Raw genomic sequence first — 54061 nt, forward strand, 5'->3', positions numbered from 1 at the left:
TGTTCAAGCCCACCTCCTCGCACTACTCGGCATCGACGAAACCCGCCCCCGCTGGCTGGACACCTGAAACACCATGTGCGAAGTCCGGGCCTAGAGGTACTGCCCTGTGAGGTTGTGGACGGCCGGGCGGGTCTGACCGGCGGGATCAGCCGAGGGGGTGGGCGGCGAGGAGGTCGCCCAGGGTTTCCTCGTGGGCCGCGGCCGGGCCGAGGGCGAGTTCGAGTTGCTTGGCCCAGGCGTGGTAGCGGTGCAGGGGGTATTCGGTGTCGGCGCCGAAGCCGCCGTGGAGGTGCTGGGCGGTCTGTACGACGCGGCGTACGCCTTCCGAGGCCCAGATCTTGGCGACGGCGATGTCCGCGGCGGACGGCAGTGGTCCGCCGGCTCCGCTGCTGATGCGCCAGGCGGCCTGCCAGAGGGTGACCTCCATGGCGCGCAGGTCGATGTAGCGGTCCGCTGTTTGGACGGCGACGGCCTGGAAGGTGGCCACGGGGTGGCCGAACTGTTCGCGTTTGCCGGTGTACCGGCTGGTCATGGTGAGGACGTTCTCGCCGAGTCCGAGGGCGAGGGCGCAGGTTCCGGTGGTGAGGACGCCGTGGAGCCAGTTGCAGGCGCCGTCGGTGTCGATGACGTCGGTGGTGTCGAGGCGTACGGAGTCCAGGCGGAGTTCGGCGAGGAGTTCGCCGCTGGTGGAGTACTGCTCGGCGAGGGTGAGGCCGGGGTGGGTGCGGGGGAGCAGCGCGAGGACGGTCCGTCCTTTCGGAGTGTGGGCGGGGACTGCGATCCGGTCGGCGCTGTGGGCCCAGGGGACGGCGCTCTGGAGGCCGTCGAGGATCCAGCCTGAGCCGTCGCGGTGGGCGGTGACGGCGAGTTCGGCGGGGTCGTGGCCCGTGCGGCCGTTGGAGGCGGCGGTGAGGACGAGTTCGCCGCGTGCGACGCGGGGGAGGAGTTCGGCCGCGGTGTGCACGTCGGCGTAGCGCTGGATGGTCATGGCGACCGCGCTGGTCTCCAGGAGGGGGACGCGGGCGAGGACGCGTGCGGATTCGCGGAGGACGAGGCAGAGGGCGATGGTGTCGAGGCCCGCGCCGCCGTGTTCGGGGTCGAGGACGATGCCGAGGAGGTCGGCGGTGGCGAGGCGGGACCAGAGCGGTCGGTCGAAGTCGTCGGCGACGGCTCCGGGGGTGAGCGCGGGGCTCGGTACGGCGTCGGGTGTGACGCCGGAGAAGACCGCTTTGGCCGCCTCGACGGCCGCCTGCTGTTCTTCGGTGAAGGTGAAGTCCACGGCCGTGCCCTCCCGTTGCCTGTCTGACGGATCGTCAAGATAGAACAGGTTCTAGAGGAAGGGAATGGCTGCGCGGGGACGGTCAGCGGTCGAAGTCCAGCTCCACTTCCGCGGTGGCGGGGTGGGACTGGCAGGCCAGGACGTATCCGGCCTCGGTCTCCTCCGGCTCCAGCGCGAAGTTGCGGTCCATGCGGACGTCGCCGTCGACGAGGAAGGCGCGGCATGTGCCGCAGACCCCGCCCTTGCAGGCGTAGGGGGCGTCGGCGCGGGCGCGCAGGACCGTTTCGAGCAGCGTCTCGCCTTTCTGCACCGGCCAGCTGCCGGAGCGGCCGTGCAGGGTCGCCGTGAGTGTGGCGTGGGCCGGGGCGGACGCGGGGGGTGCGGAGGCGGGCGCCGAGCCGTCGTCGACGTGGAAGATCTCCTGGTGGATCCGGGAGCGGGCGACGCCGAGGCCGCGCAGGGCGCTTTCGGCGGCCTGGACGAGGCCGAACGGGCCGCACAGGAACCAGCCGTCGACGTCGTCGACGGGCAGGAGCGCGGGGAGCAGACCGGTCAGCCGCTCCTGGTCGAGGCGCCCGGAGGGGAGTCCCGCCTGCTGCTCCTCGCGGGAGAGCACGGTGATGAGCTGGAAGCGGTCGGGGAAGCGGTCCTTGAGGTCGGCGACCTCGTCCAGGAACATCGTGGAGGAGGCGGTGCGGTCGCTCCGTACGAGGCAGAACCGGGCGTCGGGTTCCTGGGTGAGCAGGGTGGCGGCCATCGAGAGGACCGGGGTGATGCCGCTGCCGCCGACGACGGCGGCGAAGCGGCCGGGGCGGGGCGTGAGGGTGAAGCGGCCCATGGGCTCCATGACGTCGACGGTGTCGCCGACGGCCAGTTCCTTCAGGGCGTAGGTGGAGAACTCGCCGCCGTCGACCAGCCGGATGCCGACGCGCAGGACGGGATCCTGGCCGGTGGGGGCCGCGGGCGCGCAGATCGAGTAGGTACGGCGGATCTCCTCGCCGTCCCGCGCGGTGCGGCGCAGGGCGAGGTGCTGCCCGGGGGTGTGGCGGTAGGCGTCGCGGAGCTCGGTCGGGACGGCGAAGGTGACGGCCACCGAGTCGTCCGTGAGCTGCTCGACCTCGCTCACCCGGAGCGGATGGAACTCAGCCCGTCCGGAGCGTGAGGACTGCATCTACAACTCCTTGAAGTGGTCGAACGGTTCACGGCAGGCCGTGCAGCGGCGCAGTGCCTTGCAGGCCGTGGAGGAGAACCGGCTGAGCAGCTCGGTCTCGGTGGAGCCGCAGTGCGGGCAGCGGATCGCCAGGGTGAGGGGGACGGGGCCGTCGGCCGGGCCCTGGGGGCGGGGCGGGGCGATGCCGAACTCGGCGAGTTTGCGCCGTCCTTCGTCGCTGATGTCGTCCGTCGACCAGGCGGGGGCGAGGACGGTGACGACGGAGACGTCGGGGACGCCGTGCCGGTGCAGGGCGTGCTCGATGTCGGAGGACATCGCCTCGATCGCGGGGCAGCCGGTGTACGTCGGGGTCAGTTCGACCTCGACGCGGCCGGGGCCGAGGACCTGGACGCCGCGCAGCACGCCGAGCTCCTCGAGGGTGAGGACGGGCAGTTCGGGGTCGGGGACGGCGCCGGCGATCCGGGCCAGTTCCCGCTCCAGGTCCGTCATGGTCGTGGTCACCATGTCGCCCCCGGGTGGCTGCGGTGCAGATGCTGCATCTCGGCGAGCATGCGGCCGAAGGACTCGGTGTGCAGGCCCTGTCGGCCGGCTCCTGCGCGCCAGGCGCCGGTGTCGGGTCCGCCGGGGACGGTGAGGGTGGCCCGTTCGAGGACGGCGGTGATCGAGTCGAGCCAGGCGTCGCGGAGTGCTTCGTGGTCCACGCCGAGACCTTCGAGGGGCTGGAACAGTTCGCCGGTGTAGCGCCAGAGGGCGTCGCAGGCGCGCTGCATGCGGGCGTGGCTCTCGTCGGTGCCGTCGCCGAGGCGGAGGGTCCAGTGCTCGGCGTGGTCCTGGTGGTAGGCGACTTCCTTGACGGCCTTCGCTGCGAGGCCGCTCAGGGGGCCGTCGCCTGCGGCCAGCTGTCCGTAGAGGAGTCGCTGGTAGGTGGAGAAGTAGAGCTGGCGGGCGATGGTGTGGGCGAAGTCGCCGTTGGGCTGTTCGACGAGCTGGGTGTTGCGGAAGGCCCGTTCCTCACGGAGGTAGGCCAGTTCGTCCTCGTCGCCGACGAGGGAGAGGAGGATGCGCGCCTGGCCGAGGAGGTCGAGCGCGATGTTGGCGAGGGCGACGTCTTCCTCCAGGACGGGGGCGTTGCCCGCCCACTCACCGAGTCGGTGGGAGAGCACGAGGGCGTCGTCGCCGAGGGCGAGGGCGGCTTCGGTGATCGCGGCGGTGCCGGTGGTGCCGGCGGTCGCGTTCACGGGTGCTTCGCTCACAGGTGCTTCACTCCCTCGGGGATCTCGTAGAAGGTCGGGTGGCGGTAGGGCTTGTCCGCCGACGGTTCGAAGAACGGGTCCTTCTCGTCGGGCGAGGAGGCGGTGATCGAGGTGGAGGGGACCACCCAGATGGAGACGCCTTCGTTGCGGCGGGTGTAGAGGTCCCGGGCGTTGCGCAGGGCCATCTCGGCGTCCGGCGCGTGCAGGCTGCCGGCGTGCGTGTGGGACAGCCCGCGGCGCGAGCGCACGAAGACCTCCCACAGCGGCCATCCGTCGGTGGTCATGCCCGTGCCTCCACGTTCGTGTCCGTGTCCGTGTTCTTGTGCGTGTGCTGCTGGGCGGCCGTGTGCTTGTCGGCGTATGCCGCGGCTGCCTCTCTGACCCAGGCGCCTTCTTCGTGGGCGCGGCGGCGCCGGTCGAGGCGCTGTTCGTTGCAGGGGCCGTTGCCCTTGAGGACGTCCCAGAACTCGGCCCAGTCGATGGGGCCGAAGTCGTAGTGCCCGCGCTCCTCGTTCCAGCGCAGGTCCGGGTCGGGGAGGGTGAGTCCGAGGGCTTCGGCCTGGGGGACGGCGATGTCGACGAAGCGCTGGCGCAGTTCGTCGTTGGAGTGCCGCTTGATCTTCCAGGCCATGGACTGCGCGGAGTGCGCCGATTCGTCGTCCGGGGGGCCGAACATCATCAGCGAGGGCCACCACCAGCGGTTCACCGCGTCCTGCGCCATGGCGTGCTGGGCCTCGGTGCCCTGGGAGAGGGCGAGGAGTGCTTCGTACCCCTGGCGCTGGTGGAAGGACTCCTCCTTGCAGATGCGGACCATCGCGCGGGCGTACGGGCCGTAGGAGCAGCGGCAGAGCGGGACCTGGTTGGTGATCGCGGCGCCGTCCACGAGCCAGCCGATGGCACCGACGTCGGCCCAGGTCAGCGTGGGGTAGTTGAAGATCGAGGAGTACTTCTGGCGGCCGGCGTGGAGCTTGTCGAGGAGCTCGTCGCGTCCGGTGCCGAGGGTCTCCGCCGCGCTGTACAGGTACAGGCCGTGGCCTGCCTCGTCCTGGACCTTGGCCATGAGGATCGCCTTGCGGCGCAGCGAGGGCGCGCGGGTGATCCAGTTGGCCTCGGGCTGCATTCCGATGATCTCGGAGTGGGCGTGCTGCGCTATCTGGCGGACGAGGGAGGCCCGGTAGGCGTCGGGCATCCAGTCGCGCGGCTCGATGCGCTCGTCGGCGGCGACGGCGGCGTCGAACACCGCCTCGTAGGCGGCCTGTGCCGCCTCCGCCGCCGTGTCCTGCTCGCCGTGCGCGGCCGCCCGCGCGCTCTGCGCGTTCGCGGTCACTGCGGTCGCTGCCGTCCCTGCGGTCATCGCACTCCCTACCGACCGATCGTTCGGTTGAATGACTTCAATGGTCGGTCGGCGGCCCGTATGGTGTCAACCCTGTGGATAACCGAGGGCGGACCGATCGGGATCGGGGCGGGATGGAAGCGCACGACGACGCGGACACGCGCGAGGAGCGCCCGTTGCCGCGACCGGGTCCACGAGGAGGCGCCGGGATCGCCGCCCTCTCCCTTCCGTTCCAGGTCGTCGCGGCCGTCTCGCTCGCCGTCGTGGGCGTCCTCGCCTGCGTCCACCTCGCGATGGTGTTTCTGCACGTCGCGCCGTCGAACACGCTGACCAAGCAGCATGGCGCCGCGGTCGACGACTGGGTGTATCCCGAGTTCGAGCAGAACTGGAAGCTCTTCGCCCCCAATCCGCTCCAGCAGAACGTCGCCGTCCAGGTCCGCGCCCGGGTCGCGGACGGCGACGGCACCCCGCGCACGACCGGCTGGATCGATCTGACGGCCCAGGACGCCGAGGCGATACGCGGCAGCCTCGTGCCCAGCCACACCCGACAGAACGAACTCCGTCGGGCGTGGGACTTCTACCTGAACTCGCACACCGAGGACCATCTGCCCAACGGTCTGCGGGGCCGGCTCTCCGAGGGCTACATCCGCCGGATCGTCATGCTCCGTCTCGACGAGCAGCGGCTCGGCGGCGTCGTGGAGCAGATACAGCTCCGCTCCACCACGCGCGGCGTTCCCGCCCCGTCGTGGAGCACCGAGAAGACCGGTACGGAACCCGTTCACCGGGAGCTCCCGTGGTGGAAGGTGACCGCCGCCGATCTGCCGGGCGGGGCGCGTGACGACCGTACGGAGGCGGCCAGGTGAACCGATCATTCACGCACCCGGACGCCGGAGGCGCCGAGAACGCCGAGAACGGCAAGACGGCCGAGAACGCCGAGAAGGCCGAGAACGCCGCAAACGGCAAGAAGGCCGTCAGCGCCGTGGAAGCCGAAGGCCCCGCCGCCAACGCCCCCGCCTCTGTGCGGGAGCCGTTCGACCGGCGGCTCGCTCGGCGCGTCCAGCGGGTGACGGCCTCGGCGCTCGGCCCGTACCAGACCGCGATCGTCCGGATCGGCTTCTCCCTCACCTGGCTGCTCTTCCTGCTGCGCGAGCTGCCCCACCGGCATGAGCTCTACGGCCCCGACGGCCCCTGGGCATGGGAGATGGGCCGGCAGCTGATCGCCCAGAACGACGCCTTCACGGCCCTGATGTGGTCCGACAGCGCCCTCTGGTTCGAGATCGTCTACGGCCTCGCCGTCCTCTCCGCGCTCCTGCTGTTGCTCGGCTGGCGTACCCGCGCCATGTCGGTGGTCTTCATGGTCGGCGTGCTGTCTCTGCAGAATCGCTCCGTCTTCATGGGCGACGGCGGGGACAACGTGGTCCATCTCGCCGCGGTCTACCTCGTCCTGACCCGCTGCGGCCAGGTCTGGTCCATCGACGCCCGCAGGGCGGCCCGTGAGGCCCGTGAGGCGGACGAGGGGCGGGAGGCGCGTCGCGATGTGGTCGGGCCGCTGTTGTGGACGGTGCTGGGCGGCTTCCTGCTCGCCGCCACGTACTTCGCCGACATCACCGGCTCGCTGTGGCTCCTGGTGATGCTGTGGGTGCTGTGGCTGGCGCAGGCGCTGTGGTGGTGGGTGTGCCGATACGCCCCGGGCGAGCCCCGCACGCTCCTCGACGTCCTCGCCAACCTCGCCCACAACGCGACCCTCGTCGTGATCATGGCCGAGGTCTGTCTGATCTACGCGACGGCCGGCTGGTACAAGATCCAGGGTTCGCGCTGGCAGGACGGCACCGCGCTCTACTACCCGCTTCAGCTGGACTACTTCACGCCCTGGCCCGCCCTGTCCGATCTGCTCGGCTCCAGCGGTGTGCTGGTGCTGGTACTGACGTACGGCACCGTGCTCATCCAGGTCGCCTTCCCCTTCGCCCTGCTCAACCGCAAGGCCAAGAATGTCCTGCTGATCGCGATGATTCTGGAGCACGCCGGCATCGCCGTGCTCCTCGGGCTGCCCCTGTTCTCGCTCGCGATGATCTCCGCGGACGCGGTGTTCCTGCCGACGGCGTTCCTGGTGTGGCTGGGCGCGCGGGTGGGGCGCGGCTGGGACCGGCTGCTCTCCCGCCGGGGAGGCGAGGTGCCCGAGCAGCGCCGTTCGGGTGAGGAACCCGCCCCCCGTACCCTCGTGGGGTGAGCACCGCTGAACAGTCCGAGCCGATCCAGTACGACGACGGGTACGCCCCCGAGGTCGGTGTGGGGCCGCATCCCCAGCCCTGGCCGGACAGCGAGCGCTACGACCCGGAGCTGCTGGCGGACGGCGACCGGCGCAACGTCGTCGACCGGTACCGGTACTGGACGCGTGAGGCGATCGTCGCCGACCTGGACACCCGGCGCCACGACTTCCATGTCGCGGTCGAGAACTGGGGCCACGACTTCAACATCGGCTCTGTGGTGCGGACCGCCAACGCCTTCCTGGCGAAGGAGATCCACATCGTCGGCCGGCGGCGCTGGAACCGTCGCGGGGCGATGGTCACCGACCGCTACCAGCATGTGCGCCACCACCCGGACACCGAGTCGCTGACCGCGTGGGCGGCGGCCGAGGGCCTGGCGATCATCGGCATCGACAATCTGCCGGGCGCGGTGCCGCTGGAGCGGACCGTGCTGCCGCGCCGTTGTGTGCTGCTCTTCGGCCAGGAGGGGCCGGGCCTCACCGAGGAGGCCCGCGAGCACGCGGAGATGGTCTGCTCGATCGCCCAGTTCGGTTCGACCCGGTCGATCAACGCGGGCGCCGCGGCGGCGATCGCGATGCACGCGTGGGTGCAGCGGTACGCCGAGATCACTCCCGGCGCGTGACCGGCCCGCGGAGACCCCGTAGGGTCCCCGCGAGCCCGGGAGATCACGCCTGGCGGCGGACCTCCACCACCCGGAAGCGGTTGGCGACGAACGCTCCGTCGCACAGGGCCGCGTTCGCGGCCGGGTTTCCGCCGGAGCCGTGGAAGTCGGAGAACGCCGCCGTCTGGTTGACGTAGACGCCGCCCGTCAGGTTCAGCGAGAGCTGGGCCGACTCCTCCAGGCAGACCTCCTCGACGGCGCGCTCGGTCTCGGGCGAGGTGGTGTACGCCCCGACCGTCATCGCGCCCTTCTCACGGACCGTGCGCCGCAGCAGCTCCAGCGCGTCGGCGGTCGAGTCGACGGAGACGGCGAAGGAGACCGGTCCGAAGCACTCGGAGAAGTAGGCCGCCTCCGGGTCCGGCTTCGAGCCGTCGAGCTTGACGATCACCGGCGTACGGACGACGGCGTCCGGGAAGTCCGGGTTCGCCACCTCGCGGGAGGGCAGGGCCACCTCGCCGAGGCCGGCGGCCGCCTCGAGGCGCGCCTTCACGTCCGGGTTGACCAGGGCGCCGAGCAGCGCGTTCGCCCGGGCGTCGTCGCCGAGCAGACCGCCGACCGCCGCCGAGAGGTCGGCGACGACCTCGTCGTACGACTTGGGGCCCGCGTCGGTGGTGATGCCGTCGCGGGGAATCAGCAGGTTCTGCGGGGTGGTGCACATCTGGCCGCTGTACAGCGACAGGGAGAACGCCAGGTTGGACAGCATGCCCTTGTAGTCGTCGGTGGAGTCGACGACGACCGTGTTGACGCCGGCCTTCTCCGTGTACACCTGCGCCTGGCGGGCGTTGGCCTCCAGCCAGTCGCCGAAGGAGGTGGAGCCGGTGTAGTCGATGATCCGGACCTCGGGGCGGACGGCCAGGGTCTTGGCGATGCCCTCGCCGGGCCGCTCGACGGCCAGCGCGACCAGGTTCGGGTCGAAGCCCGCCTCGGCGAGGACCTCGCGGGCGACGCGGACGGTGAGCGCCAGCGGGAGGACCGCGCGCGGGTGGGGCTTGACCAGGACGGGGTTGCCCGTGGCGAGGGAGGCGAAGAGGCCCGGGTAGCCGTTCCAGGTCGGGAAGGTGTTGCAGCCGATGACGAGGGCGATGCCGCGCGCGACCGGCGTGAAGGCCTTGGTGAGTTCCAGCGGGTCCCGCTTGCCCTGCGGCTTGGACCAGTCGGCGTTGCCGGGGGTGCGGGTCTGCTCCGCGTACGCGTACGCCACGGCCTCCAGGCCGCGGTCCTGGGCGTGGGGGCCGCCGGCCTGGAACGCCATCATGAAGGCCTGGCCGCTGGTGTGCATGACGGCGTGCGCGAACTCGTGCGTACGCGCGGAGATCCGGGCGAGGATCTCCAGACAGACCAGGGCGCGGACCTCGGCGCCGGCCTCGCGCCAGCCGGCCATGCCGGCGCGCATCGCGGGCAGCAGGACGTCGATGTCGGCGTGCGGGTACTCGATGCCGAGAGCCGGGCCGTAGGGCGAGGTCTCGGCACCGGTCCAGGCGTCCGTGCCGGGCTGGTCCAGCTCGAAACGGGTGTTCAGCAGCGCCTTGTACGCCTCGAGGCCGGCGGCGGCGTCCAGCGAGCCGTTCTCGCCGTAGGTCTTGGGGTGCTCGGGGTGCGGCGACCAGTAGGCGCGGGTGCGGATGGTGTCGAGAGCCTGGTCGAGCGTGGACCGGTGCTTCTCGGCCAGGGCGTCGGTGGTCAGCTGAGCGGCGGCCATTACAGGACCAACTCCTCGTCGAGCTAGATCGATTCGGCGCGCGGAGCGCTCCACGACGGGTGGTCGTGGAAGACGGGTGGGCAGCAAAGGACGGACAGAGTTAGAGTAACCGAACGATCGGTCGGGACAAGGGGGTCTGTCGAAGCTGTGGACAACCCATCGGGGAGGATCAGTCGTATGACCGCCAATGTGAGCGACTCGGCGCCGGGCGCCGGGGCGGGCGCCGCGCCGGATTCCGGTGCCGACGCCCTCGACCGCAGCCGTACCGTCGCCGTCGTCGGCACGGGGACCATGGGCCAGGGAATCGCGCAGGTCGCGCTGGTCGCCGGGCATCCCGTACGGCTCTACGACAGCGCCCCCGGCCGGGCCGAGGAGGCCGTGGCCGCCCTCGCCGCCCGCCTTGACCGCCTGGTCGAGAAGGGGCGGATGGGCCGCGCCGCACGGGACGCGGCCGCGGCCCGGCTGCACGCCGCCGCCGCGCTGACGGACCTGGCCGACGCCGCGCTCGTCGTCGAGGCGATCGTCGAGCTGCTCCCGGTCAAGCGGGGGCTCTTCGCCGAGCTGGAGAAGATCGTCGGCGACGACACGCTGCTCGCCACCAACACCTCCTCCCTCTCCGTGACGGCGATCGCGGGAGGGCTGCGGCTGCCCGGCCGGTTCGTCGGACTGCACTTCTTCAACCCGGCGCCGCTGCTGCCGCTCGTCGAGGTCGTCAGCGGCTTCGCCACCGACGCCTCGGCCGCCACGCGCGCGTACGAGACCGCGAAGGCCTGGGGCAAGACGCCGGTGCGCTGCGCCGACACCCCCGGTTTCATCGTCAACCGGATAGCGCGCCCCTTCTACGCGGAGGCGCTGCGCGTCTACGAGGAGGGCGTGGCCGACCCCGCCACCATCGACGCCGCCCTGCGCGAGTGCGGAGGGTTCCGCATGGGCCCCTTCGAGCTGACGGACCTCATCGGCCAGGACGTGAACGAGGCCGTCACCCGGTCCGTCTGGGACTCCTTCTACCAGGACCCCAAGTTCACGCCCTCCCTCGCCCAGCGGCGCCTGGTCGAGTCGGAGCGCCTCGGCCGCAAGTCGGGGCACGGCTGGTTCCCGTACGGCGACGGCGCGGCGGCCCCCGAGCCGCACACCGCCCCGCCCGCCGATCCGCCGGCCTCGGTGACGGTCCAGGGCGACCTGTACCAGGCACGTGCCCTGGAGCAGTTGATCGAAGAGACCGCGATCGTGGTCGACCGCGGGGACGACGCCGTGGCCGGCTACCCGGGCTGGATCGAGCTGCCGAGCGGCACCCGGCTCTTCCTCGCCGACGGTACGGCGGCCGAGGACGCCGAGATGCCGGTCATCCACATCGACCTGGCGCTGGACTTCTCCGCCTGCGAGAGGATCGTGCTCGCGCCCTCGGCCACCGTGGAGGACCACGCCCTCCAGGAGGCGATCGGCCTCTTCCAGGTAGTCGGCAAGAAGGTCAGCGTCATCCGCGACGTCCCCGGCATGATCGTCGCCCGTACGGTCGCGATGCTCGCCGACTTCGCCTTCGACGCCGCCGCGCGCGGGGTGGCCGACGCCGACGACATCGACACCGCGATGCGGCTCGGCGTGAACTACCCGCGCGGACCCCTCGCGTGGGGCGAGGAACTCGGCGTCGACTGGGTCCTGGAGACGCTCTCGAACCTCCACGAGGAGTACCCGACGGGCCGCTATGCCCCCTCGCAGGCGCTGCGCCGCCGGGCCGCCGCCGAGCGGGCCGCGGCCGAGGCGGCCGTGGTCGGCTCCGCCGTGGTGGAGTCCGCCGTGGCCGAGGCGGAGGCGACGGCATGACGACCTCGAAGCGTGACACGTACACGCCCGAAACGCTGCTCTCCGTCGCCGTACGGGTGTTCAACGAGCGGGGCTACGACGGCACGTCCATGGAGCACCTGTCCAAGGCGGCGGGTATCTCGAAGTCCTCGATCTACCACCATGTCGCGGGCAAGGAGGAGCTGCTGCGGCGGGCCGTCAGCCGGGCCATAGACGGGCTGTTCGGGATCCTCGACGAGTCGGGCGCGGGCCGTGGGCGGGCCATCGAGCGGGTCGAGTACGTCACCCGGCGCACGGTCGAGGTGCTGATCGCGGAGCTGCCGTACGTGACGCTGCTGCTGCGGGTCCGGGGCAACACCGACACCGAGCGCTGGGCGATGGAGCGCCGCCGCGAGTTCGACCACCGGGTGGCCGACCTGCTGAAGGCGGCCGTGGCCGACGGGGACCTGCGAGCCGACGTGGACATCAAGCTCGCCACCCGGCTGCTCTTCGGAATGATCAACTCGCTGGTGGAGTGGTACCGGCCGCTGCCGGGCGCCCACGCGGAGCGCGAACAGCTCGCAGACACCGTGGTCCACCTGGCCTTCGACGGGCTGCGTACGGCCCGCTGAGGGCCGGGCCGGGCGCCCGGGTCTGTCTGAGGGGGCGCTCGGGTCCGGTTGGGGCCGCTTGGGTCCGTCGAAGGCCGCTCGGGTCCGTCGGGGGCCGCTCGGGCCCCCTTCGGGGCGCCCGCCGGGTCCGGTGTTGTCGGCGGGCGGCGGGCGGCAGGCGGCAGGCGGCGGGCGGCGGGCGGCGGGTGGCGGGCGGCCCGCTCAGTGGTCCGGGTCGAGGTCCGTCTCCTCGAAGACCAGCAGCGTGCGGGTGGAGAGCACCTCGGGGATCGACTGGAGCTTGGTGAGCACCAGCTCCCGCAGCGTTCTGTTGTCCGGCGTGTGGACCAGCAGGAGGACGTCGAAGTCCCCGCTGACCAGCGCGATGTGCGCGGCGCCCGGCAGGGCCTGGAGCTGCTCGCGCACCGTGCGCCAGGAGTTCTGGACGATCTTGAGCGTGATGTAGGCCGAGGCGCCGTGGCCCGCGCGCTCGTGGTTCACGCGGGCGCTGAAGCCGCGGATCACCCCGTCGTCGATCAGCCGGTTGATCCGCGCGTAGGCGTTGGCCCGGGAGACATGCACCCGTTCGGCCACGGAGCGTATCGAGGCGCGACCGTCCGTCTGCAGGATGCGCAGGATGTCGCGGTCGATCGCGTCGAGCGGCCGGGCCGGCGGGCCCTGTGGCACTCCGACCGGACTCTGGGCCAGGGCCTGCTCCCAGCCGTCGGCCATTTGTTCATCCGCCATGTCCCCCCGCCTCTCATCCATGGACGACATGTCTCTATCCCAGGCTGTGGAGAACCGATTGTCCACAGGCTGAGGGTGCCTGTAGCCAAAATGCCTCCACGACCGAACAATCGGTAGGTGAGGCGCGCCACACCCGCGCCACCCGCCTTCGGGTCTTATGCCCGCTCCCACGAGGAGGTGGACTCGTTGCAACAGCGCAGTTCGACAGTCCAAGAGCCGCCAGCTGCCGCCCCTGCCTACCGGCCCACCCCGCCCCCGGCGTGGAAGCCGCGCACGGATCCCACCCCGCTGCTGCCCGACGCCGAGCCCTTCCGGGTCATCGGCACGGACGCGGTGGCCGACACCGACCCCGAGCTGCTGCGGCGGCTCTACGCGGAGCTGGTGCGCGGCCGTCGGTACAACGCGCAGGCCACGGCGTTGACCAAGCAGGGCCGACTTGCCGTGTACCCGTCGACCACCGGGCAGGAGGCCTGCGAGGTCGCGGCCGCCCTGGCCCTGGAGGACCGGGACTGGCTGTTCCCCTCGTACCGCGACACCCTCGCGGCCGTCGCCCGCGGCCTGGACCCGGTCCAGGCGCTGACGCTGCTGCGCGGGGACTGGCACACCGGGTACGACCCGCGTGAGCACCGCATAGCGCCGCTGAGCACCCCGCTCGCCACCCAGCTGCCGCACGCGGTGGGGCTGGCCCACGCCGCCCGGCTCAAGGGCGACGACGTGGTCGCGCTCGCCATGGTCGGCGACGGCGGCACCAGCGAGGGCGACTTCCACGAGGCGCTGAACTTCGCGGCGGTCTGGCAGGCCCCCGTGGTCTTCCTGGTGCAGAACAACGGCTTCGCGATCTCCGTGCCGCTCGCCAAGCAGACCGCGGCCCCCTCGCTGGCCCACAAGGCCGTCGGGTACGGCATGCCGGGCCGGCTCGTCGACGGAAACGACGCCGTCGCCGTCCACCAGGTGCTGACCGAGGCCGTGGCACGCGCGCGGCGGGGTGGCGGACCGACGCTGGTCGAGGCCGTCACGTACCGGATCGACGCCCACACCAACGCCGACGACGCGACCCGCTACCGCGGGGACGGCGAGGTCGAGACCTGGCGGGCGCACGACCCGATCGTGATCCTGGAGCGGGAGCTGACGGAGCGCGGGATCATCGACGAGGAGCGCAAGCAGGCTGCGGCCGAGGCCGCCGAGACGATGGCGGCTGCGCTGCGCGAGCGGATGAACGCCGACCCCGTCCTCGACCCGATGGACCTCTTCGCGCACGTCTACGCCGAGCAGACGGCGCAGCTGCGCGAGCAGGCCGCGCAGCTGCGCGCCGAGCTCGACGCCGAGAGTGAGGCGTGATGACGACCGCGCAGAAGACGGCGGCGGACAAGGCCACGGCCAAGCCCGCCACCATGGCGCAGGCCCTCCAGCGGGCCATGCGCGACGCGATGGCCGAGGACCCGACCGTCCATGTGATGGGCGAGGACGTCGGCACGCTCGGCGGTGTCTTCCGGGTCACGGACGGCCTCGCGAAGGAGTTCGGCGAGGACCGCTGCACGGACACGCCGCTGGCAGAGGCGGGCATCCTCGGCACGGCCGTCGGCATGGCGATGTACGGGCTGCGGCCGGTCGTCGAGATGCAGTTCGACGCCTTCGCCTACCCGGCGTTCGAGCAGCTGATCAGCCACGTGTCCCGGATGCGGAACCGCACGCGGGGCGCGATGCCGATGCCGCTGGTGATCCGTGTGCCGTACGGCGGCGGGATCGGCGGCGTCGAGCACCACAGCGACTCGTCCGAGGCCTACTACATGGCGACGCCGGGTCTGCACGTCGTCACCCCGGCGACGGTCGAGGACGCGTACGGGCTGCTGCGGGCGGCCATCGCCTCCGACGACCCGGTCGTCTTCCTGGAGCCGAAGCGGCTGTACTGGTCGAAGTCCGACTGGCGGCCCGAGGCTCCGGCGCCGGTGGAGCCGATCGGCAAGGCCGTGGTGCGGCGCAGCGGCCGCAGCGCGACGCTGATCACGTACGGGCCGTCCGTACCGGTCTGTCTGGAGGCGGCGGAGGCCGCGCAGGCGGAGGGCTGGGACCTGGAGGTCGTCGACCTGCGCTCGCTGGTGCCGTTCGACGACGAGACGGTCTGCGCGTCGGTGCGGCGCACCGGGCGCGCGGTCGTCGTGCACGAGTCGACCGGGTTCGGCGGGCCGGGCGGGGAGATCGCCGCGCGCGTGAGCGAGCGGTGCTTCCACCATCTGGAGGCGCCGGTGCTGCGAGTCGCCGGGTTCGACATCCCGTATCCGCCGCCGATGCTGGAACGGCACCACCTGCCCGGCGTGGACCGCGTGCTCGACGCGGTGGCGCGGCTGCAGTGGGAGGCGGGTAACTGATGGCGCAGGTGCTCGAGTTCAAGCTGCCCGACCTCGGTGAGGGGCTGACCGAGGCGGAGATCGTGCGCTGGCTGGTGAACGTGGGCGACGTCGTCGCCATCGACCAGCCGGTGGTCGAGGTGGAGACCGCGAAGGCGATGGTGGAGGTGCCGTGCCCTTACGGGGGTGTCGTCACCGCCCGCTTCGGTGAGGAGGGCACGGAACTGCCGGTCGGCGCACCGCTCCTGACGGTCGCGGTCGGCGGCACGGCGGGGTCGGACGCGTCCGGTGACGCGGGGGCCTCGGAGGCCTCGGCTGTCTCGGCGGCGCAGGCCGAGTCGTCGGAGTACTCGGGCAACGTGCTCGTCGGGTACGGCACGGCCGGGCCGGCGGCGAGGCGTCGACGGGTGCGTCACGAGAGCGCTGCGGTGGCGAAGGCCGTGGCTCCGGTTTCGGCTCCGGTTTCCGGTTCCGCTCCGGCTCCGGTTTCCGGTTCCGCTCCGGCTCCGGCTTCCGCCCCCGTGGCGGGGCCTGTACCGGTGATCTCGCCTCTCGTGCGGAAGCTGGCCCGGGACAAGGGGCTCGATCTGCGTGAGGTGCGTGGGTCGGGTCCGGCCGGGCTGATCCTGCGGGCCGACGTCGAGTCGGCCCTGGCCGCCGCCGAGACGGTGGCGGCGCGCCCGGCGCCGGTGCCTGCGGCTGCCGTCGCCGCGGTGGGTGAGCGGGTTCCGCTGCGCGGGGTCCGTGGGGCCGTCGCCGACAAGCTCTCGCGCAGTCGTACGGAGATCCCGGACGCGACCTGCTGGGTCGACGCCGACGCGACCGAACTCATGGCGGCGCGGGCCGCGATGAACGCGGCGGGTGGGCCGAAGATCTCGCTGCTCGCGCTGCTCGCCCGGATCTGCACGCACGCCCTCGCGCGATACCCGGAGCTCAACTCCACGGTGGACACGGCGGCCCGGGAGATCGTCCGGCTGCCGTCCGTGCACCTCGGGTTCGCGGCGCAGACCGAGCGCGGTCTGGTCGTCCCGGTGGTCCGGGACGCGGGCACGCGGACGGCAGAGTCGCTGACGGAGGAGTTCGCGCGGCTGACGGAGTCGGCGAGGCAGGGGACGCTGACGCCGGGTGACCTGACGGGCGGGACGTTCACGCTGAACAACTACGGGGTGTTCGGGGTGGACGGCTCCACGCCGATCATCAACCACCCGGAGGCGGCGATGCTCGGGGTGGGCCGGATCATCCCCAAGCCGTGGGTCCACGAGGGTGAACTGGCGGTCCGCAAGGTCGTCCAGCTGTCGCTGACCTTCGACCACCGGGTCTGCGACGGCGGCACGGCGGGTGGCTTCCTCCGCTACGTCGCCGACTGCGTCGAACACCCGACGGTCCTGCTCCGCACGCTCTGACCACGACGGGCAGGACTCGCGGGGCGGACACCCGCCCGCGAGCCCGCGCCCGTCGTCGTACCGGCGGGCGCCGCGCCCCAACCCCGACATCTGCCCCAGGCACCCTGCCCCCAAGGCCCGAGGCGCCCTGCCTCCGATGCCCCAGGCCCGATGCCCGTGGCCCCAGGCCCGATGCCCGAGGTCTCCCAGGCCCCAGGCCCCAGGCTCGTGGCCCGAGGTCCGATGCCCCAGGGCCCAGGCCCGATGCCCGATGCCCGAGGCCCGAGGTCCGAGGCATCCCAGGGCCCAGGCCCGTGGCCCGAGCCCGAGGTCCGATGCCCCAGGGCCCAGGCCCGTAGCCCGTGGTCCGTGGTCCGTGGTCCGTGGCACCCTGCCTCCGATGCCCCAGGTCCGATGCCCTGGTCCCAGGCCCCAGGTTCGATGCCCTGGTCCCCAGGTTCGATGCCCAGGCCTCGGTCCCCCAGGCCTTCACCCTGACGTGCGGCGCCGCGCGCCCCAGCGACCTGGTTGTTCTGTCCCGGCACCCAGCGCTCCGCGCGAGCCCGACGACCCGGCTCCCACGCCCGCGGTCACCCGGACCGTGTCCCCGTCTCCCTGGTTGAGACGGAGGGGGGCTTTGGGGGTGGCGGCGGATCATACTGCTGGGATGACGATCGGGTATGACGCCATCGTGCTCGCCGGTGGAGGCGCGAAGCGGCTCGGTGGGGTGGACAAGCCGGGGGTGCGGGTCGGGGGGCGGGCGCTGCTCGACCGGGTGCTCGCGGGGTGCCGCGGCGCCGGGCGCACCGTGGTCGTCGGCGGGCCGCGGGAGACCGTGCGGCCCGTCGTGTGGGCGAGGGAGGACCCGCCCGGCGGTGGGCCGCTGGCCGGGCTGGGCGCGGGGGTGCGCGAGGTCGGGGCCGACCTGGTGCTCGTGCTCTCCGCCGACCTGCCGTTCCTCGATGAGGACACCGGCCGGCGGCTCCTGGACGCTCTCGACGCCGCGCCAGGCTTCGACGCGGTCCTCCTCGTCGATGCCGACGGCCGCGACCAGCCGCTCCTCGCCGCCTACCGCGCCGCCGCCCTCCGACGTGAAATGGATCTCCTCACCACCACGCACGGCACCCTCTCCGGGCTCCCGCTGCGTCTGCTCACCCAGGGGCTGCGGCTCGTCCGGGTCACCGCAGCCCCCCTCGCCTCCTTCGACTGCGACACCTGGGAGGACATCGCCACGGCCCGGGCCCGGATCAGGGAGCATGGAAACGTGCTGGACGAATGGATCACCGCAGTCAAGGACGAACTGGGCATCGAGATCGACGTCGACACCGGCGTGCTGCTCGATCTGGCCCGCGACGCCGCCCACGGGGTCGCCCGCCCCGCCGCACCGCTGACCACGTTCCTGGTCGGGTACGCGGCAGGCCGGGTGGCCGATTCCGGCGGTGGACCCGAGGCGGTCGCCGAGGCCGCCCGTAAGGCGGCGGCCCTCGCCAATCGCTGGGCGGCCGAAGCGGAGCGGGACGCGGCAGGATGACCCCTCAGGAGCGTGCGGCCCAAGCCCGGTCCCAGCCCCAGCCCCAGCCCCAGCCCCGGTCCGGATCCGAGGCCGGATCCGAGGCCGGATCCGAGGCCGAGTCCGTACTTGAGTCCGGGGCCGGGGCCGGGGCCGAGGACGACGGGGTGGACGATGTCCTCGCCCTCGTCGCCCCGCCGCGCGGCGGGAAACCCCGGGCCGCCGAAGGACACCGCGCCACCGCCTGGCACGCCGCGCGGTCCGTCGCCGCCCGCGCCGGGGCGGCCGTGGGGGCCGCCCGAGCCCCTCTCCGTACACCGCTCGGGCGGGCGATGGGCCATGTGCTCGCCGAGCCGCTCCGCGCGCTCACCGATCTCCCGTCCTTCGACACCTCGGCCATGGACGGCTGGGCCGTCGCCGGGCCCGGCCCCTGGGAGATCCACGCGGAAGGGGCCGTTCTGGCGGGTCACGCCCCCGCCTCCCCGCTGGCCGACGGCACAGCGGTACGGATCGCCACCGGCGCCCGTGTACCGCACGAGACCACAGCGGTCATCCGCAGCGAGCACGCCCGCACCGACGCGAGCGGCCATCTGCATGCGCGGCGCGAGGTCGTGCCCGGCCAGGACATCCGGCCCCGGGGCCAGGAATGCCGCGCCGGTGACCGGCTGCTGCCCGCCGGGACCCGGGTGACGCCCGTCGTCCTCGGCCTCGCCGCCGCGGCCGGGTACGACGCGCTGCCGACGCTCGCCCGCCCCCGGGTGGAGGTTCTCGTCCTCGGTGACGAGCTGCTGACCACCGGACTCCCCCACGACGGGCTGATCCGGGACGCTCTCGGACCGATGCTCGGTCCCTGGCTCGAAGCGCTCGGCGCCGAGGTGCTCGCCACCCGCCGCGTCGGCGACGACGCCGACGCCCTGGCGGCCGCCGTCATCGGCTCCCCCGCCGATCTCGTGATCACCACCGGAGGCACTGCCGCCGGCCCCGTCGACCATGTCCACCCCGTGCTCGCCAAGGCGGGCGCCGTCCTGCTCGTCGACGGGGTGAAGGTCCGTCCCGGACATCCCATGCTGCTCGCGCGCCTCGACGCCGGCCGCCATCTGGTCGGACTGCCCGGTAACCCGCTCGCTGCCGTCTCCGGCCTGCTCACCCTGGCCGAACCGCTGCTCCGCGCCCTGGCGGGGGCTCCGACCCCCGAGCCGTACCGCGTGCCCGTACGGGACGAGATCCAGGGCCATCCGCACGACACCCGGCTGGTCCCCGTCGTCCACGAGGGCGAGGAGGCCGTGCCCCTGCACTACAACGGCCCGGCGATGCTCCGGGGCATCGCCGCCGCGGACGGGATGGCCGTCGTGCCACCCGGGGGAGCACGCCGTGGAGAGGCCCTGGAGATTCTCGATCTTCCGTGGCCCATGGTCCCGTCGCACGGCGCTTCCCAGGCAGGATGTTTCACGTGAAACTTCCCAGCCGTGACGTCATGGCCCGCCAAGCCGACGAGAAGACGTCCCCCTCCCGTATCCGGATGCCCCGGCGTGTCGTCGAGAAGCCCCTGCGGCAGGTGACCAAGCGGCTGCTGATGGCCCTCGGAGTGCTGGCCGTGACGACCCTGATCGTCTACGCCGACCGCGACGGCTACCACGACAACTCCAACGGCACGCTCGACTTCCTCGACTGCGCCTACTACGCGACCGTCACCCTCTCCACCACGGGATACGGCGACATCGTCCCGTACAGCGACGCGGCCCGGCTCATCAACATCCTGGTGATCACGCCGCTGCGCGTACTGTTTCTGATCATCCTGGTCGGCACCACTCTCGAGGTCCTCACCGAACGGACCCGGGAGGAGTGGCGGCTGAACCGCTGGAGGTCCACCTTGCGTGACCACACCGTCATCGTCGGCTTCGGCACCAAGGGCCGTTCGGCGATCCAGACGCTCTGCGCGACGGGGCTGCGGAAGGACCAGATCGTCATCGTGGACCCCTCCACCAAGGTGATCGAGACGGCGAACGCCGACGGATTCGTCGGTGTGGTCGGCGATGCGACCCGTAGCGACGTTCTGCTCCGCGCCGAGGTCCAGAAGGCCCGGCAGATCGTCATCGCCACCCAGCGCGACGACACGGCGGTCCTGGTGGCGCTCACCGCGCGGCAGCTCAACCGGGGCGCGAAGATCGTCGCCGCCGTACGGGAGGAGGAGAACGCGCCACTGCTGCGCCAGTCCGGCGCGGACGCCGTGATCACCAGCGCCAGCGCCGCCGGACGGCTGCTCGGCCTCTCGGTGCTCAGCCCCAGCGCCGGCACGGTGATGGAGGACCTGATCCAGCAGGGTTCGGGCCTCGATCTGGTGGAGCGGCCGGTCATAAAGTCCGAGGTCGGCAAGAACGTGCGGGAGACCGAGGACCTCGTGGTCAGCGTGTTGCGCGGACATCGCCTGCTCGGTTACGACGATCCGGCGGCCAGCCCCCTGCAGTTGACGGACCGTGTGATCACGATCGTGCGGGCGGCGCCCGTCACCCCGCTGTCGACACCGCCCGAGTAGCCTCGCCGCCATGCATGCGATCACGATTCCGGAACCCGGTGGTCCCGATGCCCTCGTCTGGGCCGAGGTGCCCGATCCCGTGCCCGCCGAGGGCGAGGTGCTCGTCGAGGTGGTGGCGAGCGCCGTCAACCGCGCCGATCTGCTCCAGCGGCAGGGTTTCTACGATCCGCCGCCCGGCTCCTCCCCGTACCCCGGTCTCGAGTGCTCGGGGCGGATCGCCGCGCTGGGGCCGGGTGCCTCCGGCTGGTCGGTGGGGGACGAGGTGTGCGCGCTGCTCGTCGGTGGCGGGTACGCGGAGAAGGTCGTCGTCCCCGTCGGCCAGCTGCTGCCCGTACCGGACGGGGTGGACCTCGTCACGGCCGCGGCGCTGCCCGAAGTGACCTGCACGGTCTGGTCGAACGTCTTCATGGTCGCCCATCTGCGGCCCGGTGAGACGCTGTTGGTGCACGGCGGCGCGAGCGGCATCGGCACGATGGCGATCCAGCTCGCCAAGGCCGTCGGAGCGAAGGTCGCCGTCACCGCCGGCGGCCCCGAGAAGCTCGCGCGCTGCGCCGAGCTGGGTGCGGACATCCTGATCGACTACCGCGAGCAGGACTTCGTCGAGGAGCTGCGCAAGGCCACGGACGGAGCCGGGGCGGACGTGATCCTGGACATCGTCGGAGCGAAGTACCTGGAACGCAATGTGAAGGCGCTCGCAGTCAACGGCCGACTGGCGGTCATCGGCCTGCAGGGCGGTGTGAAGGGCGAGTTGAACCTCGGCGCGCTGCTCGCCAAGCGCGGGGCGATCACCGCGACCACTCTGCGGTCCCGTCCGCTGCACGAGAAGACGGCCATCGTCGCGGCGGTGCGCGAGCACGTGTGGCCGCTGATCGCCTCGGGGACGGTACGTGCGGTCGTCGACCGTACGGTGGAGATGCCGGACGCCGCCGAGGCGCACCGGGCCCTGGAATCCGGGACCCACGTCGGCAAGGTCCTGCTCAGGGCGCCCCAGGCCGACTGACCAGGACGCCCCCGCCGCCACCACGGTGCGGGAACGCCCGCCGCCCTGCGGGAACGGTCCCGCCCACCCTGTGGGAACGGCCCCGCCACCACCGTGCGGGAACGCCGCCACCACCGTGCGGGAACGGCCCGCCCGCCGTGCGGGAACGGCCCCGCTGTCGCCATGCGAGAGGGCCCGGCGCACCCCGAGGTGTGCCGGGCCCTCTCGTACGCACTTACAGGTACGGTCCCGAGCGGATCGCGTGCCCGTGGCCCTGGTCGTCGTCGTCCTCGTGCGACGCACCGGGCGGCAGCGCCCGGCGCATCTGCTCCAGTTGGGCGCGGGCCGCCATCTGCTGGGCGAACAGCGCCGTCTGGATGCCGTGGAAGAGGCCTTCCAGCCAGCCCACCAACTGGGCCTGCGCGATCCGCAGTTCCGCCTCGGAGGGGATCGCCTCGTCGGTGAACGGCAGGGAGAGCCGCTCCAGTTCCTCGACCAGCTCGGGTGCGAGCCCGTCTTCCAGCTCCTTGACGGAGCTGGCGTGGATGTCCTTGAGCCTGACCCGGCTGGCCTCGTCGAGAGGTGCCGCGCGTACTTCCTCCAGGAGCTGCTTGATCATGCTGCCGATGCGCATGACCTTCGCGGGCTGCTCGACCATTTCCGTCACCGGGACCTCGCGGGATTCGTCGTCACCCTGAGTGCCGCCGAGCGCCATCCCGTCCTGTCCCACGATGAGGACCTGGGGAGTCTCCTGCGACCGTTCATTCCTCGGCATCTCCATGCCGCCATTCTCTCGCACACATGCCTCACCACACGGTGTGCCCCCGGAGGAGGGTGATCCACCCTTCTCCGGGGGCACAGGACGGCAACGGTCGCCGGTCAGAACCGGTCAGGCCGGTCCGGTCCGATCAGACCGGCTCCGGTCCGGCTCGGTCAGGTCGCCTCGCGGCGGGCCAAGGCCCCGCGGGAGCGGGTCACCAGGGCCGCGAGAAGCGCGGCGCCGAGCGGTACGGCGACCAGGAGCGCCGCGAGCGTCTCCCAGGGGACGACGATCGGGACGTACGGCGCCTCCGCCGCCGTGGCCCAGCCCTGGTCGAGGCTCTCCTGGTAGAAGCGCAGCTCCTCGCGCCCCTCGGTGAGCCGAAGCCCTATCGCAGGGAGCACACCGGCCGCCGATCCGAGGATCACGCCCATCGCGGCGACCACCCCGCACTGGAAGCCGCTGAGCGTACGGCGGACCCGCGGGGGCGCGCCGACGGCGGACAGCGTCTTCAGGTCGGCCTCGGCGTCGGCCTGCGCGAGGCCGGTGGCGATGCCCGCGGCTCCGATGGTGACGAGGCCGGCGAAGACGGTCAGCGCGAGGAGCACGATGCTCGTGTCGCTGACGAAACCCTCCTCCACGTAGAGCCCGGTGTCGCTGCCGATCTTGGCGAGTTCGCCGTCGAGCTTCTGGCGCTGCTCGGCGGTGGGCAGTGAGTCGGTGGAGAAGAACGAGCCGAACGGCACCGTCGGCAGGCCGGCGGCCTTCGCGGCGGCCGGGGTGAGGATCGCCCCCACGCCGTAGGCGTTCTCACCGGTCACCAGGTGGGCGGGGAGGGCCTTGACCTCGCCGGGCACCGGCTTGCCGTCCAACTCGGCCTGCTGCGCCTTCTCGTTGTCGGTGACCAGCTTGATGCCGACCTTGCCGGAGGCGTCGACGGGGGCCTTGACGAAGGAGACGAGCTTCCCCTCCGCGAGGGCCTTCTCCGCGCCGGAGTTCTCGATACCGAGGACCTTGAGCAGGGAGGCGTCACCGACCAGCAGGCCGCCCTCGACGAAGACTCCGCCGCCCAGCTCACCGCCGCGGCTGTCCTTGCAGCGCCAGTCCTCGGCGAACTTGCGGCGCTGCTCGGAGGTGAACTTCGTCGAGGGATCCTCGCCCTCCTCGAAGGTGCCCCACAGCGGGCACTCGTTGGCCGCCGGGATGACGATCTCGTAGCGGCCGCAGCCCGCGCTGTCGCTGTACGGGGAACAGCTCGGCTTGCCGACGAGGACGCGCTGGACGTCGGCGCGGGTGTCGACGGGTACCAGCCGCTGCACTGCGTCACGTACCGCCGGGACGTCCCGGCCGCCCTCCTCCAGCACGAACGCGGAGACCGCGCCGTGCGGCAGGTCCGGCGTGTATCCGGCCTCGTTCTGGGCCTCGCGGCTGGCCGCGTAGGTGGAGACGGCGACCGTTCCGGCGACGGCGGCGAGCACGGCGGCGACGGCGGGTGCCGTACGGCCCCGGTTGCGCACGGCGTCCCGCAGGGCGAGGCGCGGCGACAGCGGGAGCCAGCGGCCGGTGCGGCCGAAGAGGCCGACCAGGGCGGGGGTCATGGCGACCACGCCGAGTTCGGCGATGGCGCTGCCGCCCGCGACGATCACGAACTGGTCCGAGATCACCGATCCGTAGAGCGCGATCGCACCGCCCAGGAGCAGGGCTCCCAGGCCGACCAGCGGCAGTACGCGGCTGCTGCGGCGGACACCGCGACGGCCGGTGAGCGAGGCGAGGACGGTCTGGCGGGACGCGGTGACGGCCGGGACGATCGCTGCGAGGAGGCCGGTCAGCACGGCGATCATCGCGATGCCGAACAGTTCCAGCGGGCGGATGTCGAAGGAGCCGAACCGCTGGCCCATGGCGTCCTCGAGGACCGGGCGCAGGGCGAACGTCAGGATCAGGGCGAGGACGGTACCGACGACGGCCGAGGCGACGCCGATGACGAGGCCGCCGCTCAGCACGATGGCGCGGATGTGGTGGCGGTCGCCGCCGTTGGCGCCGACGAGCCCGAGCTGACGGCGCGAGCGGCGGGCGCCCACGGCGAACGCGGGCCCGGCCAGAAGGCAGATCTCCAGCATCGCGAGGCCGACGATCGTGCCGACGGCGGCGAGCTCGGCGGCCCGGGCGCCGGGGCTGTCCCGGAAGCCGCCCCAGCCCTCCTTCTCGTACAGCGGGACGTCGGCCCTGGCGGGCGGGTCGAGGAGCACGGCCCGCGAGGTGACGGCCACACCCTTGGTGTTGACCTTCTGGACCGCGTCCCACGTCAGGCCGCCGGGGGCCTTCACCAGATACGTGGTGGAGATGCCGGAAGAGCTCAGCCCGGCCTTCTCGGCCGCCTTGGCGTACGGGGCGAGGAAGGCGCCGGGCAGGGCGTTGACCTGATCGGTCTTGAGATCGTTGGGGAGTTCGTACGAGCCGACGATCCGGAACACGCGGTCGTCGCCGCGGGCTGAAAGGGTGGAGCCGACGGTCAGCCCGCCGGTCTCCAGGAAGTGCGAGGTGGCGGCGACCTCGTCGGCCTTCTGCGGGAAGCGGCCCTCCCGGAGGGTCATGATCCCCCGGGCGATCGGGTCGTCCGCCTTCAGCTCACGGATCTCGCTCTGCAGCAGCCCGTGGGTGGTGGTCAGCTTGGCGCTTCCGTAGCTGTCCGTGAGGAACGTGGCACCGGCCGGGAAGGTCTTGGTGACGTCGGTCGGACCGTTCGGCCACATCCTGTCTCCGTAGTCCGCGGCCGGGGCGTTCATATCGCCGGACGGATCCTGGAGGATCGGCACGCCGTCCACGGTGGCGTCGGTGAACCGGCCGTCGGCGGCGCCGATCATCCGGGAGAGTCTCTCCTCGGTGGAGAGCTCGGAGCTGCGCAGGGTCAGATCGGCGGCGCTCACGCCCAGGATGGGCAGGGCGATCATCGCGAGGACGAGGAAGCTGCGTCCCTTGGACCGCCAGGCGTCACGGCGCGCGATGCGGATCGCGGCGCGCCAGGAGTGGAGCCAGTTGTTCACCGCTCTGCCGCCTGGCCGGTCAGGAGCGAGTCGGCCTCGCTGCGCACGGTCTGGTCGACGACGGCGCCGTCCCGCAGGAAGACGACGCGGTCGGCCCAGGCGGCGAACCGCGGCTCGTGGGTGACGAGTACGCCGGCGGCCCCGGCGTCGCACCGGGCGCGCAGCAGGGCGAGGACGGACTCCCCGGTCTCGGAGTCGAGGGCGCCGGTGGGCTCGTCGGCGAGGACGAGACGCCGGTCGCCGACGAGGGCGCGGGCGATGGCCACGCGCTGCTGCTGACCGCCGGACATCTCGTCCGGGAAGCGGTCGGCGAGGTGCCCGAGAGCCATCTCCTCCAGCGCGGCCAGCGCCTCGACGCGCGCCTTGCGGGCGGAGGTGCCGTCCAGCTCGCGCGGCAGGGCGATGTTCTCGGCGGCGGTGAGGGCCGGGATGAGGTTGTAGTCCTGGAAGACGTAACCGATGCTGCGGCGGCGCAGGGCGGCGAGGGCCTTGCGGCCGGCGGTGGTGATGTCGGTGTTCTCGACGATCACCCGGCCGGAGGTGGGGGTGTCGAGGCCGCCCGCGATGGTGAGCAGGGTCGACTTGCCGGAGCCGGACGGGCCCATGACGGCGACGAGTTCACCGGGGAAGACAGCGAGGTCGATGCCGCGCAGGGCGTGCACCTCGGTGGCGCCTGTGCCATGGACGCGGGTCAGGTTCTGGAGTTGCAGCACGGGCTGCGCTGTGGACATGGAGGGGTCCCCCTTGGACGTACGAACGCGGTCGGGACTCACGTACGGAGCGGATGGAGCGGATGGAGCGGAGGTGCGGGAGGGCGCGGAGCGCCTTGTGTGGGAGCGGGAGGGGCGGCGCCGTGCGGCGCCGCGGGGGTTGCCGGCGGGGACGACTACGTGGACCGGGATGACCGGGGCGTGGTCGGGGCCGCGGAGCCGGACAGGGGGGCCGACGTGGGCGTCCGCGCGGGCTCGCCGGGCTCGCCGGGCTCGCCGGACTCGCCGGGCCGCGGGTCCCCCGAGCCGACGGCGACCGTCGAGAGGCGGATCAGCCGGGCCTCGCAGTGGTCGAGCCAGCGGGCCTCGGCCTCGGTCTGGAAGATGAGCTGTTCCAGGACGAGGAGCCAGGCCACGTCGTCGCGCTCCCGTGATGCCCCGCTCTCCAGCGCGGCGAGCGCCTGGGCCTTGAGCCGGGTGTAGTCCTGCATCGCCTTCACGGTGTGGCGGCGCTGCGACTGGATGACGGCGCGGATGTCGACTCCGGGCGCCCCGACGGCCATGGCGAGCTTGATGGCGAGCTCGTCACGGGCCGGGCTGGTGCGGTCCACCGGCTTCTCGAACCAGGCCCTGAGCTCCTCGCGACCGCTGTCGGTGATCGCGTAGAGCGCGTGGCCCGCCTCGTCCTCGCCGCCTTGGGCGACCATCCCGTCCCGTTCGAGACGGTTGAGCGTCGTGTAGACCTGGCCGACGTTGAGGGGCCAGGTGGAGCCTGTGCGGGACTCGAACTCCGTGCGGAGCTGCGAGCCGTAGCGGGGCCCGCGTTCGAGGAGGGCGAGAAGCCCGTGGCGAATCGACATACTCAGTATGTATACCGAGTATGCCCACGCCGACAAGCGACCTGAGATGGAACACCGGCCTCCGCCTCAGGGAGGACACGCAGGGTCGTGCGGCGCAGCCGACGCCTCAGCGGCGCCGCATCCGGACGCCGAGAAAACCGATCCCGAGCCCCATCAGAGCGAGTCCCGCGCCCAGCGTGAGCACGGGAATCTGCCGGTCAGCGGCGGTGGTGGCGGTCCGGGAGCCGAGCCGTGGCGCCGCGGCGGGCACGCTGGCGGGCGCCGGAGCGGAGGGCGTGGCCTCCGTCTGCGGTACCGCTTCGGGGACCTCGCCCGCCTCGTCCGTCTCCCCCTCCACCCCGTCCGGCGGCTCCTCGGCTGTTGCTGTTTTGCTACGTGACGGGTCGGCCGCCGGGTCCGTGTCGCTCGGTTTCGGGGGGCCGGGGGGCCGGCCGGGCCGTTCGCGGCCCTCCCCGGCGGGGCGGCCGGCGAGGGAGCGGGACGGGGTGGGGCCGGGGGCCTCGGCGGGCGGCGCGGGCGCGGACTGCGACACCGCCGGGGAGGGGGGCGCGGCGGCCGGGGGCCGCCGACCGGGAGGGCCGGACGCGCCGGGCATGCCTGACGGGTTGCTCGTCGAACCCGAACCCGAACCCGAACCCGAAGCCGGGGCCGGGGCAGAGGGGGAAGGAGAGGGGGAGGGGGTGGCCCGCGGGGACGGCCCGCTCTTCCACTGCTTGGAGGGGGCGTCCTTGGACGCCGTGGCCGCCGCGGACGCGGGCCCGGGGTGCTCGTGTCCGTACGCCACCGGTGCGACGCCCACCACCAGCCAGCACACCGTCACCGGGCCGAGCGCCCGCCACCCCGCCGCGCCCCGCCGAAGTGCCCGCCCCTGCGAGGCCCGCTGCGAGGCCCGCAGTGATACCCGCAGGGGTGCACGCAGTGACGCCCGCCGTGATTCCCGCCACCGAAGTGCCCGCGTCCGCGCGTCGCGGAGTCCTGGAGTCACCGGGTGACCCCCCTCCCGTACCGAACCGCCGAGGTTTCCCACTCAGCGTCACATGGGGGGACGATTCCGGCATCCGGTCACCCGCGCACGGATGAAGAGCGCGACGGGACACCGCGCGGGGGCGACCGGGAGAGGGGCTACTGCCCCGGGTTGCCCGTCGAGATCTCCAGGGTGAACTCGGCGTCGTCCTCCGACGCGTCCGCACCGGCCGGCGGGTACTGGCTGAGGACCGTGCCCTCGCCGTACGTCGCCTCGTCCACCGGGGTCTGCTTCGTGATCTTCCAGCCCGCGGCCTGGATGCAGTCCTTCACGGACTGGATGTTCTTGTACGTGAAGTCGGGGATCTCGAACTTCGCCGGGTCGTCGCTCGACTCCCTGGGCTCGGTGCACTTCTTCACGTCGATGGTCTTGGTGAGGTCGGGACCCTTGTGCCCGGGGGCGACCGACTGGCTCTGGCTGGGGTCGCCGCCCGCCTCGCCCTCCGGGTCGTCCTTGTTGAGCGAGATCGCGGTGATCACACCGCCGATCGCGAGCAGCGCGACCACGATCGACCCCACGACCACCGGCATGTTCCGCCCGGAGCCGCCGCCCGACGCGCCGGATCCATTGTGCACGGGCGTGCTCACCGGGGTCTGCGGCGACATCTGGTACGGCCCGGGAGCGGGCGTCTGGTACATGGGGGACGGCGGCGGGGGCTGCGCCTGCTGCGGGTACCCGTAGGAAGGGGCCGGCGTCGGCGGGCCGTACGGGCCCGGCTGCGGCGTCGGCTGCTGGTACGGCTGCTGGACACCGTGCGTCGAGGGCGGTGGCGTCTGGCCGACCGGCGGGAAGACGGCCGAGCCCACACCGGATCCGCTGCTGACGGGACCGCCCGCCACGATCACCGGCGCGCCCGTCTGCCCGGCCGCCAGCACCCGCAGGCACTCGTCCTGCATCGCGGCCGCGCTCGGGAACCGCTCGTTCGGGTTCTTCTTCAGCGCGCGTGCGACGAGCGCGTCCATCGCCGGGGTGACCGAACGGTTGATGGACGAGGGCGCGACCGGCTCCTCCTGCACATGCGCGTACGCGATGGCCAGCGGCGAGTCCGCGTCGAACGGCAGGCGTCCCGTGAGGAGTTGGAAGAGCATGATGCCGACCGAGTACAGGTCGGAACGGGCGTCCACCGCACGGCCGAGGGCCTGTTCGGGGGAGAGGTACTGGGGCGTGCCGACGACCATGCCCGTCTGCGTCATCGAGGTGACACCGGACTGCATGGCGCGGGCGATGCCGAAGTCCATCACCTTGACGACGCCGCGCTTGGTCATCATCACGTTGCCGGGCTTGATGTCCCGGTGGACCAGGCCCATTTCGTGGCTGGTCTCCAGCGCGGCGAGGACGTCGGCCGTCACCTTCAGCGCCTTGTCCGCCGGCATCGCGCCGAACTGCTGTACGTCGGAGGCCAGGACGGAGCCCAGCGGCTGCCCCTCGACGTACTCCATGACGATGTACGGCATGACGGCGCCGTCGAGGGTGTCCTCACCGGTGTCGAACACCGACACGATGTTCGTGTGCGAAAGCTTGGCGACCGCCTGTGCCTCACGCCGGAACCGCTCACGGAAAGACTGTTCCCGGCCGAGTTCCGTGTGCAGCGTCTTGATGGCCACCTGACGGTCCAGGGCGCTGTCGTACGCCAGGTAGACGGAGGCCATCCCGCCCTCGCCGAGCAGGTCGCGAAGCTGGTACCGGCCGTTCGCTACCGAACCGCCCGCATAGCGGCCCTGTGCGCCGTCCTGGCTCATTCGTGCTCCCCCTACGCGCGCGTGGCGGCGCTGATCCGGAATTTCCTGGCCAAGTCTGCCCCAGGGCACCGACACGTCAAGCCGGGTGCCCGTTCCGTGACCGTCCGCGTAAGAAGCGTCTCGGAAGCGTTACACGAAAGGGCCGGAATTTGCATCGGTATACGCGCGGAGGGTTGGATGGCCGGTCCACTCGGACCGTGGTGTCGGACGAAGCCTGTAGCGTGACGGCGGTACGGCACCACACGACGGACATATGACGGCGAGGACTGATGGCACCCGAATCCGAAGCAGGCGGCGGCGGCCTGTCGGGCGCCGCCGCGGAGTCGTGGGGCATCGGCGGAGTGGTCGGCGACGGCCGGTACCGCCTGACGCACCGTCTCGGACGCGGCGGCATGGCCGAGGTGTTCGCGGCCGAGGACGTCCGTCTGGGACGCACGGTCGCGGTGAAGCTGCTCCGGTCCGATCTCGCGGAGGACCCGGTCTCCAAGGCCCGCTTCACCCGCGAGGCCCAGTCGGTCGCCGGCCTCAACCACCACGCGATCGTGGCGGTGTACGACTCCGGCGAGGACGTCGTCGGCAACCAGTCCGTGCCGTACATCGTCATGGAGCTGGTCGAGGGCCGCACCATCCGCGACCTGCTGATCAGTGCCGAGGCGCCCGGGCCCGAGCAGGCCCTGATCATCGTCTCCGGTGTGCTGGAGGCGCTCGCGTACTCGCACCAGCACGGCATCGTGCACCGGGACATCAAGCCCGCGAACGTCATCATCACGCACGCCGGCGCGGTGAAGGTGATGGACTTCGGCATCGCGCGCGCCCTGCACGGCGCGCAGTCGACGATGACCCAGACCGGCATGGTCATGGGCACGCCGCAGTACCTCTCCCCCGAACAGGCTCTCGGCAAGGCCGTCGACCACCGCTCGGACCTGTACGCCACCGGCTGTCTGCTCTACGAACTCCTCGCGCTGCGGCCCCCGTTCACGGGAGAGACCCCGCTCTCGGTGGTCTACCAGCACGTCCAGGACATTCCGGTCCCGCCGTCCGACGTCGCCCAGGACGCGCCGCCGGAGCTGGACGGACTGGTGATGCGCTCGCTGGCGAAGGATCCGGACGACCGGTTCCAGAGCGCCGAGGAGATGCGCGGGCTGATCCAGTACGGCCTGCAGATGCTCCAGCAGGCGGGCGGCCACACCGGCACGTGGAACACCGGCCCGGTGGAGGTGCACGAGGGTGCGCGCACGCCGGCGGGTGGTGTCGCGGCGACGGCCGTGATGGGCCACCCGATGCACCACGAGACCTCGCAGGGCCCGATCCTGCCGCCGATGAACCCGGACGACGGTGGATACGACGGCGGTCACGGCGGCTACGGCCAGGACGGCTACGGCTCGCACCACGGCGGCAAGGGCGCCAAGGGCGGCCGTGCCAAGGCGATGCTGTTCGTGGCGCTCGCGCTGATCGCGATCGTCGCGGGTGTCGCCTACGCCCTGGACAAGGCCGCCGAGAAGAACAGCGACAAGCCGACGACGCCGGTGGTCACGGACTCGCCGTCGTCCCCGGTCGAGTCCCCCGAGCCGTCGCAGGAGCCGAGCCGGGAGAGCCGGGAGCCGGACACGTCGACGGGCGGCAACCAGCAGCCCTGGACGCCGTCGTACACCCCGCCGACCACGCCGCCCACCACGCCCCAGACGACGCCGCCGACCACCCCGTCGACGGAGCCGACGGACGACGGCTCGGACGAGGGCGGCACCACGGGCGAGCCGACGGACGAGCCGACCGACCCGCCGACCGGCGACCCCACGGACCCGGCGGCCGTGCAGGGCAGCACCGGGCAGCCGACCCGCCCGGGCACCAACCCCTGACCGACCGGCACCACCGACCGCCACCACCGACCGGCCCCACGGGGGCCGGTCAGCCCGCGAAGGCGTCGCGTACCGCCTCGTACTCACGGGTCCACCACACCGCCAGGGCCGACGCCGCGGGAAACTGCGGGTCGGCCCTTCGGTCGTGGAGCTGGTAGCGCCAGCGCAGTATCCAGAAGTCGTTGAGCCGCTCCCACCACACCCGGTGCACCGCCGACGCCAGCTCGGCCCCGTCCGCTCCGGCCGCCCGCCGGTAGGCGCGCGCGTACGCCCGTACCTTCTCCAGGGCCAGCTCGCCCGCCGGCTGTACGAAGAAGATGGCGGCGGCCCGGACGGCCTCCTCCGCCCGGGGCTGGACCCCGAGGCGGTCCCAGTCGACGATCGCGGCGGGCTCGGCGCCCCGGTAGAGCAGGTTCAGCGGGTGGAAGTCGCCGTGCACCCAGCCGGCCGCGGTGGCGGGCGGCGGCCGGCGGTGGGCGTGCTCGGCGAGCAGCCCGCGGCGTTCGAGCAGCCGGTGCTCGGCGAGCGCGTCGAAGCCCGTGCGCGGCCGGTGGGTGCGGGCCAGGCGGAGCAGTTCGTCGATGACCCGGAGGGTCTCCTCGGGGCGGGCGCTCTCGTGGCCCTCGCCGGGGGGCGGGGATTCCATGACCTGCTCCAGACAGGTGTGGACGTGCCCGAGGAGCGCGCCCAGGCGCCTGGAACCGCCGGTGGAGAGCTGGGCGCCGTCGCGGTGGCGACCGTCGACCCAGGGGTGCAGCGCGTAGCAGCGGCCGCCGATGACGGCGACCGTGCGGCCGTCGGAGTCGGCGAGCGGCGGGGCGACGGGCAGACCGAGGGCGTGCAGGCGCTGTGTGGCGCGGTGCTGGCGGCTGATGGTGTCCCGGTCGGCGGTCGGGGCGTCGAGGTGCTGTTTGAGGAAGTAGGCGCCGCGGGTGGTGCGGAGGCGGTAGCCGCGATTGAGGAGCCCCTGGGTGACGGGTTCGCAGGAGAGCGGTTCGCCGGCCTCGCGGTAGCGGCGCAGCAGGGCGCCGACGGGCGGAGCAAGCGTTTCAGATGAGCGCGGCACTCGCCAGATGTTAGATCACGCTACGTGGTGGAGATGTCGCGCGGTGGTGTAGTCGAGCTGGTGCACGGTCACGAACCGGGGCTCGATCCGCAGGTAGATCGGGTCGAACGGCTCCCCGTCCACGACCTGCGGGGTGGGGCCGAAGGTGGCCAGCTGTTCCTCGGTGGGTTCGACGACCTCCGCGGTACCGGTGAACTGCACGGACCAGAGGCTGTCGGCGCCGGAGCCGAAGTTGTCCGCGCCGTAGGCGACGACGCTGCCCGCGCAGGCGCGGTGGTAGCCGAGGCCGCGGTGCATCCGGAGCAGGACACGGCCCTCGTCCACGATGTGCCGTGCGGGGGCGACGAACGGCATGGCGCGCATGCTGGTCGCGACCCGTCCGTACGAGACGTTGCCCAGCAGTTCGATGGCGCGGATCTCCTCGGTGGACATGGCCTCCACTCTCCCGCCACCGGCACCGTGTCGGAAGGGACGCCTGCCCCGGTTCGCGGGGACGTAGGTCCCGAATCGGGGCCCGTACCGGGCCGGGCCGAACGGCCGGCCCAGGTCGGGGCCCTCCGGGCGGCCCGGGTCGGTCGACCCCGGCCTCAGTGCCGTTCGGCCTGCAGCCGGGCCACGTACGCCGCGGCCTGGGAACGGCGCTCCATGCCCAGCTTCGAGAGCAGGCTGGAGACGTAGTTCTTGATCGTCTTCTCCGCGAGATGGAGCCGCTCACCGATGGCCCGGTTGGTCAGCCCCTCGCCGATCAGATCGAGGATCCTGCGTTCCTGTTCCGTCAGATTGGCGAGCCTGTCGTCACCCTTCGGGTTGTTTCCGTCGCGTAGTCGTTCCAGAACGCGCGCGGTCGCGACCGGATCGAGCAGCGACTTTCCGGCCGCAACGTCCCGAACGGCGGAAAGGAGCTCGTTTCCCCGGATGGCCTTCAGGACATAACCCGAGGCCCCGGCCATGATCGCGTCGAAGAGCGCCTCGTCGTCGGCGTACGAGGTGAGCATCAGGCACCTGATGTCCTCGTTCTGCGAACGCACCTCGCGACAGACCTCGACACCGCTGCCGTCGGGCAGCCGCACGTCGAGCACCGCCACGTCGGGGCGCGTCGCGGGGATCCTGACCAGGGCGTCCGCCGCCGTGCCCGCCTCCCCGACCACCTCGATGTCGTCCTCCACTGAGAGCAGCTCGTGGACGCCGCGTCGGACGACCTCGTGGTCGTCGAGCAGAAATACCCGGATTTTTCCATCTTCGCGCACCCGGTCAGTCTCACATATTGGCTCTTCCCGTGCCCGGGGTGCGCGGGATAACGTGCCCCGTGTTCCGGCGGCCTGCCAGGCCGTTGCCAGCGCGCTGACCAGCTACTGTTCCCGCTTTTCTCGATTTACTTGGAAATCCAAGCAAAATCGCAGGTCAAATGGGGTTTCGCAGGAATGCGCGGCAGTGGGTAACGTGCCTATGACAGGGCGCTCGCCGGGGCACCTGTCACGCCTGACCCCGCCGAGTCGCACCCACCCCGTGCGCGAGTACGGGTCCAGGCGAGCCGCACTGGCCTTTCCCGGCAACCCCGGGGGCCGGACCGACGGAGGAGCACGCACGTGACCGTGGAGAGCACTGCCGCGCGCAAGACGACGCGACGCAGCAGCGGCACCAAGCGCACTGCCAGCGCGAGCGCCAAGAAGTCCCAGACTTCCGAGCCCGAGCTCGTTCAGCTGCTGACGCCCGAAGGGGAGCGCGTCCAGCACCCCGAGTACGACATCGACCTGAGCGCCGACGAGCTGCGCGGCCTCTACCGGGACATGGTCCTCACCCGCCGCTTCGACGCCGAGGCCACCGCCCTGCAGCGCCAGGGCGAGCTGGGTCTGTGGGCGTCGCTGCTCGGCCAGGAGGCCGCCCAGATCGGCTCCGGTCGCGCGCTGCGCGACGACGACTACGTCTTCCCGACCTACCGGGAGCACGGTGTCGCCTGGTGCCGCGGGGTCGACCCGACCAACCTCCTCGGCATGTTCCGCGGTGTGAACAACGGCGGCTGGGACCCCAACAGCAACAACTTCCACCTGTACACGATCGTCCTCGGCTCGCAGACCCTGCACGCCACCGGCTATGCCATGGGCATCGCCAAGGACGGTGCGGACTCCGCCGTGCTCGCGTACTTCGGCGACGGCGCCTCCAGCCAGGGCGACGTCAACGAGGCGTTCGTCTTCTCCGCGGTCTACAACGCCCCGGTCGTGTTCTTCTGCCAGAACAACCAGTGGGCGATCTCCGAGCCCATCGAGAAGCAGACCCGCGTCCCGCTCTACCAGCGCGCCCGCGGTTTCGGCTTCCCCGGTGTCCGCGTGGACGGCAACGACGTCCTCGCGTGCCTCGCCGTGACCCGCTCCGCCCTGGAGCGTGCCCGTCGCGGCGAGGGCCCGACGCTCATCGAGGCGTTCACCTACCGCATGGCCGCCCACACCACCTCCGACGACCCGACTCGCTACCGCCGCGACGCCGAGCGTGAGGCGTGGGAGGCCAAGGACCCGATCCTGCGCCTGAAGACGTACATGGAGAACGCGGGCCACGCCGACGCGGCCTTCTTCGAGGAGCTCGAGGCGGAGAGCGAGGCGCTCGGCAAGCACGTGCGTGAGGTCGTCCGCGCCATGCCCGTCCCGGAGCACATGGCGATGTTCGACAACGTGTACGCGGACGGGCACGCGCTCGTCGACGAGGAGCGCGCGCAGTTCGCCGCCTATCAGGCGTCCTTCACGGGCGGAGAGGCCGAGTAATCATGGCTGTTCAGAAGCTTCCCCTTGCGAAGGCGCTCAACGAGTCGCTGCGCAAGGCCCTGGAGACCGACCCCAAGGTCGTCATCATGGGCCTGGACGTCGGCAAGCTCGGTGGTGTCTTCCGGATCACCGACGGTCTGCAGAAGGACTTCGGCGAGGACCGCGTCGTCGACACCCCGCTCGCCGAGTCCGGCATCGTGGGCACCGCGATCGGCCTCGCGCTGCGCGGCTACCGGCCGGTCGTGGAGATCCAGTTCGACGGCTTCGTCTTCCCTGCGTACGACCAGATCGTCACCCAGCTGGCGAAGATGCGGGCCCGTTCGCTCGGCACGGTCAAGATGCCGGTCGTCATCCGCATTCCGTACGGCGGTGGCATCGGTGCCGTCGAGCACCACTCCGAGTCCCCCGAGTCGCTCTTCGCGCACGTCGCGGGCCTCAAGGTCGTCACCCCGGCGAACTCCTCGGACGCCTACTGGATGCTCCAGCAGGCGATCCAGAGCGACGACCCGGTGATCTTCTTCGAGCCCAAGCGCCGCTACTGGGACAAGGGCGAGGTCGACACCGAGGCCATCCCCGGCGAACTGCACAAGGCCCGGGTCGCCCGCGAGGGCACGGACCTCACGCTCGTCGCGTACGGCCCGATGGTGAAGACCTGCCTGGAGGCCGCCGCGGCCGCCGCCGAGGAGGGCAAGTCGGTCGAGGTCGTGGACCTGCGCTCGATCTCCCCGCTCGACTTCGACACCATCCAGGCCTCGGTCGAGAAGACCCGCCGCCTGGTCGTGGTCCACGAGGCCCCGGTCTTCTTCGGCTCCGGAGCGGAGATCGCCGCCCGAATCACCGAGCGTTGCTTCTACCACCTGGAGGCGCCCGTCCTGCGGGTCGGCGGCTACCACGCGCCGTATCCGCCGGCGCGCCTGGAGGAGGAGTACCTGCCGGGCCTGGACCGCGTGCTCGACGCCGTCGACCGCTCGCTGGCGTACTGAGGAGAGCACCGTGACGATCCGCGAATTCAAGATGCCCGACGTGGGCGAGGGCCTCACCGAGGCCGAAATCCTCAAGTGGTACGTCCAGCCCGGTGACACGGTCACCGACGGTCAGGTCGTGTGCGAGGTCGAGACGGCGAAGGCGGCCGTCGAGCTGCCGATCCCCTTCGACGGCACGGTCCACGACCTGCTCTTCCCCGAGGGCACGACGGTCGACGTCGGCCAGGTGATCATCTCGGTGAACGTGGGCGGGGAGGCGCCGGCGGCCGAGGCCCCGGTCGCCCAGGCGCCCGTGGAGGCTCCGGCCCCCGCCGCCGAGACGCCGGCCGAGGAGGGCGAACCGCAGGGCCGTCAACCGGTCCTGGTCGGTTACGGCGTGGCCGCGAGCTCGACCAAGCGCCGGGCGCGCAAGGGCGCGGGCGTCCCCGCGCAGGCCGCCTCGGCGCAGGCCGCCCCCGCGCAGGCCGCCGCGGCGATCCAGGGCGAGCTCAACGGCCACGGTGGCTCCACCGCGACCGCCACCCGCCCGCTGGCCAAGCCTCCCGTACGGAAGCTGGCCAAGGACCTCGGCGTCGACCTGACGACGGTCGTCCCGACCGGTCCGGACGGGATCATCACCCGCGAGGACGTCCACGCGGCCGCTGCCCCTGCGCCGGCCGTCGAGGCCCCCGCGCCCGTGGCCGTGGCTCCCGCCCAGGCTCCGGCGGCCGCCGCGGCGCCCTCGCCCGCGGTGTCCACGGACGCCCGCGAGACGCGTGTCCCGATCAAGGGCGTACGGAAGGCCACGGCGGCCGCGATGGTCGGCTCGGTCTTCACCGCGCCGCACGTCACCGAGTTCGTCACCTTCGACATCACGCGCACGATGAAGCTGGTCGAGGAGCTCAAGGCCGACAAGGACATGGCGGGCCTGCGCGTCAACCCGCTGCTCCTCATCGCCAAGGCCGTCCTGGTCGCCGCCAAGCGCAACCCGGAGATCAACGCGGCCTGGGACGAGGCGAACCAGGAGATCGTGCTCAAGCACTACGTCAACCTGGGCATCGCCGCGGCCACCCCGCGCGGTCTGATCGTGCCGAACATCAAGGACGCGCACGCCCAGACCCTGCCGCAGCTGTCGACCTCCCTGAGCGAGCTGGTCGCCACCGCCCGCGAGGGCAAGACGACCCCGGCGGCGATGCAGGGCGGCACGTTCACCATCACCAACGTGGGCGTCTTCGGCGTCGACACCGGTACGCCCATCATCAACCCGGGCGAGTCCGCGATCCTGGCGGTCGGCGCGATCAAGCTCCAGCCGTGGGTCCACAAGGGCAAGGTGAAGCCGCGTCAGGTCACCACCCTGGCCCTGTCGTTCGACCACCGTCTGGTCGACGGCGAGCTGGGCTCGAAGTTCCTCGCGGACGTGGCGGCGATCCTGGAACAGCCCAAGCGCCTGATGACCTGGTCGTGAACCAGCGGGCCCGGTCCCGGGCCCGGCGCTGACCCAGTGCCCGAGTTGCACTGTTTCACGTGAAACACACCCGGCCGGGGGCAAACGCCCCCGGCCGGGTGTGTTTCCGGCTCCGTTCCGGCCCTGTTCCGGCCTTGTCCTGCCCTGTTCCGGCCTTGCTCCGGAGCCGTCCGCATCGCGGACAGGGCTGACTGATGCACCCCTGTTGTATCTAAGCTGTGCGCATGGCATCCGCGCCCCCAGCAGCCGACCGGGTCTACATGCATGTCAAGCAGGCTGTCCTCGACCGCCGTTACGAGGGCGGGACGCTGCTCACCGAGGGCGAACTCGCCCTGGCCGTCGGGGTGTCCCGGACCCCCGTACGCGAGGCCCTGCTGAAGCTGGAGATGGAAGGGCTGCTCAAGCTCTACCCGAAAAAGGGCGCCCTCGTCCTCGCCGTCTCCGCGCAGGAGATCGCCGATGTCGTCGAGACCCGGCTGCTCGTCGAGGAGTTCGCCGTCCGTCGTGCCGTTCCCGCCTCTCCCGCGCTCGTCGAACGGCTCGAAGAGCTCCTGGAGGAGCAGCAGCGGCACGCCGAGACCGGAGACCTCGCGAAGGTCGCCGTCACCGACCGCTGCTTCCACGCCGAGATCGTCAAGTACGCCGGGAACCAGATCCTCGCCCGCCTCTACGACCAGCTGCGCGACCGTCAGCTGCGGATGGGCGTCGCCGTCATGCAGTCCCAGCCCGACCGGATCGCCAAGAACATCACCGAGCACGCCGAGATCCTGGAACGGATCAGGGCCGGTGACGTCGAGGGCGCGGCGAGCTGCGTCCGTCAGCACCTGAGCTGGGTCAAGGTCCTGGTCCGGGGTGAGGACAGGTGAGCCGCGACGGATTCGGATCAGGCGTCGCCCTCCCCGGTGACCCGCCGGGAGGCCGGCGCGCCGCCCTCGTCTGGGGCATCGGCGTCGCCGTCTACTTCGTCGCCGTCATCTTCCGTACGTCGCTCGGCGTCGCCGGACTCGACGCCGCCGACCGCTTCGACGTCAACGCCTCTGCCCTGTCCACCTTCTCCATACTCCAGCTGCTGGTCTACGCCGGGATGCAGATACCCGTGGGCCTCATGGTCGACCGGCTCGGCACCAAGAAGGTGCTGACCATCGGCGTCGTGCTCTTCACGATCGGCCAGCTCGGCTTCGCGCTCGCCCCCTCGTACGGCATGGCCCTCGCCGCCCGCGCCCTGCTCGGCTGCGGCGACGCGATGACCTTCATCAGCGTGCTGCGCCTGGGCACCCGGTGGTTCCCCGCCAGGCGCGGCCCCCTCATCGGCCAGGTCGCCGCGCTCTTCGGCGTGGCGGGCAACCTCGTCTCCACCATTGTCATCGCCCGCGCCCTGCACGGCATGGGCTGGACGACCACCTTCGTCGGCAGCTCCCTCGCCGGCGTCGTCGTGCTCGTCCTGCTGCTGCTCTTCCTCAAGGACCACCCCGAGGGACACGAGCCGCCGCCCGCCCCGCACGCGGGCGCCGTGTTCGTCCGCCGTCAGATCGCCGAGTCCTGGCGGGAGCCGGGCACCCGGCTCGGCATGTGGGTGCACTTCACGACCCAGTTCCCCGCGATGGTCTTCCTGCTGCTGTGGGGGCTGCCGTTCCTCGTCGAGGCCCAGGGGCTCTCCCGGGGTGTCGCGGGCGAACTGCTGACCCTGGTCGTGCTCTCCAACATGGTGGTGGGGCTCGCGTACGGGCAGATCATCGCCCGGCACCACGCGGCCAGGGCCCCGCTCGCCCTCGGCACCGTCGGGGCGACGGCGCTGCTGTGGGCCGCCACCCTCGCGTACCCCGGCGACCACGCCCCGATGTGGCTGCTGATCACCCTCTGCGCGGTCCTCGGGGCCTGTGGCCCCGCCTCGATGATCGGCTTCGACTTCGCCCGCCCCGCCAACCCGCCGGAGCGTCAGGGGACGGCCTCGGGAATCGTCAACATGGGTGGTTTCACGGCCTCGATGACGACACTGCTCGCGGTCGGCATCCTTCTCGACGCGACCGGCGACGACTACCGGATCGCCTTCTCGTCCGTCTTCGTCCTGGAGGCGCTGGGCGTCGTGCAGATCCTGCGCCTGAAGTCCCGTACGGCCCGCCGGGAGCGTGAACGCCTCGTCGCCAGCCGCGTCGAGACGGTCCACGTACCGGCATGACCGCCGGTACCGTCAGGGAGTGACGGCGAAGTTGTCCAGGATGGCCTGCGCCAGGTCCGTGTCGCCCTCGATCTTGATCCGGTCGGCGACCGCCGCAGGACGGACCCGGCCGCAGGCCAGCCGTACGTACGTCTCCCAGTCCAGCGCCAGCGTCACCGCCGGACCCAGCGACGGGGCCCCGTCGACCGAGCCGCGGCCCTGCGCGTCGACCCGTACCGTCCGCAGGAACTCCACCGGGCCGTGCACATCCACCACGACCGCCGAGTTCGGCGGCGCGCCCGCGTCCTTCGCGACCACCTTCGGCAGCGCGGCGAGCAGGTTGTCCCGGGTCACCAGCGCGCCGGGGGAGTCCAGGTTGCCCGGCTTCCCGAGGGCGATCCGCAGGTCCTGCTCGTGCACCCAGACGTCGAAGGCCCGCATCCGGTACGCCACTTCGAGGGTCTGCTCGGCGCCGAGAGGGGCGCGGATCAGATGGTCCGGCTGCCGGTTCTCGTTGCGCAGCTGGCGGGCGCGGCGGATCAGGATGTACTCCAGCTCCGAGGTCATCTCGGGGCCGGTGTGGTGCCGCCGCACATCGACCTGCATCTCCATGTAGCGCGCGAACTCACTGCGTACGTGGTAGAGATCACGGGGCAGGGAGTGGATGGGGCGCGGATCGCCGAGCATCTCGCACTCCAGGCCGATCACATGGGACACGATGTCGCGCACCGACCAGCCCGGGCACGGTGTCGCGCGGTTCCACTCGCCTTCCACGAGCGGCTGCACCAGCTCGGATATGGCTTCGATGGAGTGGGTCCAGGCGTCGGCGTAGGTCTGAAGGCTGGGATGGACGGTCACGGGACCCCTCGGCGGTTCTGCGGTGCACGGGCTGACGATCGAGCGGACAGGCGGGCTGGAGACAAGACTGCGTGGGAGGCTCGGACGCTAAGTTACGCTGCCCGAAGGCACCCCGGCAGTGCTTTCGTGTGACGATCGTAGGCCCGTGTTGACGGCTCGAATGCCAGGACGGTGGTAGTGTGCGCGCCTCGCTGATCCAGATCGCAGTACACCAGGACGAACCGGTCGTTTCGCGCCGCGCGCGGGTGGCGGAGCTGGTGCGCGCGGAGCGCGGCGCCGCGGATCTCGTCGTCCTGCCGGAGCTGTGGCCGATGGGCGCGTTCGCGTACGACTCCTTCGCATCGGAGTCCGAACCGCTGCGCGGCCCCACGTACGAGGCGATGGCTGCGGCCGCCCGGGACGCGGGCGTCTGGCTGCACGCCGGATCGATCGTCGAGGCGGCCGGGGGGTCGCTCTACAACACCTCGCTCGTCCTCTCCCCGTCGGGAGACCTCGCAGCCCGCTACCGGAAGATCCACCGCTTCGGCTTCGACAAGGGCGAGGCCGTGATGATGGCGGCGGGGGACGAACTGGTGACGGTCGCCCTGCCGGAGCTGACGGTGGGCCTCGGCACCTGCTACGACCTGCGCTTCCCTGAACTCTTCCGGGGCCTGGTGGACGCGGGCGCCCAGGCGTTCGTCGTCCCGGCCGGCTGGCCGGCCCGCCGCCGCGCCCACTGGACGCTGCTCGCGCAGGCGCGGGCGGTGGAGAACCAGGCGTACGTGCTGGCCTGCGGCACGGCCGGCACCCACGCGGGCGTGGAGCAGGCCGGACACTCGATCGTGGTGGACCCGTGGGGCGAGGTCCTCGCGGAGGCGGGCCCGGACGAGGAGATCCTGCGGGTGGAGCTGGACGCGGATCGGGTGACCACGACGAGGGACCAGTTCCCGGCGCTGAAGGACCGGGTGCTGTAGCCCGGGGCCGTAGCGCGGGTGCTGTAGGGCCGGGGCCTGTAGGACCCGCGGCCGTAGCGCGGGTGCTGTAGAGCCGGGTGCCGTAGGACCCGGGGCCGTAGCGCGGGTGCTGTAGCGGGTCGGTCGTGCGGGGCCGTGCACCGCGCACCCGGAGCCGCCCTCCCGCGCCGGACGCCCCCTAGTCCTCCCGTTCCGCCATCCGGATCACGCACACGGCGACCGCGATGAGCAGCGCCGCGTCGGTGTCCTCGCGGACGACGTTCACGGCGTAGGTGTCCCGGACGCGGAACCACTGCCGGGAGATGTGGGCGAGGAGTTCGCCGTCGTACTCGACCGTGAACTCCCGGTCCAGGATCCGCCCGCTGACGTCCAGTTCGGTGCCTTCGACGAGCGTGACCCGGTAGTGGTTGCGGAGCAGGGAGAGCCGCTTCCTGCGGATGGTGGCGAGCGGCCGGTCGTCCCGCTCGATCGTCATCGCGTCCCGCAGGCTGAACATCTTCTGCCGCAGCGTGACCAGGACATGCCCGGTGGGATCCTTCAGCTCCAGCGTGTCGCGCAGCCGCAGGGCCTTGCCGTCGACGAGGAAGGCGTGGCGGCCCCGCTCGTCCTCGATCCAGTAGTCGTCACCGATCGCGAAGATTTTGTCCCGTACGAGATATTTCATACCGGGATGCGTTCCCCGGCGGGCGGCGGTTCACTCGGTGTTCGGCGGCTGCGCGTGAATCCTCCGCCCCACCGACGCGCGGCGGGGCGGAAGACTCAGCGCGTCAGCGCGTGACCGTGTAGAACGAGGTCGTCCCCGTACCCTCGTTCGCGACCGCCAGCATGGGGCGGTGCGTGGGGCTCTGCCAGGCCGGAACGAACTCCAGGCCCTCGGGCGACTCGTCGCCCGCGGTGCGGACCCAGTTCTGGAACACCGGCTTCCGGGGGTCGCTGATGTCGAAGACCATCACACCGTTGGTCCGCTCGATCGCGACGAAGGCCATCAGTCTGCCGTCGACCTCGCCGATGGTCAGACCCTCGGGCTCCGGGCCCTTGTTGTCGCTGCGCTTGTCGAAGTCGCCCTCGCCCTCGGCGTTGAAGTTCGCCGGGTCGATCTCGGCGGTCAGCCGCTCCAGCAGATCGCCGCTGTCGTAGACCAGACGTCCCTCGGCGTCGCGGATGGAGAAGGACCGTCCGCCGTAGGACCGCACCGGGTCGCCTGCGCCGGCCGGCCGGAGGACCGTCAGCCGGCCCATCTCGCTCTCGGCGAGCAGGGAGCGGTCGAAGCCGGCGGGCAGCAGCGCGGGGTCGAGGTCGGCGAGGCGGATACCGTCGGCGTACTTGGCGTCACCCTTGCCGTACTCGCGCTCGTCGCCCTCGTTGGCGACGACGTAGTACGCGCGGCCGCGGTGCTCGAAGGCCGCCAGCGCGTCGGGCATGTAGACGCCCTGGACCGGGCGGGGCTCGATCCGGATGGCGCCGTCCCGGTCGGAGGTGTCCAGACCGTTGCCGGGCTTGGAGTGGTCCTTGTGGCCGAAGCCGTCGATACCGGTGACGCGGGCGGAGCGCAGGTCGACGGTGGCGACCGCGTTGTTCTCCTGGAGCGTGACGAAGGCGGTACGGCCGTCCTTGGACACCGAGATGTACTCGGGCTCCAGGTCCTGGGCGACCGTGGCGCCCGGACCGCTGATCCGCACCGAGTCGTCGAGGCGACGGTGGTTGAAGGCACGGAAGTCGGCGGTGCGCACGGTGGCGCGGGCGACGCCCCGGTCCAGGGCGACGATGCTGACACTGCCCTCGGGGTCGGCCTGGCCGGGCTGGTAGCCGACGGGCTCACCCTCGTTCGCCACCAGGAGGCTGCGGCCGTCGGCGGTGAAGGTCACCATGTCGGGGCTGTGCCCCACGGTGATGGCCTTGACCACGGTGCCGTCGGGGCGCATCAGGACGACCGTGCCGCGCTCGGCGGCGTCCGCCGACTCCACGGCGGCGGCGATCAGCCCGTGCCGGGTGTCCACGCTGGTGACCGCGCCGGTGCCGTAGGCCGACAGATCGACGGACGCGATCTTCACGGGCTTCGCCGGGTCGCGGACGTCGAGGACGTCGAGCGACAGGCTTTTGGCCGTGGTGACGTAGGCGCGACGGGTGATCCAGTCGTACGCGACGATCTCGGCCTTGTCGCCGGCGTGCGTGCCCAGGTGGACCAGATTCACCGGGCGGTGGGCGGAGGACGCCTTGGCCGACGCCGGGGCCGAGCCGAGGAGGGCCAGCGAGGCGGTGAGCGCGAGGGACGCGGCGTACACGCGTCTGAAGCGCGTGGATGTGTTCATGAGCAGGATGGTCGGTAGCGGGCGTGAACGGGGCGTGGCCGCCGGATTGCGGGTGCGTGGTGGAGTGCGGCCGGTTGGGGGCGTGGCCGGTCGGGGCCCCACGCGCCAGGGACCCGCCGGGCCCGTGTCCGTGCGGTGATCCGGTGCTCATCGGCCAATGGCAAGCTTGAAGGATGAACGATGCTGCCCCGGCGCCCACCCCCGCGCCCGCGCCCGTGCCCGCGTCCACCCCCGCGCCCGCGCCCCGACGTGCCCGTGTCCGTGCCCCCGAGCTGATCGGCAAGGGAGGGTGGATCAACACGGGCGGCAGGGACCTGAAGCTCGCCGACTTCCGAGGTCGCACATTGATCTTGGATTTTTGGACCTTCTGCTGCATCAACTGCCTGCACGTCCTCGACGAGCTCCGTGAACTGGAGGAGAAGCACCGCGACACCCTCGTGATCGTCGGCGTGCACTCCCCCAAGTTCGTCCACGAGGCCGAGCACCAGGCCGTCGTCGACGCCGTCGAGCGGTACGAGGTGCACCACCCCGTCCTCGACGACCCCGAGCTCGCGACCTGGAAGCAGTACGCCGTACGCGCCTGGCCGACGCTCGTCGTCATCGACCCCGAGGGGTACGTCGTCGCCCAGCACGCGGGCGAGGGGCACGCGAACGCGATCCGGACGCTCGTCGAGGAGCTGGAGGCCGAGCACGAGGCCAAGGGCACGCTGCGGCGCGGGGACGGGCCGTACGTGCCGCCGGAGCCTGTCGCGACCGACCTGCGCTTCCCCGGCAAGGCCGTCCTCCTCCCCACCGGCGACTTCCTCGTCTCCGACACCACCCGCCACCAGCTCGTCGAGCTCGGGCCGGACGGCGAGACCGTGGTGCGGCGCATCGGGGACGGCGACTTCCGCGAGCCGCAGGGGCTCACCGTGCTCCCCGACGGCAAGGTCGTCGTCGCCGACACCGTGAACCACGCGCTGCGCACGTACGACCCCGCCACCGGCGTGATCGAGCGGATCGCCGGAACCGGCACGCAGTGGTGGCAGGGATCGCCGACCTCCGGCCCGGCCCTCGACGTGGACCTCTCCTCGCCGTGGGACGTCGCCTGGTGGCGGGGCAAGGTGTGGATCGCGATGGCCGGCGTCCACCAGCTGTGGACGTACGACCCGGAGACGCGGACCGTCGCGGTCGCGGCCGGTACGACGAACGAGGGGCTCGTCGACGGTCCGGCCGCCGAGGCCTGGTTCGCGCAGCCCTCCGGGCTCGCCGCCACCGAGGACCGGCTGTGGATCGCCGACTCCGAGACGAGCGCCCTGCGCTGGATCGACACCGAGGGCGTCGTCCACACGGCCGTCGGCACCGGGCTCTTCGACTTCGGCCACCGCGACGGCGACGCCGGCCAGGCGCTGCTCCAGCACCCGCTCGGCGTGACCGCCCTGCCCGACGGCTCGGTCGCGGTCTCCGACACGTACAACCACGCCCTGCGCCGCTTCGACCCGGCCTCCGGCGAGGTGACGACGCTGGCAACCGATCTGCGCGAGCCGAGCGACGCCGTGCTCGTCGGCGACGAGATCGTCGTCGTCGAGTCGGCCCGGCACCGGCTGACCCGTCTGCGGCTGCCCGAGGAGGCGGTCCAGGTCGAGGCGGTCGCCCACCGCACCCAGCGTGAGGCCACCGAGGTCGCGCCGGGCCGCCTCCGGCTCGACGTGGTCTTCCAGGCGCCGACGGGCCAGAAGCTCGACGAGCGCTACGGCCCCTCCACCCGGCTCCTGGTCTCCTCGACCCCTCCGGAGCTGCTGATCGGCGGCGCGGGCACCGGTACGGACCTCGTCCGGGAGCTCGACCTCGACCCGGGGATCACCGAGGGCGTCCTGCACGTCTCGGCGATGGCCGCGTCCTGCGACGACCCCGCTGGGGGCTCCCAGGCCGAAGGCTCTGGGGGAGAGTACCCGGCCTGCCATGTGCACCAGCAGGACTGGGGCGTCCCGGTGAAGGTGACGCCCGACGGCGCCGCCCGCCTCCCGCTCATCCTCGCGGGCATGGACGCGTAGCGCCCGTACACCGCCCAGGGCGCGCCCTGCCCCGCCACGGCCGTGCCGACGTGCACGGTCGTGGTGAGGCGGGCGGCGAACGTCCCCCGGGGCGGGCCTTCATGACGGTCCGTGAGGCCGACGGTGCCAGGGGTGACCTCTCCCGGACGTCTCCTCGCCCGGGTGCCGTTCAGTAGCCGCGGTCGCGCCGTTCCTCCTCCACGACCGTGGGGGCGGCCGTGGGAACGACGACCCGCCGGCGCCGCGCGATGCTGGTGAAGGTCGCGACGCCGATGAGACCGACCGCCATCATGATCAGTCCCACCAGGTCGAGGTTGATGCCGTCGAGCTCCCAGTCCGTGGCGAACGTGAGGATCGCGCCCACGGCGATGAGGATGATGCAGCCTCCCAGGCCCATGAGTCCCGCCTCCTAGTGGGGTAGTCGGGATCGGGTACCCGGGTATCGGCGCGCTACCCCTCCAGGAACGCGACGAGCGCGTTCGCCAGGAGGTACGGGTCCTCCGCGCCGCAGAGCTCGCGGGCGCTGTGCATCGACAGGCAGGCCACGCCGATGTCGACGGTGCTGATGCCGTGGCGGGCCGCCGTGATCGGGCCGATCGTCGTGCCGCAGGGCATGTCGTTGTTGGAGACGAAGGTCTGCCACGGCACGCCCGCCCGCTCGCAGGCCGCGGCGAACACCGCCCGCCCGCTGCCGTCGGTGGCGTAGCGCTGGTTGACGTTCACCTTCAGGATCGGGCCGCCGTTGGGGCGCGGGTGGTGCGTCGGGTCGTGGCGCTCCGCGTAGTTGGGGTGGACCGCGTGGCCGACGTCCGAGGAGAGGCAGATCGATCCCGCGAAGGCGCGGGCGCGGTCCTCGTAGGCGCCGCCGCGCGCGTAGACGGAGCGCTCCAGGACGTTGCCGAGGAGGGGGCCCTGGGCGCCGGTGTCGGCCTCGGAGCCGTTCTCCTCGTGGTCGAAGGCGGCGAGGACGGGGATGTACGGGAGGTCGGCGCGGCCCGCGACGGCGGCCAGCGCGGCGACCCCGGCGTGGACGGAGATCAGGTTGTCCATGCGCGGTCCGGCGAGGAGTTCGCGGTCGCGGCCGAGGTAGGCGGGGGCCTCGATCGCGTGGACCATCAGGTCCCAGCCGCCGACGTCCTCCGCGTCGACGCCCGCCTCCTCCGCGACGAAGCGGATCAGGTCGCCCTCGTGCACCTCGCCGAGGCCCCAGATCGGCTGCATGTGGCGCTGCCGTTCGAGCTTGAGGCCCTCGTTGGCCTGCCGGTCGAGGTGGATCGCGAGCTGCGGGACGCGCAGTACCGCGCGGTCCACGTTCACCAGGTGGTGACTGCCGTCCCGCAGGGTCAGACGGCCCGCGAGACCGAGGTCGCGGTCGAGCCAGGTGTTGAGCAGCGTCCCGCCGTAGATCTCGACGGCGACCTGGCGCCAGCCCCGCGCGCCCATGTCGGGCTGCGGCTTGACGCGCAGGTTGGGTGAGTCGGTGTGCGCGCCGACGATCCGGTACGGGGTGTGGGCGGTGGCGCCCTCCGGGACGAACCAGGCGATGAGCGCGCCGCCGCGGATCACGTACTTCCCGCCGGTCGTCCCGTCCCAGGCGGCGGTCTCCTCGACCTGCCGGAAGCCGGCCTTCTCAAGCCGCTCGGCGGCGTTCGCCACGGCGTGGTACGGCGACGGGGAGGCCGCCAGGAAGGTCATGAGGTCGTCGGTGTGGCCGCGGTCGAAGCGGGCGGTGCTCGTCATGGGTTCACCTTACGCACGCCCCGGAATGCGGCGCCGGGACCCCGGAAGACGGAACGGCCCGCTCCCCTCCCCGGGAGCGAGCCGTTCCTCGATGAACAAGACGCGTTGCTAGAACGCGGCCTCGTCCAGGTCCATCAGCGAGCCGTCGACGGCCTCGGCCAGCGCGCGCTCGGCGCCGACGCCCGGCAGGACGTTGGCGGCGAAGAACTTCGCGGCCGCGATCTTGCCGGCGTAGAAGGACTGGTCCTTGGCGGAGGCGCCGGCGGCCAGCTTCTCGGCGGCGACGGCCGCACCCTTCAGGAGCAGGTAGCCGACGACCACGTCGCCGGAGGCCATCAGCAGGCGGGTGGTGTTGAGGCCGACCTTGTAGATGTTCTTGACGTCCTCGCCGGTCGCGGTGAGGTCGGTGAGCATCGTGCCGACGATGCCCTCCAGGTCCACGGCCGCCTTGGCGAGCGCGTCGCGGGCGCCGGCCAGCTCCTCGCCGCCGGTGCCGACCGCGAGGAACTTCTTGATCTCCTCGGCCAGCGCGTTCAGGGACGCGCCCTGGTCGCGGACGATCTTGCGGAAGAAGAAGTCCTGGCCCTGGATGGCCGTGGTGCCCTCGTAGAGGGTGTCGATCTTGGCGTCCCGGATGTACTGCTCGATCGGGTACTCCTGCAGGAAGCCGGAGCCGCCGAAGGTCTGGAGCGACTGCGCGAGCTGCTCGTAGCCCTTCTCGGAGCCGTAGCCCTTCACGATCGGCAGCAGCAGGTCGTTCAGGCCGATGAGGGCCTTCGCGTCCTCGCCCGCGGCCTCCTTGAGCTGGATCTCGTCCTGCACGGTGGCCGTGTAGAGGACGAGGGAGCGCATGCCCTCCGCGTACGCCTTCTGCGTCATCAGCGAGCGGCGGACGTCGGGGTGGTGCGTGATGGTGACCTTGGGCGCGGCCTTGTCCATGAAGTTCGCCAGGTCGGTGCCCTGGACGCGCTCCTTGGCGTACTCCAGGGCGTTGAGGTAGCCCGTGGAGAGGGTGGAGATCGCCTTCGTGCCGACCATCATGCGGGCGAACTCGATGATGAGGAACATCTGGCGGATGCCGTCGTGCTTGTCGCCGATCAGCCAGCCCTTGGCGGGGTGCTGGTCGCCGAAGGTCATCTCGCACGTGTTGGAGGCCTTGAGGCCCATCTTGTGCTCGACGTTCGTGGCGTACACGCCGTTGCGCTCGCCCAGCTCGCCGGTCTCCCAGTCGAAGTGGTACTTCGGCACGAGGAAGAGGGAGAGGCCCTTGGTGCCGGGGCCGGCACCCTCGGGGCGGGCGAGGACGTAGTGGAGGATGTTCTCCTCCATGTCGTGCTCACCGGAGGTGATGAAGCGCTTCACGCCCTCGATGTGCCAGGAGCCGTCCTCCTGCTGGACCGCCTTCGTGCGGCCGGCGCCGACGTCCGAACCGGCGTCGGGCTCGGTCAGGACCATCGTGGAGCCCCACTGGCGCTCGACGGCGATCTGCGCGACCTTCTTCTGCGCCTCGTTGCCCTCGTTGAAGAGGATGCCGGCGAACGCCGGGCCGGAGGAGTACATCCACACGGCCGGGTTCGCGCCGAGGACCAGCTCCGCGTAGGCCCAGATCAGGGAGCGCGGGGAGGTGGTGCCGCCGATCTCCTCGGGCAGGCCGAGGCGCCAGTACTCGGAGTCCATGAAGGCCTTGTAGGACTTCTTGAAGCTGGCCGGGACCGGGGCGGTGTTCGTCTCGGGGTCGAAGACCGGCGGGTTGCGGTCGGCGTCGGCGAAGGACTCCGCGAGCTCGTTCTCGGAGAGGCGGGTCAGCTCCTCCAGGACGCTCTTGGCGGTCTCGACGTCCATCTCCTCGAACGGACCGGTGCCGTACACCTTGTCACGACCGAGCACCTCGAAGAGGTTGAACTCGATGTCGCGGAGATTCGACTTGTAGTGCCCCATGGCGACGGCTCCGTAAGGATCGGGGAGGCAGGTTCCTCGTACACGTACCAGCGAGTAGCGCAATGCTCTCTCCGATGATGCTACCCGTCGGTAATAAGAAGCAACCCCTATCCGGTCATCTGTGACGACAATCGCGTGAGCGGAACGGCTACCCACCGGGAACCACTAGGCTCGGGAGCATGTACGGCTACGAGCAGAACCCGGGTGCCCAGCAGCAGTACGCGCCGCCGCAGCAGCCGATGGCGGGCGGGATTCCGGGCATGCAGGGCGCCCCGTACGGTCAGCAGCCGCCCCTGTACCCCGAGCCCTCGCCGCCCTCGCTCGCCGACGCCGTGCGGGCCTTCACGACCGGATCGCTCGCGGCCGAGGACTTCCAGCAGATCTTCGCGACCTCGAAGGTCTACTGCCCCCGCGGCGACAACCCCGGCTTCCTGGCCCTGCACAACACCCAGCAGCCGGTCATCCCGATGTTCACGTCGCTCAAGGAGCTGCGGCGGTACGCGGGCAAGGAGTCGAAGTACTTCGTGATCACCGGCGCCGAGGTGATCGACCTCCTCCCGACCGGCTACGGCTTCGTCCTCGACATGGAGGGCGACCACCGGATGGTCTTCGACGCGAAGGCCGTCGAGCAGATGGTCGACTTCGCGATGCGCCGGATGTACGGCTGACGCAGGCTGGACACGTGGGAGAACGCCCGGGAGGAATTCCTCCCGGGCGTTCCGCGTTCCGGGTGGCAGGAAGTTCATTGTTCAACTAAAGTGGTCGCACAAGGAGGTCCCGCCATGCCCGCTGTGACTGTCGAGAACCCGCTCACCCTGCCGCGCGTCGCCGCCCCGGCCGACGCCGTCTCCCGCCCCGTGCTCGCCGTGACCACGGCTCCGTCCGGATTCGAGGGCGAGGGCTTCCCGGTGCGCCGCGCGTTCGCCGGGATCAACTACCAGTACCTCGACCCGTTCATCATGATGGACCAGATGGGAGAGGTGGAGTACGCCCCCGGAGAGCCCAAGGGCACCCCGTGGCACCCCCACCGCGGCTTCGAGACCGTCACGTACATCATCGACGGGATCTTCGACCACCAGGACTCCAACGGCGGTGGCGGCACCATCACCAACGGCGACACCCAGTGGATGACCGCCGGCTCCGGGCTGCTCCACATCGAGGCCCCGCCGGAGTCCCTCGTCGTCAGCGGCGGGCTCTTCCACGGGCTCCAGCTGTGGGTGAACCTGCCCGCGTCCGACAAGATGATGGCCCCGCGCTACCAGGACATCCGAGGCGGCCAGGTGCAGCTCCTCACCTCCCCCGACGGCGGCGGGCTGATCCGCGTCATCGCGGGCGAGCTCGACGGCCACGCCGGACCGGGGATCACCCACACCCCGATCTCGATGATCCACGCGACCGTCCGGCCGGGCGCCGAGGTGACCCTGCCGTGGCGCGAGGACTTCAACGGTCTCGTCTACGTACTCGCGGGGCGCGGCTCCGTCGGTACGGAGCGCAGGCCGGTCCGCATGGGCCAGACCGCGGTCTTCGGCAAGGGGGGCGCACTGACCGTCCGGGCCGACGAGAAGCAGGACGGGCACACGCCCGACCTGGAGGTCGTCGTCCTCGGCGGCCGGCCGATCCGTGAGCCGATGGCGCACTACGGCCCGTTCGTCATGAACACCCAGGCCGAACTCCGCCAGGCCTTCGAGGACTTCCAGGCGGGCCGACTCGGCACGATCCCGGCCGTGCACGGGATGGGCGAGTAGGAGACGAGGGCGGTACGGGTACGGGCAGCGGTCCGGTACGCGTACAGGCATGGGGTACGGGGTCGAGTGCGACGCGCTGGGCCCCGTACGCGTTGTGTGGGTACGGGCACGCTGCCGCTTCCGTGGCCCGGGATCGTACGGGCATGCTGCCGTGGCCGGGGCTCGTACGGGCAAGGGCCCTGACGGGGCGTCACTCGTCCGGCCCGTAGCGCAGGACGCCATGCCGAGCGCCGTGGTCCGGTGGACGGGTGCAGACGCCGAGCCCCCGCCCCCTCCTCCCCGACGCCGCGCGACGGGTCGCCGCCTGGTGCGTCGTCCTGCTGCTCGTCGCGGGGGTCGCCGCCGTGGGGATCTGGCTCTGCGTCGTGTTCCAGACGGCCGTCACGCCCGTCCTGCTCGCCATCCTCGGCACGGCGCTCCTCGGGCCGCTCTACCGGCGCCTGGTGAAGATGAAGGTGCAGAAGTCGCTGGCCGCCGGGCTCACCGTCCTCGCGGTCCTCGCCTTCGTCGGCGGCGCCACCTACATCGTGGTCGTCGCGCTCGTCGAGACCGGCGACCAGATCGTCGCCTCGCTGCGGCAGGCCGCCGTCGACATCGCCGGACATCTGGGCGCGGCAGGGACCTCGATCGACGACCTCGCCAGGAACGCGAAGGCGCTCCTGGAGAAGTTCGGCGGGACCGCCGCCTCGGGCGTGATCTCGGGGCTGAGCGTCGTCGGCCAGGTGGCCGCCATGGCCGTCCTCGCCCTGCTGCTGATCTTCTTCTTCCTCCGGGACTCCGACAAGGTCGCCGGCGCCCTGCGGTCCCTCGCCCCCCGCTCGACCGGCGACACGATGGAGGCCATGGGCCGCCGCGCCTTCGAGGCCGTCGAGGGTTTCATGCGCGGGACGACCGTCGTCGCGCTCGTCGACGCGGTCCTCATCACCATCGGGCTGCTGGTCCTGCGGGTGCCCGGTGCCGTCGGGCTCGGCGCGCTGGTCTTCGTCACGGCCTACATCCCGTACCTCGGAGCCTTCCTCTCCGGAGCCGTGGCCGTCCTCGTCGCCCTCGCCGACCGGGGTTTCGTCATCGCGCTCTGGGTCCTCGGTGTCGTCCTGGCCGTGCAGGTCATCGAGGGGAACGTCCTCCAGCCCATGATCCAGAGCCGGACCGTGCAGATGCACCCGGCCCTCGTCATGCTCGCCATCACGGCCGGCGCGTCCGTCGCCGGAATCCTGGGCATGCTGCTCGCCGTCCCGTTGACGGCGGCCGCGTTCGGGGTGATCGGCGAGCTGCGCGGCCGCTACGGGACGGGGAAGGACGCCTGAGGGCCTGAGCACCTGAGCGCCTGAGGGGCCCCTGAGCGGTGCGGGGCGTCAGGTCGCCGCCGGCATGCCGCCGGGCTCGAACGACGCCAGCATCTGCTCCAGGGCCGCCTGGTCCGGGCCGACGAACGGGTCGGAGTCGGGGGCCGTCGTGAGCATCTCGATCATCAGGTCGGTCATCCGCACGGCGGGCGGCAGATGCGACGACAGCACGATCTCCGGGTTCATGTCCCGAAGGGGCTGCACGGTCGCCCGGTACTTCTCCGGGTCCACGACGTGCACCCACGGGCTGTCCACGGTCGCCCACAGCAGCTGCGAGCGTCGCAGCTCCTCCGGCTTGAGGTCGTTGGCGTGCCCGCTCTCGGCGAGCTCGGCGGTGGGCATCGGGCCGCCGAAGCAGTCGGAGCTGAAGCAGATACGGGTCTTCTCGTCGTAGAAGCCGACGGTCGCCGGGTTGTCGAAGAGCGGCGGCCGGAAGGCGTCGAGCACGCGGTCGCCGACGTCGATGGTCTGGCCGGGGTTGAGGAAGTGGACGCGGTCCATCGGCAGCGGACGCTCGGTGCTCATGATCCCGGCGCCGATGAAGGTGGTGATGACCTTGGCCCGGGGCGCGGCGACGAGGAGGTCGAAGATACCGCCCGTGTGGTCGCGGTCGGGGTGCGTGAGCCAGATCCAGCGGACGTCGGCCGGATCGACGACCGAGCCGAGCGCGTTGACGAAGTCGCGGTCGGAGACCGAGAGTCCGGTGTCGACGACGACGGGTTCTCTGGCCTTGAGGACGTACGCGTTGACGGGAATGTGGCCGATGCCAGGCACTTCGAGGCTGTCGGCGAGGACGGTGGTGTCGCTTCCGACCTTGTGGGTGTCCATGGGGTGCTCCGTGATCCCCCCGGCGACGGCGGGCGTACGACACCAGTCTCCTCCGCGACGGCGAGGGGCGCGCGGGCGCGAGCGGGGCGGCGGGGGCGCGGGCGGGGTGCGGGGGCGCGGGGTGCGAGGCGGCGGGCGGGGGCGCGGGCGGGGCGTTGCGGGCCTCGCCCCCGCTTCGTACCGCCGCGGCCGTCCCCCCTCGCCCTCATCGCTCCCAGGGGGCTACGCGGAGCCGTCGCCCCGTTTCGACGGCGGCTCGTTCAGTTCGAACCAGATGGACTTGCCCTCGCCCCGCGGGTCCACGCCCCACGCGTCCGCCAGCATCTCCATCAGGACCAGGCCGCGACCCGACGACGCCATCTCCCCCGGATGCC

General features: G+C 71.8%; 48 protein-coding genes. 23 read left to right on the forward strand and 25 right to left on the reverse strand.

Annotated elements, in window-relative coordinates:
• Nucleotides 1–145: 145 nt before the first annotated feature.
• The 6 genes from ACFUJR_RS15405 to paaA all read right to left on the reverse strand — a co-directional run bounded on the left by ACFUJR_RS15405 (nt 146) and on the right by paaA (nt 5057).
• Nucleotides 146–1279 (reverse strand): acyl-CoA dehydrogenase family protein, encoded by a 1134-nt coding sequence (locus ACFUJR_RS15405; RefSeq protein WP_383170557.1) that lies wholly within the window; start codon nt 1277–1279, stop codon nt 146–148.
• Nucleotides 1280–1361: 82 nt separating this feature from the next.
• Nucleotides 1362–2450 (reverse strand): 2Fe-2S iron-sulfur cluster-binding protein, encoded by a 1089-nt coding sequence (locus ACFUJR_RS15410; RefSeq protein WP_383170560.1) that lies wholly within the window; start codon nt 2448–2450, stop codon nt 1362–1364.
• Nucleotides 2451–2954, reverse strand: a complete 504-nt coding sequence (gene paaD / locus ACFUJR_RS15415; RefSeq protein ID WP_383170563.1) for a 1,2-phenylacetyl-CoA epoxidase subunit PaaD — start codon at nt 2952–2954, stop codon at nt 2451–2453.
• Complete coding sequence (gene paaC, locus ACFUJR_RS15420) at nt 2948–3703, reverse strand: 1,2-phenylacetyl-CoA epoxidase subunit PaaC (protein ID WP_383170566.1); 756 nt, start codon at nt 3701–3703, stop codon at nt 2948–2950. The genes paaD and paaC overlap by 7 nt, the downstream gene beginning before the upstream one ends.
• Entirely contained in the window at nt 3700–3987 is a 288-nt protein-coding gene (gene paaB, locus ACFUJR_RS15425; RefSeq protein WP_383170569.1) for a 1,2-phenylacetyl-CoA epoxidase subunit PaaB, read from the reverse strand. The genes paaC and paaB overlap by 4 nt, the downstream gene beginning before the upstream one ends.
• Nucleotides 3984–5057, reverse strand: coding sequence for a 1,2-phenylacetyl-CoA epoxidase subunit PaaA (paaA, locus tag ACFUJR_RS15430; RefSeq protein WP_383170572.1), 1074 nt, complete (start codon nt 5055–5057; stop codon nt 3984–3986). The genes paaB and paaA overlap by 4 nt, the downstream gene beginning before the upstream one ends.
• 113 nt (nt 5058–5170) lie before the next feature.
• Between paaA and ACFUJR_RS15435 the strand changes: the two genes are divergently transcribed.
• From ACFUJR_RS15435 to ACFUJR_RS15445, 3 genes are all read left to right on the forward strand, one after another.
• On the forward strand, nt 5171–5899 hold the full coding sequence (locus tag ACFUJR_RS15435) for a DUF5819 family protein (protein WP_383170575.1): 729 nt from the start codon (nt 5171–5173) through the stop codon (nt 5897–5899).
• Nucleotides 5900–6054: 155 nt separating this feature from the next.
• The gene (locus tag ACFUJR_RS15440; protein WP_383170642.1) at nt 6055–7263 is read left to right on the forward strand and encodes an HTTM domain-containing protein; all 1209 of its coding nucleotides are present in this window, start codon (nt 6055–6057) and stop codon (nt 7261–7263) included.
• A complete protein-coding gene (locus tag ACFUJR_RS15445) occupies nt 7260–7922 on the forward strand; it encodes a TrmH family RNA methyltransferase (RefSeq protein ID WP_383170578.1) in 663 nt (220 codons plus the stop codon). The genes ACFUJR_RS15440 and ACFUJR_RS15445 overlap by 4 nt, the downstream gene beginning before the upstream one ends.
• A gap of 43 nt (nt 7923–7965) precedes the next feature.
• Here the strand turns inward: ACFUJR_RS15445 and paaN are convergent, their stop codons facing one another.
• Nucleotides 7966–9660: a phenylacetic acid degradation protein PaaN gene (gene paaN, locus ACFUJR_RS15450; RefSeq protein WP_383170581.1), complete on the reverse strand. Its 1695-nt coding sequence runs from the start codon at nt 9658–9660 to the stop codon at nt 7966–7968.
• Between the two features lie 177 nt (nt 9661–9837).
• On the opposite strand from paaN, the gene ACFUJR_RS15455 reads away from it, so the two are divergent.
• The gene (locus ACFUJR_RS15455; RefSeq protein WP_383170583.1) at nt 9838–11481 is read left to right on the forward strand and encodes a 3-hydroxyacyl-CoA dehydrogenase; all 1644 of its coding nucleotides are present in this window, start codon (nt 9838–9840) and stop codon (nt 11479–11481) included.
• Entirely contained in the window at nt 11478–12071 is a 594-nt protein-coding gene (locus ACFUJR_RS15460; RefSeq protein WP_383170586.1) for a TetR/AcrR family transcriptional regulator, read from the forward strand. The genes ACFUJR_RS15455 and ACFUJR_RS15460 overlap by 4 nt, the downstream gene beginning before the upstream one ends.
• 201 nt (nt 12072–12272) lie before the next feature.
• Here ACFUJR_RS15460 and ACFUJR_RS15465 read toward each other — a convergent pair whose 3' ends face one another.
• Nucleotides 12273–12782 carry an Lrp/AsnC family transcriptional regulator gene (locus ACFUJR_RS15465; RefSeq protein WP_383170645.1) on the reverse strand — a complete coding sequence of 170 codons (510 nt, stop codon included), beginning with the start codon at nt 12780–12782 and terminating at the stop codon, nt 12273–12275.
• A gap of 192 nt (nt 12783–12974) precedes the next feature.
• On the opposite strand from ACFUJR_RS15465, the gene pdhA (ACFUJR_RS15470) reads away from it, so the two are divergent.
• The 7 genes from pdhA (ACFUJR_RS15470) (at nt 12975) to ACFUJR_RS15500 (ending at nt 21567) form a co-directional block, all read left to right on the forward strand.
• A complete protein-coding gene (gene pdhA, locus ACFUJR_RS15470) occupies nt 12975–14135 on the forward strand; it encodes a pyruvate dehydrogenase (acetyl-transferring) E1 component subunit alpha (protein WP_383170589.1) in 1161 nt (386 codons plus the stop codon).
• Nucleotides 14135–15163 carry an alpha-ketoacid dehydrogenase subunit beta gene (locus ACFUJR_RS15475; protein WP_383170592.1) on the forward strand — a complete coding sequence of 343 codons (1029 nt, stop codon included), beginning with the start codon at nt 14135–14137 and terminating at the stop codon, nt 15161–15163. Before pdhA (ACFUJR_RS15470) ends, ACFUJR_RS15475 begins: the two co-directional genes overlap by 1 nt.
• Nucleotides 15163–16545, forward strand: a complete 1383-nt coding sequence (locus tag ACFUJR_RS15480) for a dihydrolipoamide acetyltransferase family protein (protein ID WP_383170595.1) — start codon at nt 15163–15165, stop codon at nt 16543–16545. The genes ACFUJR_RS15475 and ACFUJR_RS15480 overlap by 1 nt, the downstream gene beginning before the upstream one ends.
• Before the next feature lie 646 nt (nt 16546–17191).
• On the forward strand, nt 17192–18055 hold the full coding sequence (locus tag ACFUJR_RS15485) for an NTP transferase domain-containing protein (RefSeq protein WP_383170598.1): 864 nt from the start codon (nt 17192–17194) through the stop codon (nt 18053–18055).
• Nucleotides 18052–19488, forward strand: a complete 1437-nt coding sequence (locus tag ACFUJR_RS15490; protein WP_383170601.1) for a molybdopterin molybdotransferase MoeA — start codon at nt 18052–18054, stop codon at nt 19486–19488. The genes ACFUJR_RS15485 and ACFUJR_RS15490 overlap by 4 nt, the downstream gene beginning before the upstream one ends.
• Nucleotides 19476–20567, forward strand: a complete 1092-nt coding sequence (locus ACFUJR_RS15495) for a potassium channel family protein (RefSeq protein WP_383170604.1) — start codon at nt 19476–19478, stop codon at nt 20565–20567. Before ACFUJR_RS15490 ends, ACFUJR_RS15495 begins: the two co-directional genes overlap by 13 nt.
• A 10-nt stretch (nt 20568–20577) precedes the next feature.
• On the forward strand, nt 20578–21567 hold the full coding sequence (locus tag ACFUJR_RS15500) for an NAD(P)H-quinone oxidoreductase (RefSeq protein ID WP_383170606.1): 990 nt from the start codon (nt 20578–20580) through the stop codon (nt 21565–21567).
• A gap of 214 nt (nt 21568–21781) precedes the next feature.
• Here the strand turns inward: ACFUJR_RS15500 and ACFUJR_RS15505 are convergent, their stop codons facing one another.
• The 6 genes from ACFUJR_RS15505 to ACFUJR_RS15530 form a co-directional block, all read right to left on the reverse strand.
• Entirely contained in the window at nt 21782–22327 is a 546-nt protein-coding gene (locus tag ACFUJR_RS15505) for a bacterial proteasome activator family protein (protein WP_383170609.1), read from the reverse strand.
• Nucleotides 22328–22479: 152 nt separating this feature from the next.
• The gene (locus ACFUJR_RS15510) at nt 22480–25347 is read right to left on the reverse strand and encodes an FtsX-like permease family protein (protein WP_383170612.1); all 2868 of its coding nucleotides are present in this window, start codon (nt 25345–25347) and stop codon (nt 22480–22482) included.
• A complete protein-coding gene (locus ACFUJR_RS15515; protein ID WP_383170614.1) occupies nt 25344–26078 on the reverse strand; it encodes an ABC transporter ATP-binding protein in 735 nt (244 codons plus the stop codon). Before ACFUJR_RS15515 ends, ACFUJR_RS15510 begins: the two co-directional genes overlap by 4 nt.
• Nucleotides 26079–26233: 155 nt before the next feature.
• The gene (locus tag ACFUJR_RS15520; RefSeq protein ID WP_383170617.1) at nt 26234–26917 is read right to left on the reverse strand and encodes a PadR family transcriptional regulator; all 684 of its coding nucleotides are present in this window, start codon (nt 26915–26917) and stop codon (nt 26234–26236) included.
• 106 nt (nt 26918–27023) lie between these two features.
• Nucleotides 27024–27254, reverse strand: a complete 231-nt coding sequence (locus ACFUJR_RS15525) for a hypothetical protein (RefSeq protein ID WP_383170620.1) — start codon at nt 27252–27254, stop codon at nt 27024–27026.
• Between the two features lie 785 nt (nt 27255–28039).
• Nucleotides 28040–29680, reverse strand: a complete 1641-nt coding sequence (locus ACFUJR_RS15530) for a protein kinase (RefSeq protein WP_383170622.1) — start codon at nt 29678–29680, stop codon at nt 28040–28042.
• Nucleotides 29681–29949: 269 nt separating this feature from the next.
• On the opposite strand from ACFUJR_RS15530, the gene ACFUJR_RS15535 reads away from it, so the two are divergent.
• Nucleotides 29950–31536, forward strand: coding sequence for a protein kinase (locus ACFUJR_RS15535; RefSeq protein WP_383170625.1), 1587 nt, complete (start codon nt 29950–29952; stop codon nt 31534–31536).
• A 49-nt stretch (nt 31537–31585) separates the two neighbouring features.
• On the opposite strand, the gene ACFUJR_RS15540 is transcribed toward ACFUJR_RS15535, so the two are convergent.
• The 3 genes from ACFUJR_RS15540 to ACFUJR_RS15550 form a co-directional block, all read right to left on the reverse strand.
• Nucleotides 31586–32602 carry a phosphotransferase gene (locus tag ACFUJR_RS15540; protein WP_383170628.1) on the reverse strand — a complete coding sequence of 339 codons (1017 nt, stop codon included), beginning with the start codon at nt 32600–32602 and terminating at the stop codon, nt 31586–31588.
• Between the two features lie 15 nt (nt 32603–32617).
• Nucleotides 32618–33034, reverse strand: a complete 417-nt coding sequence (locus tag ACFUJR_RS15545) for a pyridoxamine 5'-phosphate oxidase family protein (RefSeq protein WP_383170631.1) — start codon at nt 33032–33034, stop codon at nt 32618–32620.
• Nucleotides 33035–33189: 155 nt separating this feature from the next.
• Nucleotides 33190–33849 carry a response regulator gene (locus ACFUJR_RS15550; protein WP_383170634.1) on the reverse strand — a complete coding sequence of 220 codons (660 nt, stop codon included), beginning with the start codon at nt 33847–33849 and terminating at the stop codon, nt 33190–33192.
• Between the two features lie 339 nt (nt 33850–34188).
• Here ACFUJR_RS15550 and pdhA (ACFUJR_RS15555) point away from each other — a divergent pair, with 339 nt between their 5' ends.
• The 5 genes from pdhA (ACFUJR_RS15555) (at nt 34189) to ACFUJR_RS15575 (ending at nt 39958) form a co-directional block, all read left to right on the forward strand.
• Nucleotides 34189–35355 carry a pyruvate dehydrogenase (acetyl-transferring) E1 component subunit alpha gene (pdhA, locus tag ACFUJR_RS15555; protein ID WP_383170637.1) on the forward strand — a complete coding sequence of 389 codons (1167 nt, stop codon included), beginning with the start codon at nt 34189–34191 and terminating at the stop codon, nt 35353–35355.
• Between the two features lie 2 nt (nt 35356–35357).
• A complete protein-coding gene (locus ACFUJR_RS15560; protein WP_383170639.1) occupies nt 35358–36338 on the forward strand; it encodes an alpha-ketoacid dehydrogenase subunit beta in 981 nt (326 codons plus the stop codon).
• Between the two features lie 31 nt (nt 36339–36369).
• On the forward strand, nt 36370–37782 hold the full coding sequence (locus ACFUJR_RS15565; RefSeq protein ID WP_383170648.1) for a dihydrolipoamide acetyltransferase family protein: 1413 nt from the start codon (nt 36370–36372) through the stop codon (nt 37780–37782).
• 224 nt (nt 37783–38006) lie between these two features.
• Nucleotides 38007–38648, forward strand: coding sequence for a GntR family transcriptional regulator (locus tag ACFUJR_RS15570; protein WP_383173765.1), 642 nt, complete (start codon nt 38007–38009; stop codon nt 38646–38648).
• The gene (locus tag ACFUJR_RS15575) at nt 38645–39958 is read left to right on the forward strand and encodes a nitrate/nitrite transporter (RefSeq protein WP_383173768.1); all 1314 of its coding nucleotides are present in this window, start codon (nt 38645–38647) and stop codon (nt 39956–39958) included. Before ACFUJR_RS15570 ends, ACFUJR_RS15575 begins: the two co-directional genes overlap by 4 nt.
• 12 nt (nt 39959–39970) lie before the next feature.
• Here ACFUJR_RS15575 and ACFUJR_RS15580 read toward each other — a convergent pair whose 3' ends face one another.
• Nucleotides 39971–40795, reverse strand: coding sequence for a maleylpyruvate isomerase family mycothiol-dependent enzyme (locus ACFUJR_RS15580; protein WP_383173771.1), 825 nt, complete (start codon nt 40793–40795; stop codon nt 39971–39973).
• A 179-nt stretch (nt 40796–40974) separates the two neighbouring features.
• Between ACFUJR_RS15580 and ACFUJR_RS15585 the strand changes: the two genes are divergently transcribed.
• Complete coding sequence (locus tag ACFUJR_RS15585; protein WP_383173774.1) at nt 40975–41748, forward strand: carbon-nitrogen family hydrolase; 774 nt, start codon at nt 40975–40977, stop codon at nt 41746–41748.
• Between the two features lie 178 nt (nt 41749–41926).
• Here ACFUJR_RS15585 and ACFUJR_RS15590 read toward each other — a convergent pair whose 3' ends face one another.
• Together ACFUJR_RS15590 and ACFUJR_RS15595 are read right to left on the reverse strand one after the other, a co-directional pair.
• Nucleotides 41927–42412: an LURP-one-related/scramblase family protein gene (locus ACFUJR_RS15590; RefSeq protein ID WP_383173777.1), complete on the reverse strand. Its 486-nt coding sequence runs from the start codon at nt 42410–42412 to the stop codon at nt 41927–41929.
• 103 nt (nt 42413–42515) lie between these two features.
• On the reverse strand, nt 42516–44057 hold the full coding sequence (locus ACFUJR_RS15595) for a choice-of-anchor I family protein (RefSeq protein ID WP_383173780.1): 1542 nt from the start codon (nt 44055–44057) through the stop codon (nt 42516–42518).
• A 173-nt stretch (nt 44058–44230) separates the two neighbouring features.
• Between ACFUJR_RS15595 and ACFUJR_RS15600 the strand changes: the two genes are divergently transcribed.
• Entirely contained in the window at nt 44231–46090 is a 1860-nt protein-coding gene (locus tag ACFUJR_RS15600) for an NHL domain-containing thioredoxin family protein (protein WP_383173783.1), read from the forward strand.
• A gap of 169 nt (nt 46091–46259) precedes the next feature.
• On the opposite strand, the gene ACFUJR_RS15605 is transcribed toward ACFUJR_RS15600, so the two are convergent.
• The 3 genes from ACFUJR_RS15605 to ACFUJR_RS15615 all read right to left on the reverse strand — a co-directional run bounded on the left by ACFUJR_RS15605 (nt 46260) and on the right by ACFUJR_RS15615 (nt 49768).
• Nucleotides 46260–46487: a DUF6458 family protein gene (locus tag ACFUJR_RS15605; protein WP_383173786.1), complete on the reverse strand. Its 228-nt coding sequence runs from the start codon at nt 46485–46487 to the stop codon at nt 46260–46262.
• 53 nt (nt 46488–46540) lie between these two features.
• A complete protein-coding gene (locus tag ACFUJR_RS15610; RefSeq protein WP_383173789.1) occupies nt 46541–47830 on the reverse strand; it encodes a M18 family aminopeptidase in 1290 nt (429 codons plus the stop codon).
• A gap of 108 nt (nt 47831–47938) precedes the next feature.
• A complete protein-coding gene (locus tag ACFUJR_RS15615; protein ID WP_383173792.1) occupies nt 47939–49768 on the reverse strand; it encodes an acyl-CoA dehydrogenase in 1830 nt (609 codons plus the stop codon).
• Between the two features lie 179 nt (nt 49769–49947).
• Between ACFUJR_RS15615 and ACFUJR_RS15620 the strand changes: the two genes are divergently transcribed.
• The 3 genes from ACFUJR_RS15620 (at nt 49948) to ACFUJR_RS15630 (ending at nt 52820) form a co-directional block, all read left to right on the forward strand.
• The gene (locus tag ACFUJR_RS15620; RefSeq protein ID WP_383173795.1) at nt 49948–50436 is read left to right on the forward strand and encodes an SseB family protein; all 489 of its coding nucleotides are present in this window, start codon (nt 49948–49950) and stop codon (nt 50434–50436) included.
• 114 nt (nt 50437–50550) lie between these two features.
• Complete coding sequence (locus ACFUJR_RS15625; protein WP_383173798.1) at nt 50551–51513, forward strand: pirin family protein; 963 nt, start codon at nt 50551–50553, stop codon at nt 51511–51513.
• A 248-nt stretch (nt 51514–51761) separates the two neighbouring features.
• Nucleotides 51762–52820, forward strand: a complete 1059-nt coding sequence (locus ACFUJR_RS15630; RefSeq protein ID WP_383173801.1) for an AI-2E family transporter — start codon at nt 51762–51764, stop codon at nt 52818–52820.
• Between the two features lie 48 nt (nt 52821–52868).
• Here ACFUJR_RS15630 and ACFUJR_RS15635 read toward each other — a convergent pair whose 3' ends face one another.
• Both ACFUJR_RS15635 and ACFUJR_RS15640 read right to left on the reverse strand, forming a co-directional pair.
• Nucleotides 52869–53687 (reverse strand): MBL fold metallo-hydrolase, encoded by an 819-nt coding sequence (locus ACFUJR_RS15635; protein ID WP_383173804.1) that lies wholly within the window; start codon nt 53685–53687, stop codon nt 52869–52871.
• A 222-nt stretch (nt 53688–53909) separates the two neighbouring features.
• A partial coding sequence (locus tag ACFUJR_RS15640; protein ID WP_383450438.1) for an ATP-binding protein occupies nt 53910–54061 on the reverse strand: 152 nt, incomplete at its 5' end.

Source organism: Streptomyces sp. NPDC057271 (assembly GCF_042668715.1).
Lineage (GTDB): Bacteria > Actinomycetota > Actinomycetes > Streptomycetales > Streptomycetaceae > Streptomyces.

Excerpts from the sequence above, each read along its gene's own strand:
- ACFUJR_RS15410 (WP_383170560.1), bottom strand. The coding sequence starts at position 2,450 with ATGCAGTCCTCACGCTCCGGACGGGCTGAGTTCCATCCGCTCCGGGTG.
- paaD (WP_383170563.1), bottom strand. The coding sequence starts at position 2,954 with ATGGTGACCACGACCATGACGGACCTGGAGCGGGAACTGGCCCGGATC.
- paaB (WP_383170569.1), bottom strand. The coding sequence starts at position 3,987 with ATGACCACCGACGGATGGCCGCTGTGGGAGGTCTTCGTGCGCTCGCGC.
- paaA (WP_383170572.1), bottom strand. The coding sequence starts at position 5,057 with ATGACCGCAGGGACGGCAGCGACCGCAGTGACCGCGAACGCGCAGAGC.
- ACFUJR_RS15435 (WP_383170575.1), top strand. The coding sequence starts at position 5,171 with ATGGAAGCGCACGACGACGCGGACACGCGCGAGGAGCGCCCGTTGCCG.
- paaN (WP_383170581.1), bottom strand. The coding sequence starts at position 9,660 with ATGGCCGCCGCTCAGCTGACCACCGACGCCCTGGCCGAGAAGCACCGG.
- ACFUJR_RS15455 (WP_383170583.1), top strand. The coding sequence starts at position 9,838 with ATGACCGCCAATGTGAGCGACTCGGCGCCGGGCGCCGGGGCGGGCGCC.
- ACFUJR_RS15460 (WP_383170586.1), top strand. The coding sequence starts at position 11,478 with ATGACGACCTCGAAGCGTGACACGTACACGCCCGAAACGCTGCTCTCC.
- ACFUJR_RS15465 (WP_383170645.1), bottom strand. The coding sequence starts at position 12,782 with ATGGCCGACGGCTGGGAGCAGGCCCTGGCCCAGAGTCCGGTCGGAGTG.
- ACFUJR_RS15475 (WP_383170592.1), top strand. The coding sequence starts at position 14,135 with ATGACGACCGCGCAGAAGACGGCGGCGGACAAGGCCACGGCCAAGCCC.
- ACFUJR_RS15480 (WP_383170595.1), top strand. The coding sequence starts at position 15,163 with ATGGCGCAGGTGCTCGAGTTCAAGCTGCCCGACCTCGGTGAGGGGCTG.
- ACFUJR_RS15485 (WP_383170598.1), top strand. The coding sequence starts at position 17,192 with ATGACGATCGGGTATGACGCCATCGTGCTCGCCGGTGGAGGCGCGAAG.
- ACFUJR_RS15490 (WP_383170601.1), top strand. The coding sequence starts at position 18,052 with ATGACCCCTCAGGAGCGTGCGGCCCAAGCCCGGTCCCAGCCCCAGCCC.
- ACFUJR_RS15495 (WP_383170604.1), top strand. The coding sequence starts at position 19,476 with ATGTTTCACGTGAAACTTCCCAGCCGTGACGTCATGGCCCGCCAAGCC.
- ACFUJR_RS15500 (WP_383170606.1), top strand. The coding sequence starts at position 20,578 with ATGCATGCGATCACGATTCCGGAACCCGGTGGTCCCGATGCCCTCGTC.
- ACFUJR_RS15505 (WP_383170609.1), bottom strand. The coding sequence starts at position 22,327 with ATGGAGATGCCGAGGAATGAACGGTCGCAGGAGACTCCCCAGGTCCTC.
- ACFUJR_RS15515 (WP_383170614.1), bottom strand. The coding sequence starts at position 26,078 with ATGTCCACAGCGCAGCCCGTGCTGCAACTCCAGAACCTGACCCGCGTC.
- ACFUJR_RS15520 (WP_383170617.1), bottom strand. The coding sequence starts at position 26,917 with ATGTCGATTCGCCACGGGCTTCTCGCCCTCCTCGAACGCGGGCCCCGC.
- ACFUJR_RS15530 (WP_383170622.1), bottom strand. The coding sequence starts at position 29,680 with ATGAGCCAGGACGGCGCACAGGGCCGCTATGCGGGCGGTTCGGTAGCG.
- ACFUJR_RS15535 (WP_383170625.1), top strand. The coding sequence starts at position 29,950 with ATGGCACCCGAATCCGAAGCAGGCGGCGGCGGCCTGTCGGGCGCCGCC.
- ACFUJR_RS15545 (WP_383170631.1), bottom strand. The coding sequence starts at position 33,034 with ATGTCCACCGAGGAGATCCGCGCCATCGAACTGCTGGGCAACGTCTCG.
- ACFUJR_RS15560 (WP_383170639.1), top strand. The coding sequence starts at position 35,358 with ATGGCTGTTCAGAAGCTTCCCCTTGCGAAGGCGCTCAACGAGTCGCTG.
- ACFUJR_RS15565 (WP_383170648.1), top strand. The coding sequence starts at position 36,370 with ATGCCCGACGTGGGCGAGGGCCTCACCGAGGCCGAAATCCTCAAGTGG.
- ACFUJR_RS15570 (WP_383173765.1), top strand. The coding sequence starts at position 38,007 with ATGGCATCCGCGCCCCCAGCAGCCGACCGGGTCTACATGCATGTCAAG.
- ACFUJR_RS15590 (WP_383173777.1), bottom strand. The coding sequence starts at position 42,412 with ATGAAATATCTCGTACGGGACAAAATCTTCGCGATCGGTGACGACTAC.
- ACFUJR_RS15595 (WP_383173780.1), bottom strand. The coding sequence starts at position 44,057 with ATGAACACATCCACGCGCTTCAGACGCGTGTACGCCGCGTCCCTCGCG.
- ACFUJR_RS15600 (WP_383173783.1), top strand. The coding sequence starts at position 44,231 with ATGAACGATGCTGCCCCGGCGCCCACCCCCGCGCCCGCGCCCGTGCCC.
- ACFUJR_RS15605 (WP_383173786.1), bottom strand. The coding sequence starts at position 46,487 with ATGGGCCTGGGAGGCTGCATCATCCTCATCGCCGTGGGCGCGATCCTC.
- ACFUJR_RS15610 (WP_383173789.1), bottom strand. The coding sequence starts at position 47,830 with ATGACGAGCACCGCCCGCTTCGACCGCGGCCACACCGACGACCTCATG.
- ACFUJR_RS15615 (WP_383173792.1), bottom strand. The coding sequence starts at position 49,768 with ATGGGGCACTACAAGTCGAATCTCCGCGACATCGAGTTCAACCTCTTC.
- ACFUJR_RS15620 (WP_383173795.1), top strand. The coding sequence starts at position 49,948 with ATGTACGGCTACGAGCAGAACCCGGGTGCCCAGCAGCAGTACGCGCCG.
- ACFUJR_RS15625 (WP_383173798.1), top strand. The coding sequence starts at position 50,551 with ATGCCCGCTGTGACTGTCGAGAACCCGCTCACCCTGCCGCGCGTCGCC.
- ACFUJR_RS15635 (WP_383173804.1), bottom strand. The coding sequence starts at position 53,687 with ATGGACACCCACAAGGTCGGAAGCGACACCACCGTCCTCGCCGACAGC.